General features: G+C 64.6%; 62 protein-coding genes and 2 tRNA genes (1 of these 64 running past the window's edge). 23 read left to right on the top strand and 41 right to left on the bottom strand.

What is annotated here, in order from left to right; all coding sequences use genetic code 11:
- The first annotated feature begins 22 nt into the window (after positions 1–22).
- Together HBA99_RS05950 and HBA99_RS05945 are read left to right on the top strand one after the other, a co-directional pair.
- Positions 23–721 carry an ABC transporter ATP-binding protein gene (locus HBA99_RS05950; protein WP_070952319.1) on the top strand — a complete coding sequence of 233 codons (699 nt, stop codon included), beginning with the start codon at positions 23–25 and terminating at the stop codon, positions 719–721.
- Between the two features lie 128 nt (positions 722–849).
- Positions 850–3,249 (top strand): ABC transporter permease, encoded by a 2,400-nt coding sequence (locus HBA99_RS05945; RefSeq protein ID WP_234798092.1) that lies wholly within the window; start codon positions 850–852, stop codon positions 3,247–3,249.
- A gap of 15 nt (positions 3,250–3,264) precedes the next feature.
- Here the strand turns inward: HBA99_RS05945 and HBA99_RS05940 are convergent, their stop codons facing one another.
- The 4 genes from HBA99_RS05940 to HBA99_RS05925 form a co-directional block, all read right to left on the bottom strand.
- Positions 3,265–3,888, bottom strand: a complete 624-nt coding sequence (locus HBA99_RS05940; RefSeq protein ID WP_070951410.1) for a class I SAM-dependent methyltransferase — start codon at positions 3,886–3,888, stop codon at positions 3,265–3,267.
- A complete protein-coding gene (locus HBA99_RS05935; RefSeq protein ID WP_070951411.1) occupies positions 3,885–4,478 on the bottom strand; it encodes a DUF4389 domain-containing protein in 594 nt (197 codons plus the stop codon). Before HBA99_RS05935 ends, HBA99_RS05940 begins: the two co-directional genes overlap by 4 nt.
- Positions 4,475–5,680, bottom strand: a complete 1,206-nt coding sequence (locus HBA99_RS05930) for an FAD-dependent oxidoreductase (protein WP_070951412.1) — start codon at positions 5,678–5,680, stop codon at positions 4,475–4,477. Before HBA99_RS05930 ends, HBA99_RS05935 begins: the two co-directional genes overlap by 4 nt.
- 463 nt (positions 5,681–6,143) lie before the next feature.
- Positions 6,144–7,163 carry a hypothetical protein gene (locus tag HBA99_RS05925; protein WP_131822714.1) on the bottom strand — a complete coding sequence of 340 codons (1,020 nt, stop codon included), beginning with the start codon at positions 7,161–7,163 and terminating at the stop codon, positions 6,144–6,146.
- 388 nt (positions 7,164–7,551) lie between these two features.
- On the opposite strand from HBA99_RS05925, the gene HBA99_RS05920 reads away from it, so the two are divergent.
- Positions 7,552–7,791, top strand: a complete 240-nt coding sequence (locus tag HBA99_RS05920; protein ID WP_081347603.1) for a hypothetical protein — start codon at positions 7,552–7,554, stop codon at positions 7,789–7,791.
- Here HBA99_RS05920 and HBA99_RS05915 read toward each other — a convergent pair.
- The 16 genes from HBA99_RS05915 to HBA99_RS05840 form a co-directional block, all read right to left on the bottom strand.
- Positions 7,772–8,242 carry a hypothetical protein gene (locus tag HBA99_RS05915; protein WP_081347604.1) on the bottom strand — a complete coding sequence of 157 codons (471 nt, stop codon included), beginning with the start codon at positions 8,240–8,242 and terminating at the stop codon, positions 7,772–7,774. The two genes, HBA99_RS05920 and HBA99_RS05915, sit on opposite strands and share 20 nt — an antisense overlap.
- Complete coding sequence (locus tag HBA99_RS05910; protein WP_131822800.1) at positions 8,232–9,356, bottom strand: hypothetical protein; 1,125 nt, start codon at positions 9,354–9,356, stop codon at positions 8,232–8,234. Before HBA99_RS05910 ends, HBA99_RS05915 begins: the two co-directional genes overlap by 11 nt.
- Before the next feature lie 14 nt (positions 9,357–9,370).
- Positions 9,371–9,688, bottom strand: coding sequence for a WXG100 family type VII secretion target (locus tag HBA99_RS05905; RefSeq protein ID WP_070951415.1), 318 nt, complete (start codon positions 9,686–9,688; stop codon positions 9,371–9,373).
- A gap of 191 nt (positions 9,689–9,879) precedes the next feature.
- Positions 9,880–10,353 (bottom strand): phage protease, encoded by a 474-nt coding sequence (locus HBA99_RS05900; protein ID WP_070951416.1) that lies wholly within the window; start codon positions 10,351–10,353, stop codon positions 9,880–9,882.
- Between the two features lie 34 nt (positions 10,354–10,387).
- On the bottom strand, positions 10,388–11,269 hold the full coding sequence (locus HBA99_RS05895; RefSeq protein ID WP_070951417.1) for a major capsid protein: 882 nt from the start codon (positions 11,267–11,269) through the stop codon (positions 10,388–10,390).
- A 14-nt stretch (positions 11,270–11,283) separates the two neighbouring features.
- Positions 11,284–11,667 (bottom strand): capsid cement protein, encoded by a 384-nt coding sequence (locus HBA99_RS05890; RefSeq protein WP_070951418.1) that lies wholly within the window; start codon positions 11,665–11,667, stop codon positions 11,284–11,286.
- Between the two features lie 2 nt (positions 11,668–11,669).
- Positions 11,670–12,248: a hypothetical protein gene (locus HBA99_RS05885; protein ID WP_070951419.1), complete on the bottom strand. Its 579-nt coding sequence runs from the start codon at positions 12,246–12,248 to the stop codon at positions 11,670–11,672.
- Positions 12,249–12,250: 2 nt separating this feature from the next.
- Complete coding sequence (locus HBA99_RS05880; protein WP_070951420.1) at positions 12,251–12,664, bottom strand: helix-turn-helix domain-containing protein; 414 nt, start codon at positions 12,662–12,664, stop codon at positions 12,251–12,253.
- Positions 12,661–12,915 (bottom strand): hypothetical protein, encoded by a 255-nt coding sequence (locus HBA99_RS05875; protein ID WP_070951421.1) that lies wholly within the window; start codon positions 12,913–12,915, stop codon positions 12,661–12,663. Before HBA99_RS05875 ends, HBA99_RS05880 begins: the two co-directional genes overlap by 4 nt.
- Positions 12,905–13,090 carry a hypothetical protein gene (locus HBA99_RS05870; protein ID WP_070951422.1) on the bottom strand — a complete coding sequence of 62 codons (186 nt, stop codon included), beginning with the start codon at positions 13,088–13,090 and terminating at the stop codon, positions 12,905–12,907. The genes HBA99_RS05875 and HBA99_RS05870 overlap by 11 nt, the downstream gene beginning before the upstream one ends.
- Positions 13,091–13,393: 303 nt before the next feature.
- Entirely contained in the window at positions 13,394–15,199 is a 1,806-nt protein-coding gene (locus tag HBA99_RS05865) for a hypothetical protein (protein ID WP_070951423.1), read from the bottom strand.
- Positions 15,196–15,555 (bottom strand): DUF2742 domain-containing protein, encoded by a 360-nt coding sequence (locus HBA99_RS05860; RefSeq protein ID WP_234798041.1) that lies wholly within the window; start codon positions 15,553–15,555, stop codon positions 15,196–15,198. The genes HBA99_RS05865 and HBA99_RS05860 overlap by 4 nt, the downstream gene beginning before the upstream one ends.
- Positions 15,548–16,387, bottom strand: coding sequence for a tyrosine-type recombinase/integrase (locus HBA99_RS05855; protein ID WP_234798042.1), 840 nt, complete (start codon positions 16,385–16,387; stop codon positions 15,548–15,550). The genes HBA99_RS05860 and HBA99_RS05855 overlap by 8 nt, the downstream gene beginning before the upstream one ends.
- 23 nt (positions 16,388–16,410) lie before the next feature.
- Entirely contained in the window at positions 16,411–16,665 is a 255-nt protein-coding gene (locus tag HBA99_RS05850) for a hypothetical protein (protein WP_131822801.1), read from the bottom strand.
- A 15-nt stretch (positions 16,666–16,680) separates the two neighbouring features.
- On the bottom strand, positions 16,681–16,965 hold the full coding sequence (locus HBA99_RS05845) for a hypothetical protein (RefSeq protein ID WP_070951425.1): 285 nt from the start codon (positions 16,963–16,965) through the stop codon (positions 16,681–16,683).
- A complete protein-coding gene (locus tag HBA99_RS05840) occupies positions 16,965–17,171 on the bottom strand; it encodes a helix-turn-helix transcriptional regulator (protein ID WP_070951426.1) in 207 nt (68 codons plus the stop codon). The genes HBA99_RS05845 and HBA99_RS05840 overlap by 1 nt, the downstream gene beginning before the upstream one ends.
- 123 nt (positions 17,172–17,294) lie before the next feature.
- Here HBA99_RS05840 and HBA99_RS05835 point away from each other — a divergent pair, with 123 nt between their 5' ends.
- Together HBA99_RS05835 and HBA99_RS05830 are read left to right on the top strand one after the other, a co-directional pair.
- Positions 17,295–17,801, top strand: coding sequence for a helix-turn-helix domain-containing protein (locus HBA99_RS05835; RefSeq protein ID WP_081347606.1), 507 nt, complete (start codon positions 17,295–17,297; stop codon positions 17,799–17,801).
- Positions 17,785–18,960 (top strand): site-specific integrase, encoded by a 1,176-nt coding sequence (locus tag HBA99_RS05830; RefSeq protein WP_070951427.1) that lies wholly within the window; start codon positions 17,785–17,787, stop codon positions 18,958–18,960. Before HBA99_RS05835 ends, HBA99_RS05830 begins: the two co-directional genes overlap by 17 nt.
- A 39-nt stretch (positions 18,961–18,999) precedes the next feature.
- Here the strand turns inward: HBA99_RS05830 and HBA99_RS05825 are convergent.
- Positions 19,000–19,073, bottom strand: a tRNA-Leu gene (locus HBA99_RS05825).
- Positions 19,074–19,370: 297 nt separating this feature from the next.
- Here HBA99_RS05825 and HBA99_RS05820 point away from each other — a divergent pair.
- The 6 genes from HBA99_RS05820 to HBA99_RS05795 all read left to right on the top strand — a co-directional run bounded on the left by HBA99_RS05820 (position 19,371) and on the right by HBA99_RS05795 (position 26,300).
- Positions 19,371–20,480, top strand: a complete 1,110-nt coding sequence (locus HBA99_RS05820) for an AbiTii domain-containing protein (RefSeq protein ID WP_131822802.1) — start codon at positions 19,371–19,373, stop codon at positions 20,478–20,480.
- Between the two features lie 281 nt (positions 20,481–20,761).
- The gene (locus tag HBA99_RS05815; protein WP_070926049.1) at positions 20,762–21,592 is read left to right on the top strand and encodes a hypothetical protein; all 831 of its coding nucleotides are present in this window, start codon (positions 20,762–20,764) and stop codon (positions 21,590–21,592) included.
- Between the two features lie 596 nt (positions 21,593–22,188).
- Positions 22,189–24,030, top strand: a complete 1,842-nt coding sequence (locus HBA99_RS05810) for a fatty acyl-AMP ligase (protein WP_070951429.1) — start codon at positions 22,189–22,191, stop codon at positions 24,028–24,030.
- Positions 24,031–24,115: 85 nt separating this feature from the next.
- A complete protein-coding gene (locus HBA99_RS05805) occupies positions 24,116–24,595 on the top strand; it encodes a hypothetical protein (protein WP_030094602.1) in 480 nt (159 codons plus the stop codon).
- Positions 24,596–24,597: 2 nt separating this feature from the next.
- Complete coding sequence (locus HBA99_RS05800) at positions 24,598–25,116, top strand: ImmA/IrrE family metallo-endopeptidase (protein WP_030094601.1); 519 nt, start codon at positions 24,598–24,600, stop codon at positions 25,114–25,116.
- Positions 25,113–26,300, top strand: coding sequence for an MAB_1171c family putative transporter (locus HBA99_RS05795; RefSeq protein ID WP_070951430.1), 1,188 nt, complete (start codon positions 25,113–25,115; stop codon positions 26,298–26,300). The genes HBA99_RS05800 and HBA99_RS05795 overlap by 4 nt, the downstream gene beginning before the upstream one ends.
- On the opposite strand, the gene HBA99_RS05790 is transcribed toward HBA99_RS05795, so the two are convergent.
- The 7 genes from HBA99_RS05790 to HBA99_RS05760 all read right to left on the bottom strand — a co-directional run bounded on the left by HBA99_RS05790 (position 26,227) and on the right by HBA99_RS05760 (position 32,418).
- On the bottom strand, positions 26,227–27,099 hold the full coding sequence (locus tag HBA99_RS05790) for a sulfite exporter TauE/SafE family protein (RefSeq protein ID WP_081347607.1): 873 nt from the start codon (positions 27,097–27,099) through the stop codon (positions 26,227–26,229). The two genes, HBA99_RS05795 and HBA99_RS05790, sit on opposite strands and share 74 nt — an antisense overlap.
- Entirely contained in the window at positions 27,096–27,986 is an 891-nt protein-coding gene (locus tag HBA99_RS05785; protein WP_070951431.1) for an alpha/beta fold hydrolase, read from the bottom strand. The genes HBA99_RS05790 and HBA99_RS05785 overlap by 4 nt, the downstream gene beginning before the upstream one ends.
- A 216-nt stretch (positions 27,987–28,202) precedes the next feature.
- A complete protein-coding gene (locus HBA99_RS05780) occupies positions 28,203–29,147 on the bottom strand; it encodes a Ppx/GppA phosphatase family protein (protein ID WP_109494331.1) in 945 nt (314 codons plus the stop codon).
- Between the two features lie 5 nt (positions 29,148–29,152).
- Positions 29,153–29,632, bottom strand: coding sequence for a DUF501 domain-containing protein (locus tag HBA99_RS05775; RefSeq protein WP_070951433.1), 480 nt, complete (start codon positions 29,630–29,632; stop codon positions 29,153–29,155).
- The gene (locus HBA99_RS05770) at positions 29,629–30,159 is read right to left on the bottom strand and encodes an FtsB family cell division protein (protein ID WP_070952322.1); all 531 of its coding nucleotides are present in this window, start codon (positions 30,157–30,159) and stop codon (positions 29,629–29,631) included. The genes HBA99_RS05775 and HBA99_RS05770 overlap by 4 nt, the downstream gene beginning before the upstream one ends.
- A gap of 116 nt (positions 30,160–30,275) precedes the next feature.
- Entirely contained in the window at positions 30,276–31,568 is a 1,293-nt protein-coding gene (gene eno / locus HBA99_RS05765; protein WP_070951434.1) for a phosphopyruvate hydratase, read from the bottom strand.
- 82 nt (positions 31,569–31,650) lie between these two features.
- Complete coding sequence (locus HBA99_RS05760) at positions 31,651–32,418, bottom strand: lytic transglycosylase domain-containing protein (protein WP_070918402.1); 768 nt, start codon at positions 32,416–32,418, stop codon at positions 31,651–31,653.
- Positions 32,419–32,591: 173 nt separating this feature from the next.
- Between HBA99_RS05760 and efeU (HBA99_RS05755) the strand changes: the two genes are divergently transcribed.
- Genes efeU (HBA99_RS05755) through efeB (HBA99_RS05745) form a run of 3 tightly spaced genes read left to right on the top strand, consistent with a single transcriptional unit; the run spans position 32,592 to position 35,894 of the window.
- The gene (efeU, locus tag HBA99_RS05755) at positions 32,592–33,491 is read left to right on the top strand and encodes an iron uptake transporter permease EfeU (protein ID WP_030094592.1); all 900 of its coding nucleotides are present in this window, start codon (positions 32,592–32,594) and stop codon (positions 33,489–33,491) included.
- The gene (gene efeO / locus HBA99_RS05750) at positions 33,488–34,642 is read left to right on the top strand and encodes an iron uptake system protein EfeO (RefSeq protein WP_046252779.1); all 1,155 of its coding nucleotides are present in this window, start codon (positions 33,488–33,490) and stop codon (positions 34,640–34,642) included. Before efeU (HBA99_RS05755) ends, efeO begins: the two co-directional genes overlap by 4 nt.
- Positions 34,623–35,894, top strand: a complete 1,272-nt coding sequence (efeB, locus tag HBA99_RS05745) for an iron uptake transporter deferrochelatase/peroxidase subunit (protein ID WP_070951435.1) — start codon at positions 34,623–34,625, stop codon at positions 35,892–35,894. The genes efeO and efeB (HBA99_RS05745) overlap by 20 nt, the downstream gene beginning before the upstream one ends.
- On the opposite strand, the gene efeB (HBA99_RS05740) is transcribed toward efeB (HBA99_RS05745), so the two are convergent.
- The 4 genes from efeB (HBA99_RS05740) to mfd form a co-directional block, all read right to left on the bottom strand.
- The gene (gene efeB, locus HBA99_RS05740) at positions 35,891–37,117 is read right to left on the bottom strand and encodes an iron uptake transporter deferrochelatase/peroxidase subunit (protein ID WP_081347383.1); all 1,227 of its coding nucleotides are present in this window, start codon (positions 37,115–37,117) and stop codon (positions 35,891–35,893) included. The genes efeB (HBA99_RS05745) and efeB (HBA99_RS05740) overlap by 4 nt on opposite strands.
- A gap of 17 nt (positions 37,118–37,134) precedes the next feature.
- Complete coding sequence (efeU, locus tag HBA99_RS05735; RefSeq protein ID WP_070951436.1) at positions 37,135–39,189, bottom strand: iron uptake transporter permease EfeU; 2,055 nt, start codon at positions 39,187–39,189, stop codon at positions 37,135–37,137.
- 105 nt (positions 39,190–39,294) lie between these two features.
- Positions 39,295–40,284 carry a nucleoside triphosphate pyrophosphohydrolase gene (locus HBA99_RS05730; protein WP_070951437.1) on the bottom strand — a complete coding sequence of 330 codons (990 nt, stop codon included), beginning with the start codon at positions 40,282–40,284 and terminating at the stop codon, positions 39,295–39,297.
- Positions 40,281–43,934, bottom strand: coding sequence for a transcription-repair coupling factor (gene mfd, locus HBA99_RS05725; protein WP_070951438.1), 3,654 nt, complete (start codon positions 43,932–43,934; stop codon positions 40,281–40,283). The genes HBA99_RS05730 and mfd overlap by 4 nt, the downstream gene beginning before the upstream one ends.
- A 107-nt stretch (positions 43,935–44,041) precedes the next feature.
- Between mfd and lysA the strand changes: the two genes are divergently transcribed.
- Positions 44,042–45,388 carry a diaminopimelate decarboxylase gene (lysA, locus tag HBA99_RS05720; protein ID WP_070951439.1) on the top strand — a complete coding sequence of 449 codons (1,347 nt, stop codon included), beginning with the start codon at positions 44,042–44,044 and terminating at the stop codon, positions 45,386–45,388.
- Here lysA and HBA99_RS05715 read toward each other — a convergent pair.
- From HBA99_RS05715 to HBA99_RS05685, 7 genes are all read right to left on the bottom strand, one after another.
- Positions 45,385–45,696 (bottom strand): hypothetical protein, encoded by a 312-nt coding sequence (locus HBA99_RS05715; RefSeq protein ID WP_046252772.1) that lies wholly within the window; start codon positions 45,694–45,696, stop codon positions 45,385–45,387. The genes lysA and HBA99_RS05715 overlap by 4 nt on opposite strands.
- Before the next feature lie 33 nt (positions 45,697–45,729).
- Positions 45,730–46,029, bottom strand: coding sequence for a hypothetical protein (locus HBA99_RS05710; protein WP_046252771.1), 300 nt, complete (start codon positions 46,027–46,029; stop codon positions 45,730–45,732).
- Positions 46,030–46,120: 91 nt separating this feature from the next.
- Positions 46,121–46,387: a hypothetical protein gene (locus tag HBA99_RS05705; RefSeq protein WP_046255558.1), complete on the bottom strand. Its 267-nt coding sequence runs from the start codon at positions 46,385–46,387 to the stop codon at positions 46,121–46,123.
- A 118-nt stretch (positions 46,388–46,505) separates the two neighbouring features.
- On the bottom strand, positions 46,506–46,745 hold the full coding sequence (locus HBA99_RS05700; RefSeq protein WP_046252770.1) for a hypothetical protein: 240 nt from the start codon (positions 46,743–46,745) through the stop codon (positions 46,506–46,508).
- Between the two features lie 104 nt (positions 46,746–46,849).
- A complete protein-coding gene (locus HBA99_RS05695; protein ID WP_030094581.1) occupies positions 46,850–47,149 on the bottom strand; it encodes a hypothetical protein in 300 nt (99 codons plus the stop codon).
- A gap of 93 nt (positions 47,150–47,242) precedes the next feature.
- A complete protein-coding gene (locus HBA99_RS05690) occupies positions 47,243–47,461 on the bottom strand; it encodes a hypothetical protein (RefSeq protein WP_109494334.1) in 219 nt (72 codons plus the stop codon).
- Positions 47,462–47,550: 89 nt separating this feature from the next.
- Complete coding sequence (locus tag HBA99_RS05685) at positions 47,551–48,144, bottom strand: TetR/AcrR family transcriptional regulator (protein ID WP_030094579.1); 594 nt, start codon at positions 48,142–48,144, stop codon at positions 47,551–47,553.
- A gap of 151 nt (positions 48,145–48,295) precedes the next feature.
- Here HBA99_RS05685 and HBA99_RS05680 point away from each other — a divergent pair.
- From HBA99_RS05680 to HBA99_RS05665, 4 genes are all read left to right on the top strand, one after another.
- Positions 48,296–48,367: transfer RNA gene (locus HBA99_RS05680), tRNA-Gln, on the top strand.
- Positions 48,368–48,383: 16 nt separating this feature from the next.
- Positions 48,384–49,832: a bifunctional UDP-N-acetylglucosamine diphosphorylase/glucosamine-1-phosphate N-acetyltransferase GlmU gene (gene glmU, locus HBA99_RS05675; RefSeq protein WP_070951440.1), complete on the top strand. Its 1,449-nt coding sequence runs from the start codon at positions 48,384–48,386 to the stop codon at positions 49,830–49,832.
- A gap of 173 nt (positions 49,833–50,005) precedes the next feature.
- The gene (locus HBA99_RS05670; RefSeq protein ID WP_005059141.1) at positions 50,006–50,992 is read left to right on the top strand and encodes a ribose-phosphate diphosphokinase; all 987 of its coding nucleotides are present in this window, start codon (positions 50,006–50,008) and stop codon (positions 50,990–50,992) included.
- On the top strand, positions 50,985–51,635 hold the full coding sequence (locus HBA99_RS05665; protein ID WP_057966832.1) for an LpqN/LpqT family lipoprotein: 651 nt from the start codon (positions 50,985–50,987) through the stop codon (positions 51,633–51,635). The genes HBA99_RS05670 and HBA99_RS05665 overlap by 8 nt, the downstream gene beginning before the upstream one ends.
- On the opposite strand, the gene HBA99_RS05660 is transcribed toward HBA99_RS05665, so the two are convergent.
- A complete protein-coding gene (locus HBA99_RS05660; protein WP_070951441.1) occupies positions 51,622–52,827 on the bottom strand; it encodes an erythromycin esterase family protein in 1,206 nt (401 codons plus the stop codon). The genes HBA99_RS05665 and HBA99_RS05660 overlap by 14 nt on opposite strands.
- 14 nt (positions 52,828–52,841) lie before the next feature.
- Between HBA99_RS05660 and HBA99_RS05655 the strand changes: the two genes are divergently transcribed.
- From HBA99_RS05655 to HBA99_RS05640, 4 genes are all read left to right on the top strand, one after another.
- On the top strand, positions 52,842–53,714 hold the full coding sequence (locus HBA99_RS05655; protein WP_070951442.1) for an oxidoreductase: 873 nt from the start codon (positions 52,842–52,844) through the stop codon (positions 53,712–53,714).
- Between the two features lie 155 nt (positions 53,715–53,869).
- Entirely contained in the window at positions 53,870–54,523 is a 654-nt protein-coding gene (locus HBA99_RS05650; protein ID WP_057966829.1) for a 50S ribosomal protein L25/general stress protein Ctc, read from the top strand.
- A gap of 34 nt (positions 54,524–54,557) precedes the next feature.
- Positions 54,558–55,124, top strand: coding sequence for an aminoacyl-tRNA hydrolase (pth, locus tag HBA99_RS05645; protein WP_081347720.1), 567 nt, complete (start codon positions 54,558–54,560; stop codon positions 55,122–55,124).
- Between the two features lie 30 nt (positions 55,125–55,154).
- The gene (locus HBA99_RS05640) at positions 55,155–56,177 is read left to right on the top strand and encodes a beta-ketoacyl-ACP synthase III (RefSeq protein ID WP_070951444.1); all 1,023 of its coding nucleotides are present in this window, start codon (positions 55,155–55,157) and stop codon (positions 56,175–56,177) included.
- On the opposite strand, the gene HBA99_RS05635 is transcribed toward HBA99_RS05640, so the two are convergent.
- Positions 56,178–56,387, bottom strand: partial view of a TetR/AcrR family transcriptional regulator gene (locus tag HBA99_RS05635; RefSeq protein ID WP_070951445.1) — the final stretch only. It continues 399 nt past the right edge of the window; 210 of the gene's 609 nt are visible here — the last part of the coding sequence; the start codon falls outside the window, past its right edge; the stop codon is at positions 56,178–56,180.

The raw sequence follows: 56,387 nt of genomic DNA, 5'->3' as shown, positions 1-56,387 counted from the left end.
CGACGATACGCCCCAGCGCGAACTGACCATCGAACTGCGCAATGTAGTGCGCCAGTACAGCGTTGGCGGGCAGACGGTGCGTGCCCTCAACGAGATCAGCCTGAACTTGGCCGGCGGCCAGTTCGTATCGATAGTCGGGCCGTCGGGGGCAGGGAAAAGCACGCTGCTGCATCTGCTCGGGGCGTTGGACTCCCCCGACTCGGGATCGATCACCTTCGACGGTGAGGAGATCGGCAGGCTCCGCGACGAGCAGCAGTCGGAGTTCCGTCATCACCGGGTCGGGTTCGTCTTTCAGTTCTTCAACCTGCTGCCGACGCTATCGGCGTGGGAGAACGTGGCGGTTCCGAAGCTGCTCGACGGCATCCGGTTGGGCAAGGTCAAAGCGGACGCGGTTCGACTGCTGGACCGGGTAGGCCTGGGCAAGCGGACCGAACACCGCCCGGCCGAGCTGTCCGGCGGCGAGATGCAACGCGTCGCGGTGGCACGGGCCATGATGATGGACCCACCACTGATCCTTGCCGACGAACCCACCGGAAACCTGGATTCTCATACGGGCACCGCCATCCTGGGCCTCCTCGCCGAGGTCGCCCACGAAGAAGGCGCTGGCCGTCTGGTGGTGATGGTCACCCACAACAACGACGCCGCCGCCGCAACCGATCGGGTGATCACGCTGCAGGATGGTCGGCTCGGTTCCGACGAGATGTCGGTGGCGCCGGGGTGAGTGGCGCCGGCCGCGAGGAGCAGCACGGCCCCGGAGCCATCATCGCCGCCGCGGCGAGCAGGCTACGTGTGTTCAGTCTGCGCGAATTGACCGTACATCGTCGCCGCACCGTCGCCTCGATTGCCGTAATGGCAGTTTCCGCAATGTATCTCGTGGCGATATTCGGAATCTTCGGGTCGATCACCGGATCGGTCAACCGGCTGGCGGACGGCGTCGCCGGAGTCGCCGCACTCGAGGTGTCGGGTATCACCGATGCCGGGTTCCCCGAAGCGGTGTTGGCCGATGTCGCCACAGTGCCCGGCGTGGCGACTGCGGCACCGATGATCCGGATGTCCGCATCCACGGATTCCGAACCGGTTCTGCTGTTCGGCGCCGACGACCGCAGTGCCGCGCTGGAAGGTGCCTTGAAAGACGCTGTCGGAGTGAAGGTTGACGCGCCATCACGGGAAGCCGCCGGTGTCCAGATTGGACCGTCCGTCGGCCATGCGAAGGGCGACACGTTCCGACTCGGCTCGGGTTCGGTCACCGTCGACCAGGTGCTCCAGGGCAAGCAGCTCGCGGATCTCAACGGCGGGCACTATGTGCTTGCCCCACTGCCGTTGGCGCAGCAGGTCACCGGGCGCCAAGGTCAGCTCGATTCGATTCTGATCACCACGGCGCCGGGCGCGGATCTGGCCGCGGTCCGTCATGGGGTTACCGCCGCCGTGAACGGCCGGGCGATCGTCGCCGATCCGAGCCTGCGGGCGGTACGGGCCGGCGACGGCGTCAAGCTCATGAACTACATGGCTCTGATGGGCGCGGCAGTCGCGTTAGTGGTCGGGGCGTTCCTGATCTACACGACCATGACCATGGCGATCGCCCAACGCCGCCCGGTCATCTCGATGCTGCGCGCAATCGGCGGGCGCCGCGTCACGATAGTTCGCGACATGCTCGCCGAGGCCGCGATCCTCGGGCTGATCGGCGGCGCCATCGGGTCTGCCCTCGGAATTCTGCTGGGCCGAAAGGCGATTGGCCGATTGCCTCCGACGGTGACCCAGGGGCTCGAAGCGCGCATCGAGTACTGGCTGCCCGACTACGCGATCCCGGCGGCGGTCGCCGCGACGGTAGTGACCAGCGTGGCCGCGTCGGCGATGGCCGCGCGGCAGGTGTACAAGGTGTCACCGATCGAGGCGCTGGCACCCGTCGGGGTTTCCGTGGCCGACAACGTGCCCCGTTGGCTGCGTGTCGCCAGCGGAGTGGTGGCGGCGGCGGTGCTGGCAGCATCGATGCTGACCGTGCTCTACCAACCAGGGTCACTCGCCTTCGTCGCGATCGCAGCACTGTTCGTCGCCGAGATCGCGCTGGGCTTCGCCCTCGCCGGACCCATCGTCGGTGCGACAGCCACCGTGGCCCGAGTGTTCGGCGCGCCCGGAGCGCTGGCGGCGCCGACGGTCCAGCGCGCGCCGCGGCGGGTGTGGGCCACGGTCATGACCGTGCTCATCGCCGTGGTCACCACCGTGGTGATCACCGGAACCAACAACGACATGATCCGATCCGCGCGCGACATCTTCGCACCCGTCGCCGATGTCGATGTCTGGGTAAGCGCGAACTCGCCCGATCGCTACCCCACTGACGTTCTGCCGCAAGGTCTTACCGAGAAGGTGGCTGCGGTCCCTGGCGTCGCGAATGTCGTCGAAGGTGCCTCCGGATTCGCCGTCATCGGCGGCACCCGCGTGATGCTCAATGGATTCTCCCCCGGCACCCACGATCCGCTCTTTCGTGCGCTCGACGAACAGGTACGTCACGACGTACTGGCCGGCCGGGGCGTGGTGCTCTCACAGAACCTGGGCAAGACTCTCGGCGTGCACGTGGGCGACGAGTTGGAGCTGCAAACACCCCACGGCCCACAGCGCACGCGCGTGCTGGCCCTGGTGCCCTACTTCTCGACGGTTATCGGCACCGTCGGGATGAGCCTGGATCGCATGCGGGCATGGTTTGACCGCCCGGGCACGACGACACTGCAAGTCACCGCCGTCGACGGCACAGATCCGGGGCGGCTGCTGGACGGTGTCCGCGGCGTGGTGCCCGCACCAAACTACGTGCACGACGGCCGCGCCGCGTTGGCCGGTCTGGAAGCCCCACTGCACCAAAGCATGCTGATCGCCAACGCCGTATGGGTCATCGTGGTGTTCGTCGCCGCGGTCGCACTGCTCAACACGTTGACGCTCTCCGTGCTCGAACGTCGCCGGGAAATCGGTGTGCTGCGCGCGATGGGATCGAGCCGCCGCTACACCTTGGGCATGGTTCTTGCCGAGGCCGCGGCCATCGGCATCGTGGGCGGTGTCGCGGGCCTGCTGGTCGGTGTGGTTGATCAGTGGCTGTTCAGCCTCGTCAGCGGCACCATCATGAACTTCACCGTCACCTTCCAGCCGAGCCCGACGGCGGTGGCCTTCACCGTGGGCGCGCTGGCGATCAGCCTGCTGGGCTCGGTCCCGCCCGCACGCCGCGCGGCGCGGCTCAACATCATCGAGGCCATCAGCGTCGAATAACGATGTCGAATAGCATTATTCGACTACGGTGGCGACGCCTTGCAGGTGAGGTGTACACGGCGGCGGCACCAGGGTTCGACGAACACTGCGCAGGCCGCTGGTATCGAATCCGGCCGCGGCAATCGCTTCGACGGTCCGGCGGTTCGGCTCGCACCCGGAGGCCAGCCACGACCACGGCTTCGCTATCAGATCCTGAAACCGCCCCATCACGCCGTCCCCGCGGACATGCTCAAGAACCACCAACCGGCCTCCCGGCGCAAGCACCCGCCGGATCTCGCCGAGGGTTGCCGCCACATCGTCCACCGAGCACAACACCAGCCCGACATGCACCGAGTCGAAACTGTTGTCCGGGAACGGTATCGCCTCCCCCACACCATCGAGGATGTCGACCTCGACGCCACAGCGGCGCGCCAGGGCGCCGGCCATCCGACGCATCGCCGCCTCCGGCTCGACCGCCGCGACTGATGTCACCGCAGGCGGCAAAAACATCAGGTCGGTGCCGGGGCCGAGGCCCACGATCAGCAACCGGCCGGTCGCAAGACTCATCGCCGTCCGCCGGTATCGGCGGTAGAACAGCCGGTCAAATATTGGCATGCCGAGACCATATATATACGGGAACAACGGATTACGATGCTTCACGTGTCACCGCCACCCAAGTCCATTCGGAACGGCGGATATTCGTCGCACATCAACGAGACGTACACCGCGACCCGATAACGCCACCGCACGATTCCCAGGAGGAGGTCGAACATGCCTTGCGACACCGTGCCTCTGGCCAACAACCGCACCGCGGAAATCACCGCCAGCACCTGCAGCAGTGGCTCCATGGCCCAGCAGACAATGATCTGCGGTAGTGCCAGCACCAGCTTCACCAGCACCGCCCACTGGGTGAGGTGCTCCGGATAGGCGACGTCGAGTTCGCCGGGATAGTCGGGCCGCGCGGCGAGCGTGAAGGGCGGATACCTATCGGTGCTGTTCATCGGAAACCGGTAGTTCATCACCCGCCAGGACCAGCGCAGCACTCCGACGTTGACGTCGAAGATGATTCGCGGATATCGCCCGGTGAACAAGATCGCAATACCGGCGACGACGGTCAGCACCGGATACATCAGATACAGGATGATCAATATGGGGTAGTGCGGCACCGCTAGCACGCACCATTTGATGAGAAAGAGCCAGCGTGAGGGCGCGTCGATCGCTCCTCGGACATGGACGGCGTGGGCGTTCACGGCCGGCAGGCGGTGTCGGCGGCGCTGCCCCGGCTGATGTCAGCGGCTATCCGGCGATGGCTCACCGACTGTAAGAACGTCGCCAGCGCCCACGTCATGAAACGGTCCGAGACCATCGCCGCCGGTCTCAGCACGGCCTCACCGTGCGAAACCTGAAGCGAGGCAACCCGGGACACGGCGGCGGCGCGGCGTCGGCGGGTCTTCTCATACCAGCGCAGCGCATCGGGCAGGCCAGTGTTGGTGCCGCGCTGGAATTCCGAAACCGCCTTACACAACACCATCGTGTCGAGCAGTGCCTGGTTGGCCCCTTGGGCAAGGGTGGGCGGCATGGTGTGGGCCGCATCGCCGAGCAGCGTCAGCACCCCATGGCCCGGCCGGGGAATCGGATGGCGGAAATGCGGATAGGGCGAATGCGCCAGATCATCGTCGGTGAGCGTCGCGAGAACGCGATCGACGGGCCCGGACCACCCGGCGAACGTGGACCGGATCATGTCAATCGGGCGTTCAGGCCTGACAAAGCCGGACGACCAGGGCAGGTCGAACCACCACTGCACATCGGTGCCTCCGGCAGGCCACAGACCGAGGCTTGCACGCTCACCGATGACGACAAAGGCGTCACGCTCATCGGCGCCGTCCGGGAGGGTTGTCAGCCCCTGCCAGCTGCACCAACCGGTCGGCTCGGCTTGGTCTGCGCCGACGGCGTCGCGAACAAGCGAATGCCTGCCATCGGCGCCGATCACCAGGTCTCCCTCGGCCGTGCTGCCGTCCGCGAACTCGACACGCGCTCCGCTGCGGCTGCCGACCACGGCGACAGCCCGGGCATTACACCGGATACGTTCCGCTGGAAAGCCTTTCAGCAGCCGATCAAGTAGGACGTGACGCGGGACCATCCGAATCGGCTCGCCCAGCCGGTCGGCGATCGAGGCCACGTCCAACGTGGCCAGCGCGCGCCCCGTCGACGTCATGACCCGCACCGTGGACAGCTGCTGGCCGGCCCGGTCCATATCCACGCCCAGCTGCCGCAGCACCGTGGCGCCATTTGACCAGATGGTCACCGCACCACCACCGGCATGCACATCCGGACGCTGCTCGTAGACGGTCACGTCATGGCCGTCGCGCAATAGCCCCCGCGCGATGGAGATACCGCCGACACCGGCGCCGACGACCAGGACCCGCAACGACGGCGCCTGCGCTGCTGGCATCAGCTTCGTGGGTCGGCTCGTGAGCCGTTTTGGCTCCACAGCTCAATGTATGACCGCGGCGAGGTCCCTGTACAGGGTTTGGCGACTGGGGCGAAACGGCCAACCGGTCAGTGCCTTTCCCGCTTATTACTCGGTGTCGCGTAGCGCCGATGGCACGTTGGCGTGCGGACGAGATGCGTGACTATCTGACTACGGTGCACCGTTTTGCCGGCAAGTACCCCACACTCCCCTCTTTCGCGGACGGTGCAACGGCTATGCCTTCGATTGGGCTAGCGAGTGCACGCGACCAATCTGTACAAGCACTATCTACAAACCGCATGTCAAGCACTCAAGCTCGGCAGCGTCCATTTCCACGACCTACCGACTACATCAGAGAGGACGAGCTGGCCGCGCCGAAAGTCGGGCGCGGCGTGTTGCCAGCGCTATGAGCAACGTAGTGCCCCCACGGAAACAGGCCAAGTGACTATTTATCTGAAGATCGCTCATGGGCGACATCGACATCGGCTTCTCCGATGTAATGCGGCGGCAGACCACCTTGGGCATCAGCCAGTTCCTTAGATACCCGAATCGAAGCTGTCGACTCCACATCAGAACGCGAAGTATTGGCACGCAATATTTCCATTATCGCGGATAGCTTATGCATCCGAGATAATCCCGCATGATCGTTTGCGATCTCATTATCTGTGTCATTGAAGTGTCCAGCATTAATGCCGATCAAGAATGACCGGTGAAAGACACCAGTATATTGGATGTGATCAGAGGTTGGAATACCTCGCTGGGCAACGAACACAGGGCTACCAGAGTTGCCACTGGTTGAAAATGCGTCGAATAAAACCTGCTGATTACCATCGTGATTCGTCGTCCCCCCTGCATGTTGCCGGTAGGGCCGCTGAGGATCACTCGCTATCATGCCGGATCGGAACACCGGCCGTGTCTCAAGCTTGTCGAACCATTTTGGATAGCCAGGGAAAACGACGAATTCGCCGGGAATCAGTTTGGCCCATAGCTCTTCGCACTTGACCAGGTAGTCCCAGCTCATCGCATGTTTGAAGACAATCGTAGAAGCATTCGGATCGGGAATGAGCTTGTCTATAGAGTCGTAGAGGGCAACTACCGTTGCCGGTGTGTCGAACTTTGGCCCTATAGGCACGACGCTCACGTCTATCGAATCGTCCTCATGAAATAGCGGGACAACGTTCTCAGCTTTGTATATCAACCTGAAATTTTCACTAATCCAGAATTCTATTTCAACCGATTCCAAGACTGCTCCGTTGCGCTCCGGCTTTGCCCAAGGAACATCAACCAGATGACGATTAGTGACGAGAGCAATTCGCGGGTCGCCAGTTGGAAAGTTGGTTAGAAAACCCGTTCCGTACGTTTGAGAGCGAGTCTCACCCGGTTCGTAGTAGTGAGTGAACGTGAGCTTGCACGCTGTATACAGGTGCCACGTATCAAACCCGGTATCCACGATCACCCCGTCCATGCGGATTCGCGCCCCCACGGACGGCCAACCAGGAGCTTATCAAACAGGTGTTCGACGGTACCGTCTCATTTCACGGTGCCGGTTGCATGGATTGCTCAAGCGGCCCACCGGCGTCCATAGATCGTCAAATGCGGACGCCGTATAGACGCGGACGGTCCGCGATGGCCGCCAACACCTGCCGAGGCAGACCAGAAAACGCACTGAGCTGCGTAACATCAGTGCCCCCAGTCGGACTCGAACCGATAGCGCTGCCCTCGTCAACGTGCCAGAACGCCCTCTAACAGCTGAAATACATCACTGCAAGTCAGCTGGGTTATCTGTAACTGTGGGCAGGTTGTGGGCACGATGTGGGCAGTTCCGTTGCCGCAGGGTGCTATACCGTGATGCCATGGCCCCACTTCTGACCCTGCTCGCGCTGCTCGCCCTCGGTGGAGCTATGTACGCGACGTACAAGGGCCGCAACGCGTGGGGTCCCGCGTTAGGGGGGCTCGCTACGGGTGACCCTGATTCGTTGAATGCCCGGCTACAGGCGGAGCGTGCAGTTCCACGTCCCCCGTGGCCTATCGATGAGGATGGCAATCCCATCAATGAGGACGACCCGCCAGTAGCTACAGCTTCCGGTCTGTAGATGCGGCTGGGCAGGTTTTCAGCAGTTCGTCCTTGGCCTTCTTGAACTTCTCGGCGATGTGCTGGTACGCGGCGACCGCTTCGCGTTCTTCGGGCTCTGACGTAGCGGGATTGGCGTACATATCGGCCTGCTTGCGATACGACTCTCGGTCGGCGTCCACGACCGCCTGGGCTTTGTCCTGGATCGACGGATCCTGAATCTGGTCAACGTATTGCTGTTCGCGGTCAACCGATGCCTGGTACTTCTCCAGGCGTTCCTGGTCGGCGCCGGAGGCCAGCAGGGCATCCTGTTCTTTTACAGATGTGGCTTTGAAATCGACTAACTCATGGGCAATCTGACAGTCCGATTGGGCTGGCGCGGTGTCACGGTCCTGATGCCACCAGATACCGCCGCCGATGATCAGCAGGACGATGACGACTAGCGCCGGTATCCAGATTCGTTTATCGCCCACTGCGCATCTCAGGGATACCGTGCTGTGGGACTGGAACATTGGTGAACTTGCCATGTTCCATTTTGATATCGACGGGCGCGGCATTGACTAGCTTGATTTGGTTACCGCTGGTGTCGGGTAGGAACAGCGGGCCGTCCGGGTGGGCAGCGGAGTAGCCCATTATCTGCCCGTATGAGACCGGCTCCCAATTCCGGTACACGGGCATGCTTCCTAGCCCTCCCATGTCGTTTCCGCCCGTAATCATGGAAGTGCGCTTCATGTCGTAGGTGTAGTTCTGCCACTCGGCTTGGTACCACTTGCCGTCCACCTGAACCATTTTGGTCTGCCCGGTGAACTCGGTGCCGGACACCCGGAATTGGAACTGCTCACGCATCTGCGCATAGGGCTCTTCCGCGCCTTCGGCCCAGTTCTTGCCCACCACCAGCGGAGCCGATTTCACGCCCTCGGTGTATTTCGACTGGGGTATTTCTTGTGTGTAGTTCCCTGGAGGTGGAGGAGGTAAATCAGGGGAGGCCATCGGCTTCGTCTTGTCGATCTGCCAATAGCCCGTACCGTCCAACCTGCCCGCGGGCGGTGGATCAAATACTTTCCGTGTGGCAGTGCCGTTGTCATGCGCCAGAGAGGTCACGGCGTCTTCCGAGCCACCGGTACCGGCGACGAGCGCGCGTGCGAACTCCAGATCAGTGGCACTACCGGCCGCAACGATTCGCTCGACTTCTTGCTTGATCTCGTTGTACTTCTTGAACGCCCGATCGATGGCGTCCTTGCCCATCTGACTCATGTCGGCGGGCTTGACCTCATTGGTGTGCAGATCGACGTGAACAGCCGGGTAAGCGTCGGCCTTGTCCAGCATCGCCCGGACGTCTTGAGCGTTCTTAGCGGCGCTCTGAGAAGCACTCTCAGCCCGTGAAGCGAGCTCCTTATCGCTGACGGTTGAGTTCTCGAATGTCGATACCGTGCGCCGGTTCGCGTCGTCAGCGGCCTCTGCACTGGCGCCCTCCCATTCCGAGAGCTTGCGTATCGCGTCGGCCTCTTCGGCCGCATTGGCCGTTCCGGCAGCACGGGTGCGGGCGGCGTCCGCGACCTCTTGATACATCTGCGGAGCCTTAAGCATCAACTCCAGCGTTATCACGCGTCACCCTGGCGCGCAGCCCCGCCGAATCCGGTGGCACCCAGATCATCGGTCGCAACAAACATGTTCGCTATCCGACTGCGATTGTCCGCGTGGGTAGTCAGATGCTCGTGATGGGAACGCGTCTCATCTTCCCACTGCCCCAATCGCGTTCTCAGGAACGATGCGGACTCGGTTTCTCCGAAACCTGATAACAGCTCCGAGACTTGACCGTGAGCCCGCCTATGGATGTCTTTTAGATCTTGCGCTATGCCATGGAGCTGAGCCGCCTCGTGGTGCATCTGCTCCGGTGGCACCCGCAGAAATCCCGACATGTCAGCCTCCCGTCTGAGCAAACCTCGCGGTGATGCACCGCACACTACATGCCCAGTAGCTAATCGGGGCAATGACCAGAATCAGAGACCGGGACTCTGTCAGGATCGATACAGGGCGCCGCCCGCACGGTGACCATGGTAGCGACCCCATACGGGCGGCGCTTTTCCAGCGTATGGCGCATCTTTGGTGGTCAGTAGAACCAGCTGCCGTTTGCGGGTGGTTCGCCGTTTTCGGTGCCGACGCTGTGGCCGATTTCTGTGAAGGAGATGGCGGTTTCGTCGGGGACGGAGGCTAGGACCTCGGACATGGCGGGGTCGGCGGTGATGAGGTCGACCCAGTGTTTGCGTCGGGCGGCGGTGATCTTGCCTTTGGCGACTGCGGCGTCGACGGTGTCTTCGATCTTTTGGCGGGCGGCGGCGGCTTTGATGTGGCGGCCCTCGGCGGCCTCGGCGCGTAGCGCGGTGGCGGTGTCGGTGTCTAGGACTTCCAGGCCGGCTTTCTTGGCGGCCGCGGCGATCGCCGAGGGCGCCGCCGTGGCCGTGGGCGTTTCGGTGATCGCGTCTTTGACGGTGGCCAGAATCAGGGCGGTGTCGGTGGTGTCAGCGGGCAGCCCGAGGGTGTCGAGCAGGTCGGCGGTGCGCTGGTCATCGAGGGTCAGTGCCATGGGGTGTCTCCAATGCTGGTGCGGGGTGTGGGGGTTATCCGGCTAGGCCGGTGAGTTTCTTGGCGGCAAACGGCCGATCGACGCCCATGGCGGGCACGACGTAGGCCTGTACCCACCAGGAGCGGGTGGCTTTGTCTTCCCAGGCGTCGACGGTCAAGGGAAATTCGAAGCCGATGGTGCCGACCTTGCCTTTTTCGATGGCCCAGCCGGTGCCTGTGCTCACGCGCGGGTTGGCGAACAGGCCAACCCCGGCGCTGGTGAGCATGGCGCCGAGTTTGTCGCCGTAGGCCACCCGCAGGCTGTGCGCTTCGCTGGGGTGCACGACGAGCAGGTCGTGTGTGACGCCGAGTTCTTGTAGGTCGGCGGCCAGCTGGGCAGCCGAGAGGTCGGCGGTGGGTAGTTCGTGTCCGGGGGTGAGCCCATCGAGGGGGCCGACGGTGACCAGGTTGGACCAGTTGTGTCCGGGTACGGTGTTCGATCCGTCGATCGCGGCCTGCACGACGGCAATGGCTCGGGTGTCGAGCTTGCGGGCGATGGTGTTGGCCAGCTGCGTGGTCTGCTGATCGAGGTAGTTCACATCGTTGCGGGTGATTTCCTCGATACCGACCTGGAACTTGCCGCCCCAGTCCTCCACGACCGCGAGTTGGGGGTCGGGGTCGACGCCCTCGACGATCTTGTATTCGGCTCGCGCGTTGCGCTTTTCGATATCGGAGGAGAAGAAATCGGAGGCTTTGATGACGGAGTAGAGCATGCCGCCGCCCTCGATCTTGGCCCCGAGGGTCCGGAAAAACTTCGGTAGCAGGATCTGTTCGTCGGCGAGTTTGGCGATCTGTGCCCGGATGGTGCTCGGCTGGCGAAGAGCGGTGTCGACGGTCAGGCGCCGGCCGGACAGCTCGGGAATCAATGCAGAGGTCATGGTGTCAGTCCTGTTCAGTAGAGGGAGATTTCGGCGTCGGTGTTGTTGGCGGCGCCGGTGATGGCGTAGCCGACCGCGACACCGGAGGCCTTGGTGATGGCTTTACCGGCGGCGCCGACTTCGACCTCGGCCCCGGCCGCGATCGCGCCAGCGGCGGCCACCTTGACCACCCGAGAATTGCCGCGCACCACTGTGACGAGCCCGCCGACTATCGCGTCGTTGCCGGCGACCCCGAAGCTGCGGGCACCGGCCGGCGCGGGTGCCACGGCTATGTTCCCGCCCGATACCCGGTCCCCGGAGATCGCCAGGAAGCGGCGCGCGGTGACGGTGGCGGTGGCTTGGGCGGTGATGTCCGCGCCTGGTGCGTAGATGCTGGGATTGCCCAGAATGGTTGACATGATCAGCCTTTCGATTCAGTGGTGGTGAGGCGGTGGGTTCTGCGTCGGCGCGCGGCGGCCACCGCAACCGCACGCGCGTAGGTGCGGTGGCCCGTGGTGATGGTGATCCGTGTGGCAGCGATCGGAACACCGAACAGGTCGCCGACATCCTGCAGGGACTTGAGGGTTTCCACGGCCGGTTCGGCTTCCCCGAGTAGGGCCACGGCGGTCAGGACCAGCGGCCAGGTATTGCCGTCCGGGGCCTGGTAGTCGATCAGCGCCTCGATGGAGCGATCCGGGTAGGCGTGGGGCATCAGCGCAGCCACAGACGCGGGCATGTTCACGAAATCACCGACCAGGGTGTGACCGCCATCGGTCAGGCGCAGGTTGTCCACGTAGCCCAGGGCGGGGCCGCCGTCGAACCGCGGATCGGTGTGCCCGATCTTGATGACGGGCTTGCGCAACACCCCGGCCTGATGCGCCCGGATGGCCTCGGACAGATCATGTGGGGTTGTGGTCCAACCACCCTCGGGAGAGCCGGTGGCATCCCAGGTACCGGCCTTGATCAGCTCCACACCGGCGATGGTGGCCAGCTCAGCCATGATCAGCCTCGCTTGGCGGCCTGCCGCTCTGCGCGTTCGGCAACAGCCTGCGCCGGATAGACCCAGCCCCGGCCCGCGCGGTGCGCCGGTAGACGGCCCCGGCGCGCCAGATCACGCACGTTCTGCGGCGTGCAGCCCAAGATCCGGGCCGCTTCGACGGAATCGACAAGGTCATACATGCCACTGTGAGACGAACTCAGATGCCCGCCAACACCACTGACGCCACCACTTGCGCTGCGTGTCGAATCACTTGCGCCCACAGCAGCTTTCCGAAGACGTGCCTCGGCATCCAACAATGTCGGGGAGGCGCGCAGACCGTGCTCGCCGAGCACCACCAGGAACCGCGCCAGCGCCTCGGCCACATACCGGGCATCGTTGCTGTCCAGTAGCACCACGCCCCGCAACCCGGTAATCACAGGCTCTCATCGCCTTCATCGGCGGCCCGCTGCACCAGATACGACCGCAAGTTGACCACCACACGCTCACGCACAGCGACCGGAATAGGCAACTCGGCCACCACCGTCATGGCCGCAGTCAGCAGCCCCAGCGCTTCCGTCGCACCCTTGCCCGGTGCGAACACGTCGAAAACAACCTCCTGCAATCCCCACGAATCCCCTTGCAGTACATGAATTAACAGCTGTACCGCACACTCCCGTTCAGCGGCCATCAGCCGGTGCCTGCTCGGCGCTATCGGCAGCTGCGTTGAGCGTGTGCGCCAACGTGCGGGCCTCAGCGGGCGACGCGGTGAACCGCATCCAACCGAACTGCACAAACACTCCCGGATCAGGTGTGCGCACCGCCCACGCCTTGGCCTCGATATCGCGAGGCCGATGCATCTTCACTCGAACCACTCCTTAACTGGTATGTTAGCTGACTTGTCGGTCGCCTTTGCTGGTTTCGCGGCTGCGGTCATCGCGCGCCGCGTTCAAAAAAAACCTGACGGGAGCCTCCGGGGGTCAGGAAGGCCCCCCACCTGAACATTTTCAGGGGGATGGGCTCTGACCTGCAGTTATGACACTCGGCGGTGTGTGCATTGGTGCTGGTCAGGGACTTAGTGGCCCGTCGGCTGGTCATCACCATGACATCACACCTCCATCGTGTTTGCTGGCAGTGCCAGCATGTTTGCTGTGCGACTGGTGGTTGAGTCATGCGGATGTCTCCTGGTTGGCGGTGTCGGTGATGGTCCAGATGGTTTTCCGTGAGTCGCCGCCAGGATCGGGTGCGGACTGCACGCGGCCACTGCCCAGGAACACCCTGCGTGCCGCCTCCCATGAGTACCCGGCCGACTCAGCCTCTACCGCTTGCCTGGCTTGTTCCTTATCGAGTGATTCCGTGTTTGCCGGAAGGGCGTCGAGGTAGTCGTTCACCCACTGGATCAGTGGCTTGTATCCGGTGGTTTGTCCGGTCAGTGAGTAGACCTTGCTGGCACCGTCCTGGCCGATGATGGTCATGTCATCGTGTGCTGTGATCGCGTTTCCGATCGAGCTTGGCGAGTACCCTTGCGCCTTCCCTTCGGTATACACAGTTAACGAAGAGACAGTAGTTTCGCCCCTCGTCACGAGGTCTGCGATGTAATCGGCGAGCCATTGTGGGCACAACCGCTTCGGACGCTCAGAGTCGGACGACCTGCGATAATCCAGCTCAGTCACCGTAGCAGCGGGTACACCGTGTACTTGTGGGACACGGGCATTGACCTGTGCTTTTGGGGGGTGTACCTCGGGGACCCGTGTACTTTCGGAAGTGAGCGCGTAGCTCTCGCCGTTGGTGACTTCTTCAACATGAATCTGCCCATCTGCGATCAGCTCAGCTAACGCCGGATCGAAATGCTCTCTTAGGTCAGCTTTGAGCCTGCGCCGTAGGTTGTGGCGGGCCATCGCGCCGTCGCGCTCGAGCCACCGCAGTACCGCCTTCTTGGCTCTGTCGAGCTTGTGATCGGAGATGAATTGCTCCCCGGCCGCCCGAGACATCGCACGGTCGCGCACCTTTGCCCGTTGGGCCTTCTTGGCCTCCGAGACGATCCAGTCGCGGGTGCGGTCGGAGTGCGCCATGACGACCTCGGAGAGCTGCCAGTCCAGTTCGGAGACCACCGAGCGGTGGTGCAGGATCGCCAACAATGCCGCTACCTTGCAGCGGGTCAGCATCCAATGGCCGTCTAGGGCATCGCCTTCACCGCGTTGGCGGGCCAGGTGCGCGGCGATGATCGTCTGCCGGATCTCTGGCGGGCCGTAGACGATCTCGGTGACGATGTCGGGGTCATCGTGCCGACGGGTCAGCAGACCTGGCACGTGATGGTTGAGCGGCTCGGGATCGGCCACAGAGTCGGCGGGCATGTCGGGGTCAATGGTCAGCGCCCACAGGAACCGTTGTGGAGTGCCGCCAGTGGTGTCGTTGAAGATCACGCCGGTGTGGCCTGGTTGCGCTCCAACCGATAGGCAACCTCGATACGAATGGGCGGGCACGTTTCGGCTATTGCCCCTGCTGGCATTGGTGGAGCCGAACTGCTCACCCATCGCGAAGGCCTTCATCGTGCCGAGGGTTGTTGAGCCTTGGCGCGATTCCAACCCGGTTAAGACATCGATCTCAGAGCAGCTGAAGATCGCGTTAGTGACGCGCTCGTTGTCTTCGGACTCCATGCCGCGCAAGGTGAACGTCTCAGCGATACCCTCACCTGAACCGATCGGCAGCTCTTTGACGCTGCTAGGCCACGCCAGCCGGGCCACCTTGTCGCTGATGCCCTTACCGCCACCGGACGGGGCAACGAACGCGCACAACAGATTCAACGACGCGCGCCCACCGATCACGCCAGGTAGCTGCACATGTGGAGCGACTGATGCAGCGACCCGCAGCAGTACCGCAAAGAACACCGCCCACGGCGCGGCATACCGGGCCCGCGCCCACCGATAGATCGTCTGTAGTTCCGGGGTAGCGGTGAAGAACTCGTCGTCGGTCAAGATGCCCTCTCTCGGGGGATGTAGTTCGGGCCGCGCCCGGCAAGGGTCCGATGTGAAATCCGACCCCAGTCCACGGCAGCGGCAACAGCTTTCGATGCCTCAGCTGAGGCAATCTGGTCAAGCTCGCAGCGCAGCGCCCAGTGCTCACCGGAGATCGCCACCGCCAGCAGCTTGCGCGGATCCCCGTCGGATAACGCGCACCACCTCGGAGTGCCAGCGGCAGGTAAGGCCGTGAATTTCGTTGACGCCACCAAAATTGCCACGAACTCGTGCACCGGCCACCAGCTGACTTCTCGAGATTCAGGCGAGCGCCCCGGCGATGAAACCGGGGCCCCCATCTTCTTGCCGTCACCCACGGGCACCTCCGGGCACAACGAGCCGTGCCACAGCCTCTACGCGCCGTTCATCGCGCACCGCGGTATAGATCGCCGTCGAGGCCAGGTTCTCGTGCCGCAACAACGTCTGTGCCGTCCGCAGATCCGCGCCCGAATCCACCAAACTGGTACCAAACCAATGCCGCAGCCGGTGCGTAGCCCCATGAATACCCGCGCGGTCGAATACCTTGCTGATCGTGCCGGTGACCGACTCCCGGCGCACAGGTTGACCGAGCACCGTGTGACTGGGAAACCACCAGCCACGGCGCGGCATCGTCTCTGCGACCTCGGCCAGCAGCGGGTGCAACGGGATCCAGGCGCCATGGCCGCCCTTGCCGATCACATGCACGGTGCGCGCACCGAGGTCCACATCCTGGCCGCGCACCTTGGCGATCTCATGGGCACGCAACCCCGCATAGGCGGCCAACAAGATCATCACCCGCGTGCGCCGGCGCATCCGCAAGGCCAGCACCGAGGCCAGCTCCTCGTCGGTGATGGGCCTAGGGACTCCGCGCGGCATCCGGGGCTGCGGCAGCGTGGCCATGGCATCGACGCCGCCCTCAGCGGCCAGCCAGCGAAAGAAACCACGCAGATGCCCGTGATAGGTGTATCGGGTACGCGCCCCGAACCGCTCACTAGCCAGGAACCGTGAAATCGCCAGAGCTGGTGTGGATTCAATCGGAGAAGACAACACGTTCTGAAACCGGCACAACGTCAACATCGTGTCGGTGATCGTGCGATCCGACAACCCACGACCTTGCATCCAGATCGCGTAACGCTCAATCGGCGGCAGCTGGGGCCGCGTATCACCCACGTCAGGCACCAACACCAAAGCAGTCACCGGCCGCCCCCAACCGCCAGACGGTCAGCAGCCCGATCAATCAGCCACACCGCCACACGCAGATGCCGCAGAGCCTCGGACAAATCCACGCACGAGAACAACGGCGCATCATCGGGCAGGCCCGTAAGGGCCTGCCCGATGTCCCCAGCAGCCAGGGTGGCCAGGTTCACCGCGCGATCAAGAAGTAGATCAACCTCGACTGGATCGATCACCAGCCCTTCCACAGGCCCGGTTATTGCAGGTAGACTCATCAACGAACTCCTTACTTATCGGTTGGGTTGTTCGGAACGCTCCCGGCCCGGTGCTCTAACACCGGATTCCGCTGGGAGCGTTCGCATTTCAGGGGTGCTGGTCGCTACCAGCCGGACATCAGCGCGGTACTCGCGCTTACTGCCGTCGTAATCAGTGACCGTGATCGCGATGGACTTGCCCTCGGCCTCGACATAAACCGTCGAATCACACACCGCCCTACCGTCAACGTCACTATGCGGCAACGGGAAACACTGCGAAGCAGCCGCCAAACGGGCGGCAATCAGCGCGGCCTCCGCCATCACGCTGCACCCCGAGGGTCGTCGGTACGCTGGCAGGTGTTCGCGTCCAGATAGGCATGCACATCGGCCCAGCGGTAGATCACCTTGCGGGGACCAACGCGCACAAACTTCGGGCCCACGCCCCGGTAGCGCAACTGCGCTAGACCAGCCTCGCTGGTATGCAGGTACGCCGCCACCTCCTTCGGTGTAGCGGTGTCAGTCGTCATAAATCGCCTTTCTTTGGTGATCAATCGTTAAAGTTTGACTGTTCATGCTCAGAGAATCACAGTCAACTCCTGTTGTCAACGATTGCCTGTTGACTGACAAAGTTTGTGTGTCACCATGGACCCATGGCTGGACGAGCACCCGAAATCGGGGCAACCGCGCACACGGTCGCCGGAAACGTTGAACGGTTGCGAAAGGTGCGGAACCTGACGTGGACTCAGCTATCGGAGCGGCTTGAATCCTTGGGCTGGAACCTAACACCAGTAGCCATCAAGAACATTGAGTCCGTCAAGCGCAGGGTGGACGTAGACGACCTCGTGGCTTTGGCTGCTGCACTTGGTGTTTCACCAGCTACATTGCTTGGTCCACCATTTACGGAGCCAACTGAGAGCGCGGAAGTATTGAACCTGGAGGTGAACGCCGTACTCCTATGGGAATGGCTACGAGGAAACAAACCGCTCCCCGGCCAATCACTGAACGAATTCTTATTCACCTCATCACCGCCATGGATCGTGCAAAGGATGCTGCACCATCTCCAGAAGGAAGAAGAAGCATTCGCCGCCGAGGCACGCGAGGAGCTACTTGAGGGCGCTTTTGGTCCAGACCGGAAACCTGATGGCGACGATAAGTAAGTACGAGACCGCAAGCGGTGCAATGCTTTACCGCGTCCGCTACCGCACCCCAGACCATCGTCAGACCGACAAGCGCGGCTTCAAAACCAAGCGCGATGCCGAAGCGTTCGCAGCAACGGTCGAGGTGGATAAACTCACCGGCAGCTACGTCGCACCAGCGCTCGGCAAGATCACCGTCGGCGCGCTAGGGCCGGACTGGCTGACGCGGCAGCAGGGAATCATCAAGCCGTCGGCGTTCCACTCAGTCGAGTCGGCCTGGCGAGTGCACGTCGAAACACGCTGGGCGGCAACAGCTATTGCAGATATCAACCACTCGGCAGTACAGGCGTGGGTAACCGGATTGGCCACCAAGCGCAAGGGAACTGTCGTAATCACCGCGTACTCCGTACTAGCCCGCATTCTTGACGACGCGGTGAAGGATCGTCGGCTTGCGGTTAACCCGGCGCGTGGTGTGAAGCTACCGGCGCGAGTGAAACGAAAGAACATCTACTTGACCGCCGAGCAACTCCAGTGGCTCGCGGTCGAGTCGGGTCGCTACGGCTCCCTGGTCCTACTACTGGGCACTGCGGGCCTGCGCTGGGGTGAGGCCGCGGCATTGCGGGTTGGCGACGTGGAATTCCTGAAACGTCGAATCGTGCTGCATGAGAATGCCGTCACGGTCGGTGGTGATGTTCACGTGGGTACGCTCAAGTCGGGTAAATCTCGAACCGTGCCGCTGGCAGCGTTCGTAGTCGACGAGCTGGCCGCCACATGCAAGGGCAAGGAACATGGTGAGCTGATCTGGTCGGCGCGCGACGGTGGGCACCTCGGGCCGCCGTCATCGCATGACTCTTGGCTTTCAGGGGCGGTGGACCGCTGCCAGGCTGTCGCTGGCGCGGCCAGGGTCAAGGAGAGCAAGGGCGGCAAGGAACCGACCACAGCAGTGTTCCCGCGTATTACTGCCCACGCCCTGCGGCACACCGCAGCGTCCCTGGCGATTAGCTCGGGTGCCAACGTCAAGGTCGTGCAACGGATGCTCGGCCACTCCTCGGCGGCGATGACGTTGGATGTCTACGCCGATTTGTTCGACGACGATCTCACTGCTGTTGCCGACAAATTAGACGAAAGTGTGGGCAAAGTGTGGGCACAACGCTTACGCATTACCGGTCAGCAAACGTAAATATCGCATCTACCAGCATCAGAAGCGCTTTAGTTTCGGTGCCCCCAGTCGGACTCGAACCGACACTTGGCGGATTTTAAGTCCGCTGCCTCTGCCAATTGGGCTATGGGGGCCTCGCAGTTCAGACGTCTAATTGTTCTCCGAATTCGTCCTTATGATTCCTAAGTACCGCAGTGGGACCGCAGCCCCTTCGATCGCGGCACCGAGGACGTGAGCCACCGCGGCCAGAGTCCTCCGACAGCAGATGACCATACCGGTCCAGTGTCATCGCAGCCGTGGCGTGTCCAAGCAGTCGTTGCACTAAGACGGGAGCGCAGTGCCGGAGACATCGACGCTAGCTTTTGTATCTATCGCACGTGAACCCGTGCGCAGGGGAGGCGGCAGATTTAGGGTGGCGACGCTGTGCCATCGTGAAGGACTGCGAGTATGAAGGGGGACAAAGAGTGCCAAATCGCCGAGCAGAAGCATTACAACTGTCCGATGATCTGCTGACAGACTTTGAGTTGAGCCGTCTCGGCCCGACCGAACTTGTTCGCAAAGCCAGTCGTCTTGCACGGCTCTTGGACGACGACGATGCAATGGCATGGCTGGCCATAGAAATCTCAGGCTATGAGCCGCACACGACCGCAGCCGGGGTAAGCCGTCCAGCGTGGGCTGCTGCGGCTCGGTCGCACCGCGTCTTCGAGGATGGGGACGGAGCGAAGCGCGCGAAGACCGCATCTGTGAGCCATCTGGCTGCAATGGTTGAGTCAGGCAGGCTCCGGATGGCTGCTTCGGCTGACGCACCAGTCAGCGTCTCATCTGCGAACCCGAACCAATTTGTGGGCGCGCCAAGCGGTAACACGGTTGAGCGCAAGGTCGTACAGGAAGCCATCATCACCAATCAAGGGGTCCTGGACCGCGTGCTCGGCGCAATTCATGAATACGCGTCAGAAAAGTATTTAGAACTTCGCTTCGGCGATGCCATCGAAAGCTCATTCACCAGAATCCGCGAATCGGCAGACGGCGTACTCGTTGGCCTAGTCCCGGATTCGGCCAACCAGTTGGCCGCAGCTTTCGAGTTGGTGTCGTCCGACAAGCCTGACCATTGGAGTGATGCGGCAGCATACTGCCGAAAGCTCATCATCGCGGTTGCTGACAAGCTTGTGCCACCAGGTTCTGATATTGGCGGAAGGGCAAGTGGCGCAGAGAACTACGTCAATAGGCTGGTGTATTGGATCGAGCAACAGCAGCAGCAAAGCGAGACCCGCAACGGCGTAATCCTCTCGGACTTGAGGTACTACGGTGAGCGACTTGACGCCTTCGTCGATGCTGGCAACAAGGGCGCTCACGCATCCGTGACTCGTCGCGACGCTGACCGTTTCATCGTGGGTACATACATATTGCTATCTGACGTGGTGATGCTCGCGCCTGACGGCTTACTAAGGCCCGCTGCGGAATTGCCGTCTCAGTCGGATACCGATACCACCCTCGAAGGGGATCCGCAGGTTCAAAGTAGCGCTGCACCAACCGGCGGTTAAGGACCGATACGGACAGAGGCCTAGACACCGCCTGGCGTGTTGTGCTGACGGTCGTCGGCACAACACTCATTCCGACTCATGTTTCTCCATGTCGGGCAGACCCATAACAGGATTGTGTAGTTGAACTGCATCATTCGCGTTTTCGATTCCTGGCAGCTCCAAGGTATTGAGACACCACTCTGACAGCTGCGGCAATGACGATTGGTGACGAACGTCGGCTTGCCACCTACGATCAGAACAGCTAGCCGGGATCAGACTTTACCGACTTTGCAGGGGGCAGGGTGTCCGCAGAACATATCGCCGAGTTGGTGCTCGTGCCCATCGCGACTGGTCTGGTTGCGGCCTGGGTTTACGCTCGTTTCTTTCGTGCTCGTGCTGACCTAGCCGCAAATAAGAGCGTGACAGCGGCACACGACCGGGAGGACAACGCAATACCCGCCGCCACGCTGCATCTGACTCAATCACCTATTCCGGGGGTTGGCTGGGTGTCCGATGAAATAATCGACATACCGCTCGACACCGAGCCCGGCGTCTACAACACTCGGTTTCCAGGACACGATCGCGCTATCCTTGCCGACTTTCCATTCTCCGCGAACGGTGTTGACTACGTTCGGACATGGATGTCGTTCGACTTGACCGGCATCCACCGCACGGCAACCAAGATCACCCGGATACGAGCTGTCATTGATGAGCAGCGACCAGTGCCGACAGGAACCGTGTATTACGCAGTGCCTCAAGGTATCGGGGAAAAAGACATCATGGTGTTCGATCTCGGATCGCCTGATCTGGACGCCCGCACACAAGACGAAGACCGAGCCCCCACATGGGAGCACTACATCGACAAGAAGGTCACCACCCTGGCCGGTGGCGAGTCGATCGGCTTCATGGCGGATGTGCTAGCACCGCAGTTCGGCGCCGACATCCGGTACCACCTCGAAATCTGCTTCGCAGCCGGACCGCCGGTCACCATCTACAACGACGCCGGGACACCGTTTCGGATCGTGGGTTACCCCAGAACCGCCCAGCGCGCCTATATCGCGGCCGGTTCCGAACATCATGCCTGGCCCAGCTACCCGGATTACGGCGGCGAGCTCGAACCCGACGTCACCTAGAGACAGCCGGTCTCAACCCCCGGGGGGTGCCCCTGCACACCCGATACCCCGCCTTCAACCGCCTGGCGAGCGCCCCCTCTTCGGGAAATCTCCACAAAGAACAGTCCCGCGCCCCCGGCATACCGCAGCAGAATCATTTTCCGCCATCAACGATAGTTAACAACTGTCGACATATTGGCAGTTCAGACCCATTTTATGATGGTTGTCCCGCTGCTACCAATTGCCATAAATAGCCAGAAAGGCGGATTTTAAGTCCGCTGCCTCTGCCAATTGGGCTATGGGGGCCTTGCAGGTCAGCCCTAGTTCTACCCGGCGTATCCCGTGGCGCCAACTTCCGGCCCCGACCCTCACCGGCCTACGACAAAGATCACACCCCGGCGCGACACACTGGCGTCACATTGAAACTCTCCGACAGATAGTGATACCCCTTGTACAGCACCAGGATTCGAACGGACTCTGGTGTGATTCGTCACCAGACTGTGCGAACGCCGACATTGAAAGTTGCCGCCCGCTCCTCGCCCGACGGGTCACCTGCGAACCAAGAGATTCCTTAGTTAGCGCAGGTAGTGTTTTTCATCGTGAGTCGGGAGTTGGATATGTCAGATGCAGTGGCGGTTCGCCAGAGTGGAATTGAGGATTATCTCGACGCCCAGGGCTCGATCGACCTTCCTCCCGGCACCACCCTGCTCTCCAACTTCGCACACAACATCGCCGAATTCGGCGCCACCGCCGCCTACCGCTACCTGGACTTCACCCGCGACGATGACGGTGTCGCACTGGAACTGAGCTGGCTGGAGCTGGACACCCGGATGCGCGCGATCGGCGCCCGCCTGCAGCAGGTCACCCAGCCGGGTGATCGCGTGGCGATCCTGGCGCCGCAGGGTCTGGACTACGTCATCGGATTCTTCGCCGCCATTCAGGCCGGAAACATCGCGGTTCCCCTCTTCGCCCCCGAGCTGCCCGGCCACACCGAACGCCTCGACGCGGTGCTCGCCGATGCCACCCCGTCGGTCATCCTGACCACCGACAGCGCCGCCGAATCGGTGAACGCGTTCTTGCGCAAGCTTCCTCGTCAGCGGCGCCCGCGCGTCATCGCCATCGACGCGGTGCCGGACTCGGTCGGTGCGACATTCGTCCCCGCTGAACTCGACTCCGAGGACCTCGCCTACCTGCAGTACACCTCGGGTTCCACCCGTACCCCGGCCGGTGTCGAGATCACCCACCGCGCGGCCTGTACCAACGTGCTGCAGATGATCCTGGCCGGCGGCCTGGACACCAACATCCGCAGCGTGAGCTGGCTGCCGCTGTATCACGACATGGGCCTGATCATGATCCTGTTTCCCCCGTTGTGCGGCGGCCACATCACCTTGATGTCGCCGTTGGCCTTCGTGCGGCGCCCCCGGCGCTGGGTCAAACAACTGGCCACCGAGTCCGCGTTCGGGCGGGTGTTCGCCGCCGCCCCCAACTTCGCCTTCGAACTCGCCGCCCAGCGTGGCCGCCCACCGGCCGGCGAAACCTGGGATCTGAGCAATGTCGCGGGTCTGCTCAACGGATCTGAGCCGGTGACCATCTCCGCGATCGAGAAGTTCACCGAGGCCTTCGCCCCCTACGGATTCCCGGCCACCGCGATCAAGCCGTCGTACGGCATGGCCGAAGCAACGCTCTCCGTGGCCACCATCGCCACCGACGCACGCCCCAGCGTCATCTACCTGGACCGCGACCAGCTGGCCGAAGACCGCGCCGTACCCGTCTCACCGGACGCACCCATGGCCGTCCCGCACGTCTCCTGCGGTCAGGTGATCTCCAGCCAATGGCTGACCATCGTGGACCCGCGCACCGGAAACGAACTCCCCGAAGGAGAAATCGGTGAGATCTGGCTGCACGGCGACAACATCGGCCGCGGCTACTGGGGCCGCACCCAGGAAACCCAAGACACCTTCCACAACACGCTGAAGTCGCGACTCACCCAGCGCAGCCACGCAACCGGAACCGCCGCCGAGGCCCGCTGGCTGCGCACCGGGGATCTCGGGGTGTACCTGAACGACAACCTCTACGTCACCGGCCGCATCAAGGACCTCATCATCATCGACGGGCGCAACCACTACCCGCAGGACATCGAGGCCACCGCCTCGGAGGCCTCGTCCGCGGTGCGTTCCGGCTATGTCGCCGCCTTCTCCGTCGCGGCCAATCAACTCGCCGAAGCCGCCATCGCCGACACCAGCGAACGCCTGGTCATCGTCGCCGAACGCGCCCCCGGATCGGGACGGGCCGAACACGCCCCCGTCGTCGACGCGATCCGCGCCGCCATCTCACGCCAGCACAATCTGCCCGTGGCCGACGTCCGGCTGGTCGCCGCGGGTGCGATACCCCGCACCACCAGCGGAAAGCTGGCCCGTGGCGCGTGCCGCGCGGAATACCTCACCGACACCTACCGCTAAAACTGGCCTCAACTGTGCGTTGAATCACACTGGGAGTCTGCCCCCTCACGTTGAGGGCGCGCGGCATCGGTGTTTGACTTAGTAGATGGCCACTACGAGCCCGCCGCAGGTGTCCCTCCAGGACGCCAAAGCCGCCGACGCGAACCTCGCTGATCGCATCAATGCGCTCTTCCAGTCGCATCGTCGTCCCGACGGCCGGATGTGGACCAATGATGAGGTCGCCAACGGCATCAAGAAGGCGCACCCCGGCATCAAGGTCGGCGGCGCCTACCTCTCGGCGCTGCGCACCGGTAAGCGCGCCCGTCCCGCCATCGACCTGCTCGGCGCACTGGCCGACTTCTTCCGCGTTCCGCTCTCGGTGCTCACCGATCCCGAGCGCACCTACTCGCTCGATGAGCGTCTGGGTGCGCTGGATGAGACCACGCGGGACGAGGTGGAGCTGATCGCGTTACGTGCGATCGGCCTGAACAAGCAGAGCCTGGAAACAGTCGCCGCCGTGCTCGATCACGTGCGCGCGCTGCAGGGCCTGCCGACGGTGGACAACTCGGTCAGCAACGGGCAGTAATCATGCCGAAGATGCGTTGTGTCACAACCGATCTACGGTCCACTCGCGAACTTCAGGCTATCCACAAGCAGTGCACCCGCAAGCTGGCGGACCTGGGTCTGGACACGCTCACGACCGTCGAGGACATCCGCGCCCGCGCCAGTGAACTCAGCGAGCGCGATATCCAGTTGGTGCCCTACGCGCTCTCCGGCAGCGGCGTGCACGGCCTGCTGGTCCGCACCGACGCCACCGACTACGTAGTGTACGACAGCGACACCACCACCATGCATCGCGAGCACATCATCCTGCACGAGCTGAGCCATGTGATGTGTGGACACACCAGTTCAAGCAAGCGTGAACTGGCCGAAGTCCTCTGTCGTGAGACCTATCTCGACGACCAGGAGGTCGAGGCAGAAATGCTCGCCTCCATGATGGGGCAGCGCGTCAGTCCTGACAGCCACCGCCCCATCCCCGTCACGAACGCCAACCTGCGGCGCATCCTGGCATCACTCGTGCTGGAAGGCTCACCGGCGGCACCGTGACCTCAGTTTTTGAAGACTCCGCCGCGGCGTATTCGATAGCGGCCGTCTTCAGCTTTGGCGCCGTGGTCGTGGTTGCCGCCGCGATGCTGCGTTCGCGGGTCCGTCCACCCGCCTCGGTGGCACTGTTGTTGTCATTCCTTTTCAAGGGCATTGCCGTCACCTTGGCGACGCCACCGCTCTACGAGAAGTTCGACAACTTGGTCGGCGTGCACAACATGGGCCGGCTCGTCTTGAACCTCTCGGGCGGCATGGCGTGGACCGCATGCGTTCTCACGGTCATCACCTTCTGGGGTGAATCCGGCCCCCGTGCGGTGCAGCGCGCACGGCTCTGGGTCGGCATGGCAGTAGCCATCGGCGCCGCCCTGACTCTCTGCTGGTTTGTGGCACCGACTTCTGAACTGCCACAGGACTTCTACGCCTCGCACGGCAACAAGCCGGCCTGGGTGCTCTACATGCTGATCTATCTGATCACCTACGGCCTGGGCGCACTCCTGATCACCGTCAAATGCCTGCAGTACGCCCGTTTTCACGATGTCGCGTGGCTGCGACGCAGCATGCTGCTCACCGCGGCCGGAGCCGCCATGTGCCTGTTGTTCTGCATCATGCGGGCACACTCGGCCATCTACGGCATGATCACCAACGACAGCTACTCCTGGCAGCGTCTGGCCCCACTGGCCGCCACCATCGGGCAGATCCTCATCGTGGTAGGCCTTGCCGGACCGTCCTTCTCACAGCTGGTCACGTCGGCACGCCAACGCATCCAGGCCTACCGGCAGCACCGTCAACTCGAGCCGCTGTGGACCGCGCTGTATGAGGGCAACGCCCAGATCGCACTGGCACCGCCGCAGGCCGCCATCGGTGATCACAACTATCGGCTCTACCGCAGAATCGTCGAGATTCGCGACGGTCTGAGCGCCATCCGCCCCTACCTCACCGAAGACGCGTCCACCACATCAGCGGCGCACCAGATTCATTCGGCCATCGAACAACAACGCACCGCGCCGCAGCACGACAAGACCTCCGGCACCAAGATCATCGGCGAACGTACGGGCGCCAACCGCAAGGAAGAACTGAACTGGCTCCTGGACGTCGCCCGGGAGCTGCAGAAGATCAACCGCCAACACACGCCTGCGACGCCGGCGCCGGACTTGGTTTCGTCGTCGTCCGGGCAGACGAGCTCGTAAACACCCGCACGATCTCGCGGATAGCGATGAACACCAGATAGGACCCGAACACCAGCGCCAGCCAGCGCGCGTTCAGGGCGAGCGCCAACAGCGCCCCAATGACGGTGCCCGGCAACGCGAATGCCGCCAGCCGGAAACCAATCGGTGCATCGGCGGTGCCCTGACGCAGATGTGTGGTCGCCGCGACCAGCGCGTTGGGCAGCATCACCATCAACGAGGTGCCCTCTGCCACGTGCAGATCGGAACCGAACAGCACCAGCATCGCCGGAACCGTCAGCAGCCCACCGCCAAGACCCAGTGCGGCCGACCACGCACCGACGACGAAACCGACCACGGCACCGATAGCGATGACCGATGGCACATGGGCGAGCACCGCATCGGGAAGCAGTGCCTCACCCGCGGAGGGGTCGATGCCTGCGGCGCTGAGCAGCAGTTTGAGTGCGGTGGCCAGCAGCACAAAAACGAACAGCGCCTTGAGGATCCACTCGGGAATGCGGGCCACCAGCTTGGCTCCCACCACCGCGCCGATCACGCCGCCCGCCATCAGCCCGGCGCCCGCCACCACGTCCACCTTCGCCCCGTGCAGCGCGTAGACGGTGCTGCCCGCGATCGCGGCAGAGACGTTCGGCAGCGTCGAGGTGCCGTGAATGACGGCCCGGCTCAACGTGGTCGCCCGAGCCAGCGAGGGCACGGTGATCACCCCAGTGCCACCACCCAGCAGCCCGCCCGACATTCCGCCGAGCACCCCGATGCGGGCAAGCGTCGCAAGGCTCGGGCGCGGCCCAGGATCTCCGGTCACCCGGCTACCCGCAGCTTCTCGATATCGGAGAACTCGGACAGCCGGAAGAACGCCTCGGCGCGATCCAGGATGCGCTCGCGCATCGTCACCGTCTGCCCGTGGTTGCAGCCGTCCAGCAGGGCGAAGTAGGCACGCGGCATCCGGACGGCCGCCTCCCGCGACTCGGCCAGTCGCATGGGATCTTCGGACCCGGCGAAAAACAGTGTGGGCGTCTCGATTTGAAGCAGGACGTCTTCGGCGACACCCGGCTCGGCATCCCACTGCCGCAGCAGCGCCGCCAGGCCACGCTGGCCCAGGGCCTCGATGGTCGCCCGGAATCCCGAGCTCATCTGCTGGCCGCGGTGTGCCTCCCAGCCGTCGACGAAGGCCTCCAGACCGGACTCCTCCACCACGCGAACGGCGTTGGGGAAGATCAGAACGTCCACCGCGCCACGCTGCGGCCGGTGCGAGGACCCTGCCACCACCAGCGAGGTGAGCCGCTCGGGGGCCGTGGCGGCAAGGGTAAGCCCGATGCGCCCGCCCAGCGAGTAGCCGATGTAGTGCGTCCGATGAATGCCCAGGTGATCCATGACCGCGCAGACATCTCGCGCCGACGAGGCGATGGCGTATCCGCCGGGATGATCGGGCTTCTCGCTGGCGCCGTGCCCACGCACGTCGATGGTGGTCACCCGGTACTGCTGAGACAGCTGCGCGATGTAGCCGTGCTTAGACCACACGGCCGAGTTCTGCAGGCTGCCGTGCACCAACACCACATCGGCGACACCGGGCCGCGCGCGCCCATACGTCCGGTACGCGACCGCGGCACCGTCCGGGTCGGGCCGTCGCACGAAACCTGTTTCCGAAACTCCAATTTCGCGTACTTCGGCCTTCGACATCAATCCGGACATGGGATATCCAAACCTTCCGCACCTAATCAAACGTTGCTGATCCGGGCTCCGCGCGACGCTGCGCCTTCTCAACTGACCGTTTATGGAACTTCAACTGTCCGTTATCGGTCTGTGTTGATATATCAACTGTCAGTTGATTTGATCAACTTGTCAACTGGAGCAGGGGGTACATTGTCAACTGTTACGCAGGTCACACGGTTACGTGTTAAGGCCCGGTTACCTGCGTAAGGACATTGCGATGCCATCGAGGATGTCGTGCTCGCTGACCACCAGCTCGGTGATGCCGGCGCGGGCAGAAAACTCGCGCGCCAGTTCCTGCACGACGATCGATCCACCACCGATGACATCGACGCGTCCCTCATGCATCGGCCCTAGGGCGGCGCGCTGCGCGCGCGGCATCGCGATCAACTCGGACGTCACCTCGGACAAACGCTCCAGCGGCACCCGCGACAGGTGAATCGCGGCGGGATCGTAGGCGTCCAGCCGGTGCGCCAGCGCCGCCAGCGTGGTGAAGGTGCCCGCCACCCCCACCCAGGTTCGCGCATCCTGGACCGGCACCACCTCGAAGGTCCGCGCCAGCTGCGCGCGCACCGCATCGCGTGCTGCCTCGATCTCATCGGCGGTGGGGGGATCCGAGTGCAGGCACCGTTCGGTGAGCCGTACGCATCCGATATCGGCCGAGAAGCTGGCCCTCACCCCATCGGCATCGCCGATCACCGTCTCGGTCGATCCTCCGCCGAGATCCACCACAACGTAGGGTCCCGCCGCCGAATCCAACTCGCCTACCGCGCCGGCAAATGACAGCCCGGCCTCCTCGGTGCCCGTGATCACCTCCGCCACCGCCCCAGGAACAACGGATCCGAGCAACTCAGCGGTCATCGCAAAGAATGCCTCGCGGTTCGTGACGTCACGCGCTGCCGAGGTGGCCACCATGCGCACACGCTGCACCCCAAGGGAGCTCATCAATTCCGTGTACGCCCCGAGCGCCACCCGAGTGCGCGCGATGGCCTCCGGTGCGAACTCCCCCGTCGCGTCCACGCCCTGTCCCAGCCGCACAATCCGCATCTCGCGGTGCACATCGGTCAGCCGTCCGGCGTCGTCGACATCCGAGACCAGCAGACGGATCGAGTTGGTACCGCAATCCACGGCGCCAACCCGCACGGCAGTCACCAGACCTCCGGCAGCACACCCGGCATGGTGCCCAGCAGCTCGCGAATCGCCTCATCCCCCAGGGGATTGACTCCCGGCCCCACGGCAAGTGAATGCCCGATCAGCACATGCAGACACTTCACCCTGTCGGGCATTCCCCCGGCGGTCACGGTGGTGCCGAGCGGCTCGATGGCGTCACGCTCGGCGAGGTAGCTCTCGTGGGCGCGCTGATACGCGGCGGCCAGATCCTCATCGGAGGCAAGACGATCGGTCATATCGCGCATCAGGCCGCCGGACTCCAGACGGCTCGCCGCGGCCGTCAGAGCCGGGTGCGTCAGGTAGTAGAGGGTGGGAAACGGCGTGCCATCGGGTAGCCGCGGAGCGGTCTTGACGACGGCGGGCTCCCCGTTGGGACAACGGTAGGAGACCTCCAGCATGCCTCGCGGTGCGCGACCCAATTGCCTTGTGACCGCCGCGATATCGTCGTCGGAGATCACGGGATCGGCGCCGGGGCGGTCGGTATGGCCGTGGGCGAGTCGGCGATGTTGTGCCACAGGTTGGTGTACCACGGGTTGCCGTTGTCCACCGGCCCCTGGCTCTGCGGCTTGGCATCGACGGGAGTGTTCGGCAGCTGCACCTGGAACGGCACCTCACCCGGCATCACGAACCCCAGCCGCTCGCGTGCCTGGGCGGCGATATAGGCCGGATCCGCCAGCCGACGCTTCTTGTCCTCGAGCCCGGCAATCTGGTCGCGCAGCTGAGCTTCCGCGGCCGCCAGCTGACTCCGTTCTGCCTGTTGCGAGAAGTAGGTGCGAACCGGACCGGCCACCGTCAGGGTCAGCGCACACACCACGGCGGCAAGAACGGCGGCCCGGCGTGCGGTGGACCCCAGGCGCTGCTCGGACTGACGCTCGGCACTGCGTTCGATCGACGCGGCCACCGCGTCGGTAGCCCCGCCCGTCTTGGCCGCCTTGGCAGGAGCCGTCGGACCGCTGCGGGCGGGGCCGCGGACGACCTTCTGCACCGGCCGCTTGACCGGCGTCCGTTTACGGGCGGCCGGAGCCGGACCCCGCGACCTACCGGACGCGGGGCGGCGTTTGGAATCAGCCATAGCTCGGCCTCAGCCCGTCGGTTTGTCCGCTAGTCGGACGTCTCGATCGAGAACCGCGGGAAGGCAAGGTCTCCCGCGAAACGGGCGGCGTCCCCAAGTGTTTCCTCGATACGCAGCAGCTGGTTGTACTTGGCCACCCGCTCGCTACGCGCCGGGGCACCGGTCTTGATCTGGCCGCTGCCCACCGCGACCGCCAGGTCCGCGATGGTGGTGTCCTCGGTCTCGCCACTGCGGTGGCTCATCATCGTCTTGTAGCCGCTGCCGTGCGCCAGTGTCACCGCGTCCAGGGTCTCGGTGAGGGTGCCGATCTGGTTCACCTTGACCAACAGAGCATTGGCGGCGCCCCGCTCGATGCCCTCTTCCAGGCGCTCGGGGTTGGTGACGAACAGGTCGTCGCCGACCAGCTGCACCCGGTCACCGATCGCCGTGGTGAGTGCCACCCATCCGTCCCAGTCGTCCTCGGACAGCGGGTCCTCGATGGACACCAGCGGGTAGGCGTCGAGCAGCTCGGCGTAGAAGGCGCCCATCTGCTCGGCGGTGCGCTTCTCCTTCTCGAAGCTGTAACCGTCTGCGGCGCTGTAGAACTCGGTGGCCGCGACATCGAGCGCCAGCGCCACATCCGAGCCCAGCTTGAGGCCCGTCGCCTCGATCGCGGTGCTGATCAGATCCAGCGCGGCCCGCGTCCCGGCGACATCGGGGGCGAACCCGCCCTCGTCACCCAGTCCGGTGGACAGGCCCTGCTTCTTGAGCACGGACTTGAGCGAGTGGTACACCTCGGTGCCCCAGCGCAGCGATTCCTTGAAGCTGGGCGCACCGATAGGCGCCACCATGAACTCCTGGACATCGACCCCGGTGTCGGCGTGCGCGCCACCGTTGAGGATGTTCATCATCGGCACCGGCAGGATGTGCGCGTTCGGGCCACCCAGGTACCGGAACAGCGCCAGCCCGGCCGAGTCGGCAGCAGCCTTCGCCACTGCCAGCGAGACGCCCAGGATGGCGTTGGCGCCGAGGCGCGACTTGTCCGGGGTGCCGTCCAGATCGAGCAGCGCCTGATCGATCAGGCGCTGGTCATCGGCGCTCTCGCCGATGATGGCCGGGGCGATCTCGTCGAGCACGGCGTTCACGGCCTTGGTGACGCCCTTGCCGCCGTAACGTGCGTCGCCGTCGCGCAGCTCAACGGCCTCATGCTCACCGGTGGAGGCACCCGAGGGGACCGCCGCCCGTGCGAACGTGCCATCGGTCAAGGCGACCTCGACCTCGACGGTCGGGTTGCCGCGTGAATCGAGGATCTCGCGGGCGCCTACCTGCTCAAGAATCGGCACTGTCTCTCCTTAGGGGTGCTGCGGTTCCGACGTCGTATGTTGATGAGCCACTCGGGCGAAGAACATCGGGTACAGACTAGTGCTAGAGCGACCCGCCCTTGGCGTAGGCCGTGGCCCAATCCCGTACCTGCTCGGCGTACACGTCCGACATGTTGTACGCCCACAGCGCCTTGATCCAGCCCTCGGTGGTGCTCAGGTCGCCACCGCGCGAGCACAGGTATCCCGCCGCCGACAGCGCCGCATCATCGATGTTGTCGGGGCTGGGGTCGCCCTCACCTGCGGCGCGGACACCGTAGATGCGCCAGGTCTCGGGAATGAACTGCATGGGTCCCATCGCCCGGTCCTGGTTCGCGTCACCGTCCAGCACACCCTTGTCCGTGTCCGGAAGCCGCAGGTTTCCATTGGATCCATCCAGGCGAACCCCGCGGATCGGCGGCAGTGCGTCGCCGTTGGGGTGCAGTTCGGCACCGTGGTAGGTGCCGTTGTGGCTCTCAACGGTGCCAATTCCGGCCAGCGTCGTCCACGCGATCTTGCACCGCGGGTTCTCGCGCTCGGCAACCTTGGCCGCGTACGCGTACGCCTCCAGGGCGATGACGGGAATTCCCGTCTTCTGGGCACGTGGGGTGGACCAGTCACGGAGCTGGTCGGCGGGACGGCCATGGATCTGCGCGGGCAGCGTCTCGATCTCGGGCACCGGATCCCCGGCGGGCGGCGGCACTCCCTGCGGTAGCGGCGTACGCCCACCCAACTGCCAGGAACAGCCCGCTGCCAGCAGAAACGTCGAAATGGAGACCACGAGCACGATCCGCACTAAGCGCGCCGACAGGGAGCGCACGGCGAGGGACGACACGACGGAACTCCTAGACGGTGCGATGGATTGCTCTCCATCGTCGCATGAGCTGGACACACACGGATGCAGCCGACGCTCTGCCATCGCTTCCACAGGACCTATTCAGGTAAGGTCAGCCGCACCTTGGCAAGCGTTGGCTAGCCAAAGTCACATGAAGGAAAAGGACCCTGGACATGCGCAGTATCGGCGTCCTAGCCGACGGGCCGACTCACTTCTCGCAATACTTCAGCAGCGGCCTCATCGGACTGCGCGAGGGCCTCGAATGCGGGATCGTCGTGATGATCCTGGTGGCGTTCCTGGTCAAGTCGAACCGACGCGACGCGCTGCGCTGGGTGTGGCTAGGTGTCGCCGGTGCCATCGCGATGACCCTGCTCGTCTTCCTGACGATCCACTTCGGCAGTAACACCATCAGCGACCTGGGCGCCGAAGCGATCGCCGGGGTGGCCTCGCTGGTCGCGGTGGCCATCGTGACCACCATGGTGCTGTGGATGCGCACCGCCGCCGCCAGCATCGCCGGCGAGCTGCGCCAGGGCATGGCCCAGGCACTGGAAGCCGGCTCGCTGGCGGTCCTGACCGTGGCGTTCCTGTCCGTCGGGCGTGAGGGCGTCGAGACGGCCCTGTTCATGGTCGGGTACGCCAAGGCCGAAACCGCCTGGCCCCTGGCCGGACTCGTCACCGGCGTCGCGGCCGCGGCCGCGCTGTCCTATGGCATGTACCGCGGCGCGGTCAAGATCAACTTGAGCAAGTTCTTCAAATACACCGGCGCCTTCCTGGTCGTGGTGGCCGCCGGCATCCTGTCCTATGGCATCGGCGCCCTCCAGACCGTCGGATGGCTGCCCGGACTGTCGCACAAGGCCTTTGACATCACCGGCTGGTTCGACTGGAGCGCCTGGTACGGCGAGCTGCTGCGCGGCATCTTCAACGTGACACCGACCCCGACGGTGCTGCAACTGGCGGGCTGGATCACCTACCTGGTGATCGTGCTCGGCCTCTTCCTACGTCCTGTGGCCACTCAGCCCAAGGCGCCCACCACCGACACCACAGAAGCCCAACCCGAGAGGACCGCTGGATGAAACCATCACTCGCCTACGTAGCCGCCGCGCTTGCGATGGCCACCGGTACAACCTTGGCGGCCTGCACCCCCAAGGAGCCCGCCGAGAGTGGTGCCGCCGGTGCTGGTCAGGAGATCACCGTGACCGCCACCGACACCAGCTGCGAGGTGTCCAAGACCGAAGCCACCACGGGCCCAGTCACTTTCAAGGTGACCAACAACGGGTCGAAGGTCACCGAGTTCTACGTCTACGACAAGGGCGACCGCGCGCTCGGTGAGGTCGAGAACATCGGCTCGGGCATCAACCGCAAGCTCATCGTGCAGTTCACCGAGCCCGGCACGTATCAAACCGCCTGCAAGCCCGGCATGATCGGTGACGGCATTCGCGGCGACTTCACGATCACCGGGGCCGCGGTGAAGCTCGACGCCGAGGGCAAGTTCAAGGACGCCACGGACCGTTACCGGGGTTACGTGATCAGCCAGGTGGACGCCCTCAGTGAATCCGCCGGCAAGTTCGTCGAGGCGGTCAAGGCCAAGGACATTGCCTCCGCCAAGGCCCAGTACCCGACCAGCCGCGTGTACTACGAGCGGATCGAGCCGGTAGCCGAGGCCTTCCCCAACGACCTGGACCCGCGAATCGACTTGCGCGAAGCCGACCTTCAGCCCGGCGAGAAGTGGACCGGCTACCACCGCCTGGAGAAGGACCTGTGGGTGACCGGCCTGCAGCCCGATACCGACGCCATCGCCGATCAGCTGCTCAAGGACATCAAGGAGCTCTCGGACGGCGTGCGCGCCAAGGACTTCGACATCAACACCACCAAGATCGCCGGCGGAGCGCAGACGCTGCTCGACGAGGTGGCCAGGACGAAGATCTCCGGCGAGGAAGAGGCCTTCAGCCACACCGATCTGTGGGACTTCCAGGCCAACGTGGACGGCTCGCAGAACGCGGTCGCTACCGTGCGCCCCATCCTCGATGAGCGCAAACCCGAACTAGGACAGGCGATCGACAAGCGGTTCAAGGAAGTCGATACCCTGCTGGGCAAGTACCGCAAGGGTGACGGATTCGTCTTCTACGACACGGTGACCCAGGATCAGCGCATCGAGCTGGCACATGCCATCGACGCGTTGTCCAAGGAGGTCAGCGAGGTGCAGGGTGTCATCGCCGGACGGTAACGGGTTCAACCGCCGCAAGCTGCTGGGCGCGGCGGGGGTTACCGCCGCCGTGGCCGGCGCTGCGGGAGCGGGAGTGCTGGGCGGCCGCGCAAGCGCGGCAAGCGTCGGACCGGACAACGTCAAAGTCCCGTTCCGCGGCGAGCATCAGGCCGGGATCACCACCCCGGCGCAGGACCGGATGCATTTTTGCGCCTTCGACGTGATGCCCAACGCCACCCGCGGCGAGGTGCAGGCCATGCTGCGTCAGTGGACCGAGATGGCCGAGCGGATGTCCCAGGGTGAGGAGACCACGCCGGGCGGTGCGATCGACGGCAATCCCTATGCCCCGCCGACCGATACAGGCGAGGCATTGGACCTGGCCGCGTCCGCACTGACCCTGACGATCGGCTTCGGCCCTTCGTTCTTCCGTAAGGACGGGGTGGACCGGTTCGGCATCGCCGACAAGCTACCGGCGCCACTGCAGGAACTGCCGAAGTTCCGCAACGAGAAGCTGGACCCTGCTCGCTGCGGCGGCGACATCTGCATTCAGGCCTGCGCCGACGACCCGCAAGTCGCGGTGCATGCCATTCGCAACCTGGCCCGGGTGGGCTTCGGAACCGTCGCGGTCAAGTGGTCGCAGCTGGGATTCGGCCGCACCTCCTCGACCAGCCGGTCGCAGGTGACGCCGCGAAACCTGTTCGGTTTCAAGGACGGCACCCGCAACATCAAGGCCGAAGACACCGGGAAGGTCAACACCAGCGTCTGGGTGGCCAAGGGCGACAACCCCGAATGGATGACCGGCGGCACCTACCTGGTGGCGCGGCGCATCCGGATGCTGATCGAGAGCTGGGACCGTACCGTACTCAACGAGCAGGAACGAGTCATCGGGCGCTCCAAGGGATCGGGTGCGCCGATCGGCCAGAGCGACGAGTTCGCGGCCATCGACTTCACCGGCAAGAAATCCGACGGGGAACCGCTGCTGGATGTGGACGCGCACGTGCGACTGGCCTCCGCCGAAGAACTGGGCGGTATCGAGATCCTGCGCCGCGGTTACAACTTCACCGATGGGTCGGACGGGTTCGGGCATTTGGACGCGGGGCTGTTCTTCATCGCCTTCGTGCGCAATCCGCAATCGCAGTTCATCCCGATGCAGCGCAAGCTGGCCACCGAGGACGCCCTCAACGAATACATCCTGCACACCGGTTCGGCGATCTTCGCCTGTCCACCGGGCCTGGGCCCCAAGGAGTACTGGGGCCAGGCGCTCTTCGGCTAGCTGAGCAAGGTCCTGCCGTACCAGTCGTTCTCGTCGGCGACGCCCGGCAGCGCGAAGAAGTATCCGCCCCCGAACGGCTGCACATAGTCCACGAGCGGCTCGTCGTTCAACCGGTTCTGCACGGTTTCGAACTGGCGCTCGAGGTCCTGCTGGAAACAGACGAAGACATGTCCCGACTGCATGTTCCCGTTCGGTTCCACGCCCAGGTCGTAGTTGTAGGAACGCCGGACCAGCCGCTGGTTGTCAGTTTCCGCGGTGCGCGGGTTGGCCAGCCGGATATGCGCATCCAGCGGAATGGTCTGGCCTTCGGGATCAGTCGTGTAGTTGGGGTTATCGAACTCGTTGTTCCCGTCCAACGGTGCGCCGCTGTCGCGACGTCGACCGAACATCCGCTCCTGCTCATTGATGGAAACCCGATCCCAGAACTCGACGAGCATCCGGATGAGGCGTACCACCATGTAGGTGCCATCTGCGGTCCAGGCGGGTTCGCCATCGCCGACCCAGATCAGCTTTTCGGCATCGTTGGACACCGGGTTGGCAGTGCCATCCTTGAACCCCAAGAGGTTTCGGCCCGTTCCGGACGGGCGTGGGGGCGAGTTGTACCCCTCAATCCGCCAGCGCATCTGCAGATCGCCCCGCACCGCGCGGGTGATATCGCGCAGTGCGTGATGCACGGTATCCGGATTGTGGGCGCACAGCTGAACCAGCAGATCACCGTGTGTCCAGGCCGCATCGGGAAAGTCGTTGGGAAATACCGTCATTGGTTTGAGCTTGGCGGGCTTGCGGTCGGTCAGCCCGAATCGGCTATCGAACAGGCTGGACCCGACTGCCACTGTGACGGTGAGGCCGTCGGCCTCGACCACGGGCCCAACCACCTCGCTATCCGCCGGCGGTTGCCCCACCCCCAGCTCGGGCGGGGTGCCGCCGGTACAAAGGAACCGCGCCCGCTCGGTCAACTTCTTGAAGGCCCCAGCCAGCGCATCCCTGTTCTTCGATGTCACATCGAATGCCACGTGGCAGGCGAAGTTCTGCTTCTCTGCGGGCACCGGGGTGAGGATTCCCGACTGCTTGGCCCCGTGGAATGGGTACCGATTCGGGGGCGCGGCCACTGCCGCCGCGTTCGCGTCGACCTCGGCACCGTGCGCCAGCACCGCACCCGTGACGGCCGTGCCTGCGGCCCCGATGGCCGCGCCGCGAAGGAAGTTCCTGCGGTTGACATCCATATTGCGCGCCTCCTTGGTCATCGGCTCGGCGGAAGTTCGATGAGCAGCGGCACCGAGGCGAGCGTCTCGAGCACCTGCCCCAGCGCGGCATCCACCGCCTGGCGGCCGGCCAGCGGCACCTGCTCGAGCGGACGCCACTGTCCACCCTGCTGCGTCGCCTTGAGTGCGGCGTCAAGGATATCGAGCTGGGAGTTACTCTCTGCCAATAACTTCGGCGCACGGGGATTGATCAGCACCGAGAACTGGCCCAGCACCGCGCGGGTGGCTTCGACCGCCGCCGCTGCCTCCGCGTACTCGGTTCCCGCCCCCTGGTTCGTGTAGCCCATGAGCTGGAATCGCAAGGTGTCCTCGAGGATTTCGTGTGGGCGTTTCGTCTGGTCGGCCGGCTCGGTCATCACGTCCGCCAAGTTGGCACGCAGCTTGTCGATGGTCGAGACCAATTCGTCTGCCACCGGCACCAGCACCGGCGCGGGTTGCCCGTGCCACAACCCGTACTCCAGGCGGCGTAAGCCCTTGAAATCGGGATCGTGCACTCCGTCGGGGAGCCCATGCGGCAACCCGGCGATGGCGTCCCCGTAGTCCTTGAAACTGCCGTACGCCGCACCGATTCGATTCCAGGTCAGAATCGCCGGCAGCCAATCCTTCTTCGCCGCTTCGATATTGCCCGCGGCAAGGTCAGCACGAAGTGCGCGCGCTTGGGTACCCAGCACCGCCAGGAGATTGTCGGCGTAACGCTGGTAGGCCTGCATCGGCGGCTTGAGATCGTCCTCGGTCACCCTGACCACCGGCTGCGGCGCCCCGGGGTCGGCCTTGCCCCGGACTTGTTGAGATGCGGAGTATCTGGCGGGCTCTCCGGCCATCAGGCACGCGAACTTGTACGTCCCGTCCGAGAGCGTCGCGGTGAGCGTGGCGCTGGTGGACGGGCCGAGGGTCTCGATCTCGGCGACCACACCGTTGTTGCCGTCCACGAGGTTGATCTCACCGGTCTTGCCCGACTTGTTGACGACAGAGAACGTCTGCAGGCCGGTACCCGCGGACGTCCAGTCGTCGGCGCAACCGCTGGCCGTCACGGTGACCTGCGTATCGGCATCACGGTTGGCGGACGGCAGAATCGCAATCACCGCGGCTGCCACGAGCACCGGCACCACCACGATGGTCGCGGCAACCGCGAAGGGGCGCTGGCCGATCACGCGCGCGAAGGCCGAGGGTTCCTCGTCGGGATCGGATGGGCCAGTGGGCGAATGATTTTCACGTGATACCCGCAAGAACGGGGGTATCACCAGTATCAGGTATCCAGCCCAGGCCACCGCCTGCAGCACGGTCATCCGCGGGGTGAGCTGGGTGATGCCGGTGACGATGGTGACCCACCAGGAGTCCGCGGAGATGCGCTGACTCAGATCGAAGGCGTACCAGGTCCGCCCGGGCAACCAGCCCGCGGTCTGTAGATCCCCGATGCCGTACGCCAGAATTCCGGCGGCGATCACAATGAGCACGACCGCCGTACGGGTGAAGAACACTTTGAGATTGAGCTTCACCGCGCGGCGATACAGCAGCCAGCACAACGTCACCGCGATCGCCAGCCCGAGGGCGCCACCGATCACCGGTCCGGTGGTCTCCCCCGCCGCCTTGGCCGCGGTCCAGAAGAACAGCGTGGTCTCTAATCCCTCGCGGGCGACCGCCAAGAACGCCGTCAGGGCCAGCGCGCCCGCACCGAGGGTGAGCGCGTGCTCCACCTTCCCGGACAGCTCACCGGAGAGGCTGGCGGCGGTGCGCGACATCCAGAAGATCATCGCGGTGACCAACCCGACGGCCAGGATGCTGAGCACGCCGCCCACCACGTCCTGGCCGGTAGCGCCCAGCGAGCTGGTCGTGGAGGTGAGTACCGCCGCGAAGCTGGCCGATACCGAGAGCGCCCCGAGCACGCCCCGCCACACCGGCGCCGTGGCCCGGCGCCCGTTGGCCGCCAGCGGTGAACGATGGACAGCGGCAAGCAGGATGCTCACCACAAGTCCTGCTTCGAGACCCTCTCTCAGGCCAATCAACAGATTGGGGACCGCATCCGATAACACCACGTAGATAAGGTATGGCGTACCTAAATGCTGTGCAAATGCTGTGCGGACCATGGTCCTACGAGACCGGGCGCAAAGTCCCGCCGCACGGTTTTCCTGGCTACGCCCCTAGCTCTCGGCGGTTACCTCGGCTGCATCGTCGGCAGGAGCCTCACCCGGATTCCTCAGCCAATGCTCGCGCCACTCCCCGGCATCGACATCACGCAGATCGGCACTCGCCAACCCGGCGGCAGTGTCCTCACCGCGGCGATCGGCCAGGATGCTCTTCTCGGCGCGACGCACGGTATCCATGAATTCCAAAACATCTGCACGCAACTGGTTCTCGGCATCTCCATCCAGTTCGATGGTCACCGAAAGCAGCTGCGCCGGGATCAACTCGGCGGGCAGACCAGCGGCCGTCACCCGGCCGAGCACTTTCTGCGTGAGTGCCAGGGCCGGCTGGCTGCTGGACACGCCGTCCAGACACGAGTCGCGATCCTTCTCCTGTGCCTTACGCTCTTCCCATTGCGCCAGTTGCTCTTCCAGCGAGATCGAGCTGGAATCGCCACCGGCGCCGAGGATCACCGGAATGCGGTTGCCCAACTTTTTCAGCAGCGCCTCGGCGACATCGTCGATGTTGAAGGGATGCTCCGGGGCATCCTCGGCAATGCGGGCGTGGAAAAGCACCTGCAGCAGTACGTCCCCCAGCTCTTCACGAAGCTCGTCGACGTCACCGGTACGCACCGCGTCGAACAGCTCGTAGGTCTCTTCAAGCAGGTATCGCCGCAGCGAATCGTGAGTCTGGGTGCCCTCCCACGGGCCGTTCGTGCGCAGCCTGTCCATTACCGCCACCGCGTCGATGAGCTTCTCGCCCTGCCGCACCGGCGGTGCGATGACCGTGGCCCCGGCCGCGATCCGCGCCTTCACCTCCGGATGGTTGCGGTCCGAGGACAACAGCGCCGGGGCGTCCTCACCGATGTACACCGGACGTGCGGTCGACAGCGACCACGCCAGCCGGACGGGAAGCTCTTCGGTGTACTGCAGGTCACCGGCGAGCAAACCGACGGCCTCGACCGGCACCATCGACGGATGGCGCGGGTCCACAAGGATGACGGTCATTTGCTCACCTCCACTGGTGTTATATCAACACTGCCCGCGGGGCGCCCCGACAACGCCAGCAGCAGATCGACAATCATGTGCACCAGCTCCAGGTCGCGGATGCGCTCCGAGCCCACACCCCCGTCGCCGGCACGCGGGATAGGCACCTGCACAACGGAAGTCGTCGCGCGATATTGCGCGGCCGGGTGCAAACGCTTGAGCCGCAATTGCGCCGAATCCAGAAGTGGCAACGGCTGTATTCGGATGTTGGTACCGACCACCGAAAGATCGGTGATTTCCATCTCACGACACAGCAAACGCAGCGAGGCCACCGCGACCAGTCGCTGCACCGGAAGCGGCAGCGGACCGTACCGGTCGACGAGCTCCTCGACCGCCGCGCCGATCTGCGCGGCGTCCCCGGCCGCCGCCAGCCTGCGGTATGCCTCAAGGCGCAACCGATCGCTGCCGATGTAGTCGGTGGGCAGGTGCGCATCGACCGGTAGATCGATACGCACCTCCTTGGGCTCCTCGGCGGTCTGCACCGTCTTGCCATCGGCCGCCGCGCGATACGCCTCGACAGCCTCGCCGACGAGCCGGACGTACAGGTCGAAACCCACCCCGGCGACGTGGCCGGACTGCTCGACGCCGAGCACATTGCCCGCGCCCCGGATCTCCAGATCCTTCATGGCCACCGCCATGCCGGCACCCAGATCGTTGTTCTGCGCGATAGTCGAGAGCCTGTCGTATGCGGTCTCGGTCAGCGGCACCTCGGGCGAATACAGGAAATATGCGTAACCGCGCTCGCGGCTGCGGCCGACGCGTCCGCGCAGCTGGTGCAGCTGCGATAGCCCGAAGATATCCGCCCGCTCCACGATCAGGGTGTTGGCGTTGGAGATGTCCAGCCCCGTCTCGATGATGGTGGTGCACACCAGGATGTCGTATTCGCGGTTCCAGAACCCCTCGACGGTGCGCTCCAGCAATTCCTCGGGCATTTGACCGTGTGCCACAACAACTCTGGCCTCAGGAACCAGATCACGTATCCGCGCGGCCGCCCGATCGATGGAGCTCACCCGGTTGTGCACATAGAACGCCTGACCATCGCGCAACAGCTCGCGTCGCAAGGCGGCCGCCACCTGTTTGTCGTCATGCGGACCGACGTAGGTGAGCACGGGGTAACGCTCTTCGGGTGGAGTCAGGATGGTCGACATCTCCCGGATGCCCGCCAGACTCATCTCCAGGGTGCGTGGAATCGGGGTGGCGCTCATGGTCAGAACGTCGACATGGGTGCGCAGCGCCTTGATGTGTTCCTTGTGTTCGACGCCGAATCGCTGCTCTTCGTCGACGATCACCAGACCGAGGTCCTTCCACCGCACCGCGGTCTGCAGCAGCCGGTGTGTGCCGATGACGATATCGACTGAGCCAGCGGCCATTCCCTCGATGACCAGCTTCGAGGTGGCCGGATCGGTGAACCGCGACAGGCCGGCCACCTTCACCGGGAATCCCGCGGTGCGATTGGTGAAGGTCTGCAGATGCTGATCGGCCAGCAGCGTCGTGGGTACCAGCACGGCGACCTGCTTACCGTCCTGAACAGCCTTGAACGCCGCCCGAACCGCGATCTCGGTCTTGCCGTAGCCCACGTCACCGCACACCACCCGGTCCATCGGAACCGGCTTCTCCATATCGGATTTCACCTCGGTGATGGCGGTCAGCTGATCGACCGTCTCGACAAACCCGAAGGCGTCTTCCATCTCCCGCTGCCACGGAGTATCCGGCGCGAAGGCATGTCCGGGCGCGGCCTGACGCGCCGCATACAACGCCACAAGCTCACCGGCGATCTCACGAACAGCCTTGCGCGCCTTGGTCTTCGTATTAGCCCAGTCGCTGCCGCCGAGACGGCTCAGGCCGGGAGATTCGCCACCGACATACCGGGACAGCTGATCGAGGGAGTCCATCGGCACGTACAGGCGGTCGCTCTGTCCACCGGCGGCGGCGCCACGCTTACCGGACGCGTATTCCAGCACCAGATACTCGCGGCGCGCCCCACCGACGGTGCGTTCCACCATCTCCACAAATCGCCCGATGCCGTGCTGATCATGCACAACGAGATCGCCGGCCGCGAGGGCCAGCGGGTCAACCTGGTTGCGACGCTTGGCGGGTAACCGCTTGCCATCGGTGGCAGCGACTCGGCTGCCGGTGAGGTCTGTCTCGGTGACGATGACGATGTTGGCCCCCGCGAGCACCACACCGTCGGTGAGGTGACCACGCAGCACACCGACAATGCCCTCAACGGGCTCCGCCCCGGGATCCAACAGCTTTGCCGGCGTTTCTGTTTCGGCCAGCTGCTCGATGATCCGGTGCGTGGTGCCCGCACCGGCGGCCACCACCACAGCCCGCCCGCCGGTCATCACGTGGGCGCGCAGCATCGCGAAGATCTCCGCCGCACCCTCCTTGTGTCCGCGCGAGGAGGGCGATGGCCGTACCGCGAGATCGATCGCCTGATCGTCGCCCATACTCAGCGGGCTCAGTGACCACCACGGATGCCCGGTCTCATCTGCCGCGTGCTTGACGTCATCAAGCTCCCGAAATCCCGAATCCGCCAGCGCGGCAACATCGATTGGTGCATCGGCGCCGATCGCCGCGACCGACCAGGATGCCTCCAGGAACTCCCGGCCGGTGCGCTCCAGATCCGCCGCCCGGGTGCGCACCTTCTCGGGATCGCAGATCAGCACGGGAGTGCCCTCGGGCAGATGGTCCACCAGTATGGTCAGCTCACCCGAATGCAGGACGGGCAGTAGCGATTCCATTCCATCGACACAGATTCCGTCGGCCAGCTTGGCCAGCATCTCCCCCAGCCCGGTGCCGAGCCGGTGCTCGCTCTCGGTACTACCGGAATCTCCGGCCGCCGCCGCGAGCTCGGCCGCACGCGTGCGCACCTGCTCGGTGAGGAGCAGTTCGCGACAGGGCATCGCCAGCACGGAGGTGACCTGCAGCTCCGGGATGGACCGCTGATCGGCAACGGAGAAGTAGCGCATCTCGCTGACCTCGTCGCCCCAGAACTCCACACGCACCGGATGGTCTGCGGTGGGACTGAAGACGTCGAGAATGCCGCCGCGCACCGCGAACTCGCCACGGCCGGCCACCATGTCCACCCGGGTGTATGCGAGCTCGACCAGGCGGGCGGTCAGCCCGTCGAATTCCGACTCGGCACCCACGGTGAGCTCGACCGGCTCCACATCGAACAATTCGGGCGACATCGGCTGCAACAGCGAGCGAACCGTCGTGACAACCACCCGCAGCGCAGGCCCCATCCGGGAATCCTCCGGATGGGCGAGCCGGTGCAGCACCTGCAATCGTGCACCCACGGTGTCGACGCCGGGTGACAGGCGTTCATGCGGAAGTGTCTCCCACGACGGCAGCAGGGTGACCGAGTCGCCGTACACGTCGCGCAGCTCGGCGGCGAGATCTTGCGCTTCCCGGCTGGTGGCCGTCACCACCAGGACAGGCGCATCGCTCGCATCGGCCATACCGGTGACGACAAATGGGCGGGCACACGACGGTGCCGTCAGATCAAGGCCGGTCTTGGCGGCGAGGGCCGGGGCAAGAACATCGAATGCGGGATCCCGCAAGGCTGTCCGGATCACCCCGGCGAGAGGCGGGGCAGTCACAGTCATGGTGACTTCATTCTACGGCGCCCAGATCTCGAAAAAATCGGGCCCATCACCGTCAAGGCCACGTCAAGAAACTCCGCATGGGGTCGCCACAGGCGCACGGTAGATGCATGACACTTCTGGACCTCCTGCCGTCCTTACATAACGTGGCGCGACCGCGCGTCGACCCGGCCGTGTGGCCGGTCACCACACACCTGGACGAGCAGGGCCGGATGTGCGTCGGAGAGACGGCGCTCTCGGAAATCGCCGACCAGTTCCGCACCCCTGCGTACGTGGTTGACGAGGAGGATTTCCGCCACCGCGCCCGTCACTATCGCCGCACCCTGCGCGAGATCGAGATCGCGTACGCCAGCAAGGCGCTGCTGACGACCGATATCGCGCGTTGGGTGGCGCAAGAGGGCCTGTCGCTGGATGTCTGCTCTTCCGGCGAGCTGGCAACCGCGCTGGCGGGCGGCTTCGACCCGGAACGAATCATCATGCACGGCAACGCCAAGACCCCTGACGAACTCAGTGACGCCGCCGCGGTCGGCGTGGGCCGGATCGTGCTGGATTCCAACACCGAGATCATGTTCCTGGCGACTCGGCTCAAGAAACGCCAGCGTGTACTCGTACGGGTCACCCCCGATATCGACATCCACGGGCACGCCGCGGTAACGACGGGCGTCACCGATCAGAAGTTCGGATTCCCGCTACACAGTGGACACGCCACCGAGGCCGTCCGCCGTGTGCTGGACCAGCCCCTGCTGAACCTGGTCGGCCTGCACTGCCACATCGGCTCACAGGTCACCGACTGCACGCTCTACGGCGAAACCATTCGTCGCATGATCGCCGCGATGGCCGATATTCGCGCCAAGCACGGCGTGATCCTGGGTGAACTCAATATCGGTGGCGGCCACGGCGTTCCCTACCGCTCAGGTGACCCCGAACTCGACCTCGCCGAGCTGCGCGACTTCATCGACGACGCCCTCGACGCCGCCTGCGCGGCCGAGCGCTTCCCGCGCCCGCGCGTCGTCGTGGAGCCCGGCCGCGCGATCTCCGCACGCGCGGGAGTGACGCTGTACCGGGTGGTTTCGGTCAAGACCCAGCCCGGCGGGCGTACCTTCGTGGCCGTCGACGGCGGCATGAGCGACAACCCGCGAGTCTCACTGTATGACGCGAAATACAGTGTCGCGCTGGCCAACAGGCATCCTTCTGCCCCACCGCAACTCGTGACGGTGGCCGGGCGGCACTGCGAATCCGGCGACGAGATCGCCCGCGATGTCAGCCTGCCCTCTGATGTGCACCCCGGCGACGTGCTGGCAGTGGCCTGCACCGGTGCGTACAACCACAGCATGGCCTCGTCCTACAACCTGGTCGGACGGCCCCCAGTACTCGCGGTCCGCGACGGACGGGTGCGCGAGCTGGTACGCCGCGAGACGATCGCCGATCTGCTCTCACGGGACTGCGGCGCGCGTTAGGGCCAGTGCGCAGTGGGCACCGGTTTGGTCTGTTCGACCGTCAACGGCGGCGTGGCCTCGTGCGCAGGGTCCGGAGTCGAATGAATTTCGGCATTACCCGGCTTTGAACAATCCTGTTGGCTGGGAGCCGACTCCCGGCAACTCGGACGGCTTGTCGCCGACGGCGTCTCGGACGTCGTCGGCAATGAACACGTCGCTGCACCCGGTGCGCATGGATCGGCGTATGAAACGCCCACCACCACCGAACCTCCCATGACGAGGCTCGTCACTGCTACTGACACCGCGGCGCGCCTCAGCGACAACCGCATAACTCCACCGTAGGAGCCGGGACGCGCATTCGTCTAGAGCGCGGCACCACTCTTCGTCGGTGCAACCGTCAACGGCGGTGCCGGGATATGGGCCGTCGGGGTTGAGTGGAGCTCGGCATCACCGGGCTCGGCGCAAACCTCTTCACCCGGCTTGGGCGCACTGCATTTTTCGTGAGCACCCGCCGGCGGGACAACAGCCGTGGGCAGCGCGCATGCGGGCGCACCCGGCGCGCACGGGGGGTCGGCATGCGACACCCCCAACGCTAGCGGCATACCGATGGTCACACCCGCCGCCACCAGCAGCGCCGCACGCCGTACCAGCACAAACATCATGAGCAAGACGATAAGTCGAGCCGTCTCAAGATGCCATCAGACCGGCACTATTCCCAGCCAGTTCACAGCTGATGCCTAACGATGCCAAGGCTCAGGGGTGGTTACGCGCTTCCCCGGGGGCGTTGATCATCTGCCACGGCGGCATGCCGCTCTGCGGGGCCTGCGGCATGTCCGCTGGATTCGGTTTCGAGTGAAGCTCGGCATCCTCGTGCACCGGCCCCGGTGTCGGTGCCTGGCACATCGCCGGATCCGCGCACGGCTGCTCTGCCGCAGCCATCGGGGCAAGTACCGCGGGCGTGACGACCAACGCCGCCGCGGCGGCTCCCGCCACCACCCACCGCATCACCGTTGACGTCATGACGACCACCTCGCCTATCCATCGACCCCAGAGTCTGACTTTAGGCGCTTTTCGCACGTCATACAGCTAGTTCACAGCTTTTTCGAACGTATCGCGAAGGTTCTGGCCCTGAACCACCTCAGAGGTTGTCCGGGCGTAACGGAACGTCAGGCGGCGTCGGCAGATCGGCCGGATCCGGCCACGATCGCAGCTCGGCATCACCCGGAGTTATACACACTTCCGATCCGGTCCGAGGCTGCGCGCAGTTTCCGTGTCCGCCACGGACGGCACTAGCCACATCCATAGAACTGGCACCGGCAGGTACCGCTGCCAGCAGACCCGCCACTACCACCGCCATGGCATATCGAAGGCCAGGCATGGGACAACACCCCTTAAATGCTTAGATTCCCTAACGACACAACATTAAACTCGTTAGGATCTGAAAGCAACCATCAAGGGCGGTGCTTCCCCGGGTTTACCGGATTAGTGGCCGCCCATACCGGGGTTACCGAAAACCATCCAGGGCGGAGTCTCGGCCTGCGGCACCGGCGGAATGTCTGCCGGGTTCGGCGAAGAGTGCAGTTCCGCGTCCCCCGCACGGGTGCACACCATGTCGTCAGGTCCGCCGTTGCAGTTCTCGGGGTTGGGCGGCTCGGACTGACACATCGCCGGGTCCGCACACTGCGGATCGGCCGCGGCAACCGAAGCCAGCGACACGGGCAAAACGCCCAACGCGGCCGCGGCGGCGCCGACCACAGCCCATCGCACAACTACTGACGTCATGACAAACACCTCATCCTGTGGTCAACCCCAACGACTTAAATTCTAGGTGATCGGCGCATGTCACGCACCGGTTCGACTCGCCCGCGCGTGCGCTTATGGGATCCAGATACCCGAGCCGGTACCACCCACGACCAGCCACGGCGACGCCTGCGGAACATCGGGAATGAACTCCCGGTTCGGCGTGGAATGCAACTCGGCGTTGCCCGGCTTCACACACACCCGCGCGGTCAGTGGACCACTGCAGTCGTCTGCGGCCGCAACGGGAGCGACCACCAGCGCGACCGCGACGGCGGCTGCCGCACCGAGAACCAGGCGAATCCCTGCCACCACCGACCACCTCCTGTGCGAACCACCCGTTATGTCAAACGATGCGGAGCGCGCAGATGTTCCGGTGTGAGGGCTCATTCCTCCTGTAGCTGCGGATCTGCTTCCAGATGCTTCAAGCCATGCCAACACAGGTTGACGATGTGCGCCGCCACCACTTCCTTTTTGGGCTCCCGCGCATCGAGCCACCACTGGGCTGTCATCGATACCTGTCCCACCAACGCCTGCGCATACAACGGCGCCATCTCCGCATCCAGCCCCCGGCGCTGGAAATCGCCCGCCAGGATGCTCGACACCTGACTGACCGCGTCGTTGAGCAGGCTCGAATACGTCCCCGAGCTGACCCCCGGCGGTGAGTCCCGAATCAGGATCCGGAATCCGTCGGTGCGATCCTCGATATAGCTCAACAAGGCCAACGCCACCTGTTCCAGCCGCACCCGCGAGCGATAACTCGTCAACGACGAGGTGATGCCGTCGAGCAGCACCGACATCTCGCGATCCACCACGACGGCGTAAAGGCCCTCCTTGCCGCCGAAATGCTCGTACACGACCGGTTTGGAGACTCCGGCGCGTTGGGCGATCTCTTCGATGGACGTGGCTTCGTACCCACGTTCGGCGAACAACGACCGCGCGACATCGATCAGCTGGCGGCGCCGCTCAGTACCGGCCATCCGGACGCGAGGAGTCCGCCCGGGGCCATCCGGCCTACTAGGTACCGACATGTGCCATCACTTTCCTCGGCCACAGGACCGAGCTTGTTGACCTGATGTCGCTCGGACAAGCCTCGCTCCTTGGTCGACTACAGTCTTCATTCTGTAACAGTCCGTCGTGGTGTAATCGGCAGCACCTCTGATTTTGGTTCAGATAGTTCAGGTTCGAGTCCTGGCGACGGAGCAGTAGGGAGTAGGAAATGCCAGGCAATTCCGCTGGGACTGCAGTAATCGTGCTGGCCGCGGGTGCCGGTACCCGCATGTGTTCGGACATCCCCAAGGTGCTGCATACCCTCGGCGGCCGCTCGATGTTGGCGCACTCGGTACATGCCGCCGCCAGCGTCAACCCCGAACACCTGGTGATCGTGCTGGGGCACGACCGCGAACGCATCGCCACCGCAGTGGAGATACTCGCCGAATCGCTCCATCGCGAGATCGGCATCGCCGTACAGGAACAACAGCTTGGCACCGGGCATGCCGTGGCATGCGGCCTCCAGGCACTGCCCGCGGACTTCGCCGGCACCGTCGTGGTCACCTCCGGCGATATCCCACTGCTCGATGGGGAAACGCTCGCCGGGCTCATCAACCGGCATAAGGCCGAGCCCGCCGCCGCCACCCTGCTGACCACCACCCTGACCGATCCCACCGGCTACGGGCGCATCCTGCGCACCCAGGACCGCGAGGTCATCGCCATCGTGGAGCAGACCGACGCCACCGACAGCCAACGTGCCATCGGTGAGGTCAATGCCGGGGTGTACGCCTTCGACATCGGGCCGCTGCACGCGGCGCTGTCTCAGCTGCGCTCGGACAACGCACAGCACGAGTTGTACCTCACCGACGCCGTGTCGATCATCCGCCAGAGCGGAAAAGTGGTGCACGCCAACCATGTTGACGACAGCGCGCTGGTGGCCGGCGTCAACGACCGGGTGCAGCTCTCTGAAATGGGTGCCGAGCTGAATCGGCGGATCATCCGGTTCCACCAGCGCGCGGGAGTCACCATCGTCGACCCGTCCAGCACCTGGATCGATGTCGACGTCCGCATCGGGCAGGACGCGACCATCGCGCCCGGCACCCAGCTGCACTCGCAGACCGTTATCGGCGGCCACTGCCACATCGGCCCCGACACCACCCTCATCGACGTCACGGTGGGCGACTCGGCCACTGTCATCCGCACCCACGGCCAGGGCGCCACCATCGGTGCGCGATCGGTGATCGGGCCGTACACCTACCTGCGGCCGGGCACGGTGACCGACGAGAGCGCCAAGCTGGGCGCGTTCGTGGAGGTCAAAAACTCGACGGTGGGCCGGGGCACCAAGGTGCCGCACCTGACCTATGTGGGCGATGCCGATATCGGCGAGCACAGCAACATCGGCGCATCCAGCGTCTTCGTCAACTACGACGGAGAAACCAAGCGGCGCACCGTCATCGGCTCGCATGTGAAGACCGGATCGGACACTATGTTCGTGGCCCCGGTGACCGTCGGCGACGGTGCGTACACCGGCGCGGGCACGGTCATTCGCGAGGACGTGCCGCCGGGCGCGCTGGCCGTGTCGGCCGGCCCACAGCGCAACATCGAAGGCTGGGTGGCCCAGAAACGCCCCGGAAGCGATGCGGCCAGGGCCGCCGAAGAAGCGTCCAGGGATTCCTGACCACCGAGGGCGAACACGGCCTCGGAAAACCGCGGTTGGACATCTCGCGTTCAAATTCCGGCAACCCGCTCCCAGTCACCGGGGAAAGGTCCGTACCATTATCCCGGCGGGCCGGTACCCGGCGCCGTCCTTGTGAAGCCCAAAATTACGAACCCAAGAGGACTAGCTGCGCCGTGAGCACCGACTGGACCGATAACCGCAAAAATCTGATGCTGTTCTCGGGTCGTGCGCACCCTGAACTGGCCGAACAGGTCGCCAAGGAACTCGACGTCCAGGTGACCGCGCAGACCGCCCGCGATTTCGCCAACGGCGAGATCTTCGTGCGCTTCGAGGAGTCGGTACGCGGCTGCGACGCGTTCGTCTTGCAATCGCATCCGGCACCGCTGAACACGTGGCTGATGGAACAGCTGATCATGATCGATGCGCTCAAGCGGGGCAGCGCCAAGCGGATCACCGCGATCCTGCCGTTCTACCCCTATGCGCGCCAGGACAAGAAGCACCGTGGCCGCGAGCCGATCTCGGCGCGCCTGGTGGCAGACCTGTACAAGACCGCGGGCGCCGACCGCATCGTCACGGTGGACCTGCACACCGACCAGATTCAGGGCTTCTTCGACGGACCGGTGGATCACATGCGCGCCCAGTCGCTGCTGTGTGGATACATCGCCGAGCACTACGTGAGCAATGGCGAAGATGTCGTCGTCGTGTCGCCGGACTCCGGGCGCGTGCGCGTCGCCGAGAAGTGGGCCGACTCCCTGGGCGGTGTGCCGCTGGCCTTCATCCACAAGACACGTGACCCGCGAGTGCCCAACCAGGTCAAGGCCAACCGCGTCGTCGGTGACGTCACCGGCAAGACCTGCGTCATCACCGACGACATGATCGACACCGGTGGCACCATCGCCGGGGCCGTCGGGCTGCTGCACGAGGCCGGTGCCAAGGACGTCGTGATTGCCGCCACCCACGGCGTGCTGTCCGACCCTGCCGCCGAGCGCCTGGCCAACTGTGGCGCCCGCGAGGTGCTGGTCACCAACACGCTGCCCATCGGCGAGGAGAAGCGCTTCCCCCAGCTGACGGTGCTGTCGATTGCGCCGCTGCTCGCCAGCACCATCCGCGAGGTTTTCGAGAACGGTTCGGTAACAGGACTTTTCGACGGGAATGCGTAGCGCCGCGCTGGTCGCGGGGTGCCTGCTGGCGCTCGCGACCGCCGGATGCGAGTCGAAACAACCCGAGCCACAAGCTGGTTCGTCAAGCAGCTCGGCATCGAGCACCACGGCGACACCCACCACCACGCCGACCTCGATGAACGAGTACCTGCAAAGCGCCGGCGTCAAGGTAGTCCCGGTGTCGCCGGAGAGTTCGGCGAACGTGCGCGTCGAGATGCCGCTGCCCGAAGGCTGGGAGAATCTGGGCGCGTTCGAACCCGCCTACCTGGTCAGTGACAAACCCAGCGCGGCCGATCAAGGACGAACACCCAGCGCAGTGATCTACCTCATCAGGCTGGAGGGTGCCCTGGACGCCCGCACGGCGATCACCGAGCACGGGTTCGTCGACGCGCAGAACGCCCAGGGCTTTCAAAAGATCAGCTCATCCCTCGACGACTTTCAGGGGTACCCGTCGGCCGCCATCGAAGGCACCTACGACAACCAGAATGTCCGGGTGCACGCGTGGAATCGGGACGTCATCGTGCCGGACGGACCGCTGCACTACCTCGTGCAGCTCACGGTGACCACCACCGAGGCGCAGGCGTCGGCACTGGCCACGGACGTCGCCGCTCTCACCGGCGGCCTGAAGATCACGAAGCGCTGAGGCACCGAATGAATGCGATGGCATCCACGCCCGTGAGCTGGCCGGGGTCAACCGGGTAACAACCCGTCTGCGGGGCCACGTCCTGACGGGCGAGCAGTCCATCCGGTATCTCGCCAACAGGAAACAGGATCCGATCGGATTCCCAGCCCCACATCCATCCCTGGAGGGTGGCAGCGTGCGGCACGCCGATGTTCGCGGCTTCATGAGTGCCGAAATCGCTTGCGATGACCGCGTACGGGACACGATCGGCCGAGGCCACCAGCGCTCCGGCGCACCACCAACTCGCCTGCGCAGGGCCCATGGACACCGTGCTCTGATGTCGCTGCAGGTGCTCGTTGTGGGCGAACACCAACGTTGGGCCCCTATGCATTTCGGCCTCGGCGATAGCCTCCAGATTCTCGGCCATGAGCGCATCCCGGACACCCAGCATGGTGGACATGCGATCCGGGCCAGGGTCGGCCATCGCGAAATGTGCCCGCAGCAGGCTCACTGCCGCGCGGGCGACGGTGCACATCTGCCAGAACTGCTGCGGCGAGGTCGAGGCGCGCAACGCGGGGGCGTACCTCGCCAACGCGATCACGAGTTCATCGGCAACCAGCCGCAATGCGCGTGCCGGAGCCGATCGGCCGATCGAGACGGTGGCATCGAGCATGGCGTCCGGGTGAGACCAGGCGGCATCTTCACCCACCAGATCGGTGATCACCTCCTCGGAGTAAGGCAGGGCGGCACCACCGTTCGACAGATACCCGTGCACCGCGAGGAGGGTGTCGCGCGGACTTGGCGACGCCATCATCTCGGTGGTGGCGTCGAAACCGTAGAACCGCACCTGTTCGCCGGGTGCTCGGCCGCTGTTCCAGTCGCGTAGCCACGCGACGAGCTCGCGGCTGGCCGGATACGCACCGAACCCGTGACTGAATCCGGCGTCGAGCACCTCGTCGAGGGTGCCCTCCCCTGCCGTCACATACCGGTCGACGGCGAATCCGGCCACGGCGTCACTCTCCAGCGTGACCGACCGGAAGCCGCGCTCGACCACAAGGTGACGAAGCAGCCGGTTGCGCAGGTAACCGAACTCCTGCGGCCCATGGGTCGGTTCTCCGATACCGAGCAGGCGGGGTGGGGACTGCAGGCCCGAAAGGAAGGCGTCGACGTCTGCCTCAAAAGTCACGCCCTCGACGGTATCGAGCTTGAGCATTAGGGTCAGCTCCCGTGACCAAATGGACCGCCGCGGCGCTGCCGTCATTTGAAGGCCGCACCGTCATCATCACCGGAGCCAATAGTGGACTCGGCCTGGAGACCGCCCGCGAGCTGGCTCGCGTGGGCGCCCATGTCGTCATGGCGGTGCGCAACACCGAGAAGGGCAAGGCCGCCCAGTCCTCGATCAAGGGAAGCACCGAGGTGCGTCAGGTCGACGTCGCCAATCTGGCGTCGGTGCGTGCCTTCGCCGACACCGTCGATACCGCCGACATCCTGGTGAACAACGCCGGCATCATGATGGTGCCGCAGGCCAAGACCGTCGATGGCTTCGAAAGCCAAATCGGCACAAACCATCTCGGCGCATTCGCACTCACCAATCTGTTGCTCCCCAAGATCACCGACCGTGTGATCGCGGTGGCATCGGTCGCTCATCGCGCCGGGAAGATCGACCTCGCCGATCTCAACTACGAGCGGCGCGGATACACCCGCGCCGGAGCGTATGGCGCATCCAAGCTCGCCAACCTGCTGTTCACCAAGGAACTGCAGCGCCGGCTGAGCGCGGCCGGATCGCCGGTGCGCGCGCTGACCGTCCATCCGGGTGTGGCCGCCACCGAGCTGCAGTCGCACAGCGGGAACCCGATCTTCGAGATCGCCTTGAAGACCGGCAACCTCTTTGCGCAGGATGCCGCACACGGCGCCCTGCCCACGCTGTACGCCGCATCCCAGGATCTGCCGGGCGACACGTACATCGGGCCGGACGGCCCGTTCGAAGCCAAGGGCTACCCCAAGCAGGTGGGCCGCAGCCGCAGAGCCCAGGACGCCGAGAGCGCTAAGGGCCTATGGCACCTGTCCGAGCAGCTCACCGGGGTGTCCTTCCCTCTCTGACACCCCCGCTGATTGGTCTTTCAGGTCCGGGCTCGGCTACTCTGAACGGGCTGTCACGGCGAGGGTGGGTCTTCCCACCGTTATCGACGGGATCATGGGCGTCATCCTGATGTCCTCCCTGCGCCGTGTCTCACGAAACGCAAGGAGTTGACCAGATGTCCAAGAAGAACGCCCCCACCAGCAATAACCTCACCGTCACCGTCCGCACGGACACCGGCAAGGGCGCCTCGCGCCGCGCCCGCCGCGACGGCCTGGTTCCCGCGGTCCTGTACGGCCACGGCACCACCCCCGAGCACCTGAACCTGCCGGCCCGCGATTTCGCGGCCGTGCTGCGCCACACCGGCACCAACGCCATCCTGACCCTGGACATCGAGGGGCGCGAGCAGCTGGCCCTCACCAAGACCATCGAGATTCACCCCATCCGCCGCAACCTGGTGCACGCGGACCTGCTGGTCGTGCGCAAGGGCGAGAAGGTCACCGTTGAGGTGAACGTCCACATCGAGGGCGACGCCGAGAGCGGCACCCTGGTCACCCAGGACGCCAACACCCTGGAGATCGAGGCCGAGGCGCTGTCGATCCCCGAGTTCCTCACCGTGTCGGTTGAGGGCCTTGCCGCGGGCACCCAGATCACCGCCGGATCGATCGAGCTGCCCAAGGGCTCGACCCTGATCTCCGATCCCGAGACCCTGGTCATCAACGTCGTCGCGGCCCCGACCGCCGACGAGATGGACGCCGAGGGTGGCGGCGGCGAAGGTGCTGCCGAGGCTCCCGCCGCGGACGAGGCCGCCGAGGGCTCCTCCGAAGAGTAGAGCGGAGTAATCCGTGCCTCTATCCGACGATGCCGTGCTGGTGGTCGGCCTGGGCAACCCCGGGCCGACCTACGCCAAGACCCGGCACAACCTCGGATTCATGGTCGCCGACCTGTTGGCGGCCAAGGACGGCGCAACGTTCAAGCCGCACAAGAAGTCCGGCGCCGAGGCGACAACGATTCGCCTCGGCGGCCGGGCCGTGAATCTGGCCAAACCACGCACGTTCATGAACACATCCGGCCCTCAGGTGGCCGCGCTGGCCAAGTTCTTTTCCGTTCCCCCCGGGAACGTCATCGTCATGCACGACGAGCTGGATCTCGATTTCGGCACTGTGCGTCTCAAGCTCGGCGGCGGCGAGGGCGGCCACAACGGGCTGCGCTCGGTATCGCAAGCACTGGGCACCAAGGACTATCTGCGGGTCCGCCTGGGCGTCGGGCGCCCACCCGGCCGCAAGGACCCTGCGGCCTTCGTGCTGGAGAATTTCGCCAAGACAGAAAGCGAACAGGTTCCGTTGCTCTGCGAACAGGGCGTCGATGCGACTGAGCTGCTGATCCGCCTCGGCCTGGAAGCAGCACAGAATCAGGTACATGCCTGGGGTTAGACATCCGGGCGGCCCCGCTATGGTCTCCTCATGACCGACATCGCGGAGATCACCGGCATCAACAAGATCGGCCTGCTCAGCCTGGGGGCATACCGTCCCGAACGCGTCGTCACCAATGAAGAGATCTGCGAGCGCATCGAATCCTCGGACGAGTGGATCTACACCCGCACCGGCATCAAGACCCGCCGGTTCGCTGCCAAGGAAGAATCCGCCCAGACCCTGGCCATCGAGGCCGGGCGTAAGGCCATCGCCAACGCGCTGCTCACCGGCGCCGAGATCGATGCGGTGATCCTCGCCACCAGCACCCACTATCTGCAGACACCGGCGTCCGCCCCGGCCGTCGCCACCACGCTAGGAGCACAGGGTGTCCCGGCGTTCGACCTGTCCGCCGGCTGTGCCGGATTCGGATACGCGGTGGGTGTGGCGGGCGACATGATCCGCGGTGGCAGCGCCAGCAAGGTGCTGGTCATCGGCTCCGAAAAGCTCTCCCCCGCACTGGATATGACCGACCGCGGCAACTGCTTCATCTTCGGCGACGGGGCCGGCGCGGTTGTCGTCGGCGAGACCGCCGAACAGGGCATCGGCCCCACGGTGTGGGGCAGCGATGGCAGCCAGGCCAACGCCATTCGTCAGGACATCGACTGGATGGACTTCGCGGCGGCACCCGACCCCGAGGGCCCGCGACCCTATCTGCGCATCGAGGGCACCTCGGTATTCCGTTGGGCCGCATTCGAAATGGGCAAGGTGGGCCAGCGCGCCCTGGAAGCAGCCAAGGTGGGCCCGGAGGATATCGATGTCTTCGTCCCGCACCAGGCCAACAGCCGGATCAACGAACTCCTGGCCAAGAACCTGCACCTGCGTTCGGATGCGGTGATCGCCAACGACATCGAACACACGGGCAACACCTCTGCCGCTTCGGTTCCGTTGGCCATGGAGGGCCTGCTGTCCACCGGCGCCGCCAAGCCGGGCGATCTGGCCCTGCTCATCGGATACGGGGCCGGACTGAGCTATGCCGCCCAGGTGGTCAGGATGCCACCCGTTCCGTTCGAGTAGTCAGCGCCCCCGCATCGCGATCCCATCGAGCAGCATGGTGATCCCGAGCGTGAATTCGGTTGCAGGACTGCTCTGTTGCGCCACTTTGGCGAGTGCCGCCACGTTCGGATAGACATCACCGGCGACCCCGCCGATCCGAATCGCGGCTCCCCTGTTGTCATCTCCGAGGCCGGCCTGCGCGGAGCCAAGAGCGAATCCCAGCACCGCCCG

The organism is Mycobacteroides chelonae (assembly GCF_016767715.1).
Taxonomy (GTDB): domain Bacteria; phylum Actinomycetota; class Actinomycetes; order Mycobacteriales; family Mycobacteriaceae; genus Mycobacterium; species Mycobacterium gwanakae.
Note: the sequence above shows the minus strand (reverse complement) of the source record. Positions and strands in the feature narration are given on the sequence as shown.

Excerpts from the sequence above, each read along its gene's own strand:
- HBA99_RS05845 (WP_070951425.1), bottom strand. The coding sequence starts at position 16,965 with ATGGCGGAGGCCGCGCTGATTGCCGCCCGTTTGGCGGCTGCTTCGCAG.
- efeB (WP_081347383.1), bottom strand. The coding sequence starts at position 37,117 with ATGGATGTCAACCGCAGGAACTTCCTTCGCGGCGCGGCCATCGGGGCC.
- mfd (WP_070951438.1), bottom strand. The coding sequence starts at position 43,934 with ATGACTGTGACTGCCCCGCCTCTCGCCGGGGTGATCCGGACAGCCTTG.
- HBA99_RS05730 (WP_070951437.1), bottom strand. The coding sequence starts at position 40,284 with ATGACCGTCATCCTTGTGGACCCGCGCCATCCGTCGATGGTGCCGGTC.
- HBA99_RS05850 (WP_131822801.1), bottom strand. The coding sequence starts at position 16,665 with ATGAGTCTACCTGCAATAACCGGGCCTGTGGAAGGGCTGGTGATCGAT.
- glmU (WP_070951440.1), top strand. The coding sequence starts at position 48,384 with ATGCCAGGCAATTCCGCTGGGACTGCAGTAATCGTGCTGGCCGCGGGT.
- HBA99_RS05640 (WP_070951444.1), top strand. The coding sequence starts at position 55,155 with ATGACCGACATCGCGGAGATCACCGGCATCAACAAGATCGGCCTGCTC.
- HBA99_RS05660 (WP_070951441.1), bottom strand. The coding sequence starts at position 52,827 with ATGCTCAAGCTCGATACCGTCGAGGGCGTGACTTTTGAGGCAGACGTC.
- HBA99_RS05785 (WP_070951431.1), bottom strand. The coding sequence starts at position 27,986 with ATGTCCGGATTGATGTCGAAGGCCGAAGTACGCGAAATTGGAGTTTCG.
- efeU (WP_030094592.1), top strand. The coding sequence starts at position 32,592 with ATGCGCAGTATCGGCGTCCTAGCCGACGGGCCGACTCACTTCTCGCAA.
- HBA99_RS05665 (WP_057966832.1), top strand. The coding sequence starts at position 50,985 with ATGCGTAGCGCCGCGCTGGTCGCGGGGTGCCTGCTGGCGCTCGCGACC.
- HBA99_RS05900 (WP_070951416.1), bottom strand. The coding sequence starts at position 10,353 with ATGGCACTGACCCTCGATGACCAGCGCACCGCCGACCTGCTCGACACC.
- HBA99_RS05835 (WP_081347606.1), top strand. The coding sequence starts at position 17,295 with ATGGCTGGACGAGCACCCGAAATCGGGGCAACCGCGCACACGGTCGCC.
- HBA99_RS05805 (WP_030094602.1), top strand. The coding sequence starts at position 24,116 with ATGGCCACTACGAGCCCGCCGCAGGTGTCCCTCCAGGACGCCAAAGCC.
- HBA99_RS05875 (WP_070951421.1), bottom strand. The coding sequence starts at position 12,915 with ATGGCCGCTGAACGGGAGTGTGCGGTACAGCTGTTAATTCATGTACTG.
- lysA (WP_070951439.1), top strand. The coding sequence starts at position 44,042 with ATGACACTTCTGGACCTCCTGCCGTCCTTACATAACGTGGCGCGACCG.
- HBA99_RS05685 (WP_030094579.1), bottom strand. The coding sequence starts at position 48,144 with ATGGCCGGTACTGAGCGGCGCCGCCAGCTGATCGATGTCGCGCGGTCG.
- HBA99_RS05925 (WP_131822714.1), bottom strand. The coding sequence starts at position 7,163 with ATGGACGGGGTGATCGTGGATACCGGGTTTGATACGTGGCACCTGTAT.
- HBA99_RS05830 (WP_070951427.1), top strand. The coding sequence starts at position 17,785 with ATGGCGACGATAAGTAAGTACGAGACCGCAAGCGGTGCAATGCTTTAC.
- HBA99_RS05895 (WP_070951417.1), bottom strand. The coding sequence starts at position 11,269 with ATGACCTCTGCATTGATTCCCGAGCTGTCCGGCCGGCGCCTGACCGTC.
- HBA99_RS05885 (WP_070951419.1), bottom strand. The coding sequence starts at position 12,248 with ATGGCTGAGCTGGCCACCATCGCCGGTGTGGAGCTGATCAAGGCCGGT.
- HBA99_RS05930 (WP_070951412.1), bottom strand. The coding sequence starts at position 5,680 with ATGCCAGCAGCGCAGGCGCCGTCGTTGCGGGTCCTGGTCGTCGGCGCC.
- HBA99_RS05710 (WP_046252771.1), bottom strand. The coding sequence starts at position 46,029 with ATGATGTTTGTGCTGGTACGGCGTGCGGCGCTGCTGGTGGCGGCGGGT.
- HBA99_RS05840 (WP_070951426.1), bottom strand. The coding sequence starts at position 17,171 with ATGACGACTGACACCGCTACACCGAAGGAGGTGGCGGCGTACCTGCAT.
- HBA99_RS05800 (WP_030094601.1), top strand. The coding sequence starts at position 24,598 with ATGCCGAAGATGCGTTGTGTCACAACCGATCTACGGTCCACTCGCGAA.
- HBA99_RS05695 (WP_030094581.1), bottom strand. The coding sequence starts at position 47,149 with ATGACGTCAGTAGTTGTGCGATGGGCTGTGGTCGGCGCCGCCGCGGCC.
- HBA99_RS05910 (WP_131822800.1), bottom strand. The coding sequence starts at position 9,356 with ATGCTTAAGGCTCCGCAGATGTATCAAGAGGTCGCGGACGCCGCCCGC.
- HBA99_RS05945 (WP_234798092.1), top strand. The coding sequence starts at position 850 with ATGGCAGTTTCCGCAATGTATCTCGTGGCGATATTCGGAATCTTCGGG.
- HBA99_RS05700 (WP_046252770.1), bottom strand. The coding sequence starts at position 46,745 with ATGCCTGGCCTTCGATATGCCATGGCGGTGGTAGTGGCGGGTCTGCTG.
- HBA99_RS05650 (WP_057966829.1), top strand. The coding sequence starts at position 53,870 with ATGTCCAAGAAGAACGCCCCCACCAGCAATAACCTCACCGTCACCGTC.
- HBA99_RS05715 (WP_046252772.1), bottom strand. The coding sequence starts at position 45,696 with ATGCGGTTGTCGCTGAGGCGCGCCGCGGTGTCAGTAGCAGTGACGAGC.
- HBA99_RS05810 (WP_070951429.1), top strand. The coding sequence starts at position 22,189 with ATGTCAGATGCAGTGGCGGTTCGCCAGAGTGGAATTGAGGATTATCTC.
- HBA99_RS05920 (WP_081347603.1), top strand. The coding sequence starts at position 7,552 with ATGGCCCCACTTCTGACCCTGCTCGCGCTGCTCGCCCTCGGTGGAGCT.
- HBA99_RS05890 (WP_070951418.1), bottom strand. The coding sequence starts at position 11,667 with ATGTCAACCATTCTGGGCAATCCCAGCATCTACGCACCAGGCGCGGAC.
- HBA99_RS05705 (WP_046255558.1), bottom strand. The coding sequence starts at position 46,387 with ATGACGTCAACGGTGATGCGGTGGGTGGTGGCGGGAGCCGCCGCGGCG.
- efeO (WP_046252779.1), top strand. The coding sequence starts at position 33,488 with ATGAAACCATCACTCGCCTACGTAGCCGCCGCGCTTGCGATGGCCACC.
- HBA99_RS05905 (WP_070951415.1), bottom strand. The coding sequence starts at position 9,688 with ATGTCGGGATTTCTGCGGGTGCCACCGGAGCAGATGCACCACGAGGCG.